Below are 52,528 nucleotides of genomic sequence, written 5' to 3'. Positions count from 1 at the left end.
GCCTTCGATTGCACTTCTGTAAGTACCTTCATTTAACAGCAACCCCTTTAGTTTTATCTTGAATTTTCTTCGCCATCTTTCTTTCGATGATGATCGTCCATTCATCAAATGTCTTCATCTTAGAAACAATCGCTTCGTCTTTGCTACGCTTCGCCAGAATGACAACAGATGTGCCTTTATCAAGCATGTGCTTGAACTCACTGTATTGGTTGGAGTAAGCTTTGGCGTTAACAACTCCATGTGGAGTAAGGACTTTCAGCTTGGCATATTGTCCACCTCTACCAGATTTCTTAACGTCTTTGCTCACAATTGTTCCAACAACCAGAACCTTGTCAGTTCCATCTTCATAAGTGTAGAAGTCTTTGATTGACTTGATGTATTTGTCAAATGGGCTGATTGTAAGATAAGCACCCATCGTATCGAACTCATAACACTCAGGATCGCCTACATACTTATCGAAGAAGGTGTCAATGTGCTTCTGTCTTCTCGCTTTATCTTTTTCGATGTGTTCTGCCAGCTTGAGTGCATTAAAGATTTCACATCTGATAGCTTTGTCAGCAAAGTGTTCTTCACTGATCTTATATCCTTTGGTGTCGAAGTCTTTCTTGGAAGGTACGCCCTTCTTCGGAATCCACTTCAATGAAATGTACAAGGTTTCAGCATATTGAGTCAGCATTTCGTTCTTGTTATCACCAAACGCACCAGACTTGATAAGGTTAATGATTGCGTCAGATGGCATCATTTCAACTAAAGGCAACTCGCGGTTGAAGTCATAGAACTCTTTGAATGATTCAAAGTTTCTTTTGTTAATTTTTCTGAAATTTACTCGTAACTCTTCTATCAAGTCAACAGTAGGATCGCCTATTGCACGAATAGCTGTAAGTCCAAAAACAATCTCACCTTTTTTTGCTGTGAACTTTCTTTGGCTCTCATTGATATCTGGAACATTCACTTTAATGCCCATTCGCTTACATTCACTAAGATAGTGAGACAATTCTTCTATCTTACCAATTTTACTGTTAAGCAAGGCTGTCATGAACTCTACTGGATGGTAGTGTTTCAGCTTTGCCATTTGCCAAGCGATGATCGCATAAGCCAACGCATGAGATTTGTTAAAGGAGTAGGATGCAAAATCAATCATGATTTCCCATAGAGTTTCAAGTTGCTCAGTTGTCCATCCTCTTGCTTTAAGACCAGCAAACAGTTCTTTACGAACCTTTTTCATCTTCTCGATTTTCTTCTTGGCTGTTGCTTGACGAATTTCGTCAGGGTTTCTCATCTTGGCGATTCTTCCAATTTCGATCAACTGCTCTTGGAAGACCAAAATACCATAGGTTGGGTTGAGAACATCTTCAAGGTCAGGATGAAGATACTTGAACTTTTCAGCACCCTTCTTGCGCTTCGCATAATGTTCAATATGCTTCATAGATGCTGGTCTGAACAACGCATTACACACACCCAAGTCAGAGATTCCATCAGGAAGTACTTGTCGAAGTGTTTCCTTCATACCAATGGACTCAAATTGGAACACTCCATCTGTTCTTCCCTCTCTGAATAGCTTGAGGATGTTTTCATCAGCAAAGTCTAGTTTATCAGGATTAATGTAATCGTAGTCTTTGCCGATCATCTCTAATGTGTCATAGATAACGTCAATCGACTTCAACCCAAGAAGGTCAACCTTTACCAAGCCAAGATCATCAGTGTCATCCATATCGCCCTGAAAGACAATTGTTCCATCATTAGATGCAATAGCTGTGTAGTAGTCAACATCCTGAATCGAAATGATCTTGCCGCATGGATGGACACCAAAGCTTTTGGGCAGTCCTGCAATTTTCTCAGCATATTCAAACAGTTTGGGATACTCTTCAAACCAATGAGGAAATAATCCTGCTTCTCTCATGTAAGTGATCGTCAAATCACCCATCTGTTGAGTCATTGTATTTGTTACAGTGTAAGGAATGTTAAGTACTCGACCAACGTCTTTAACAGCAGATTTATCCCAAATATATCCGAATTGTCCGATAGCAGCGAACTTCTCTTCTCCATATCGCTTGGTGATGAAATCAACAACCTTATCACGATCTGTCGCTCCAAAGTCAGAATCAACGTCAGGGATTTTTAACTCTTTACGAGTAATCGTCCCATCTGCTAAAAGATCAAGTGCGCCCACGTCTATGAAACGTTCGAAGTACAGACCATATGGAATAGGGTCAATCTCAGTGATCCCTAACAAGTAAGCAATCAAGCTGCCGCCAGAAGAACCACGCGCAATACCTCTACGCTTAACAGAGTTTACGTAGCTTTCTACAAGGAGAAAGTATCCTTCAAATCCCATCTTGGTAATGGAATTGAACTCATAGTTTAAGCGCCCTTTGTACTCTTGAACATTCTTTCTTTTCTTGATTTCTCTTCGCTTCCAGCCTTTATTGATAAGTTCTTTCAGGTAACTCATCTCATCGGGGAAGCCTTCTGGAATATCAACGTGAGGAATGATAGGCTCAGACAGTGGTAGACTAACATTACATTTGTCAGCGATCAGCAATGAAGTTCTTACTGCCAACTCCGCTTCGTCATTAGTCATAGACCCAAGCAGCTTAACAGTTACCTCATCAGCGCCCATGATGTGAGTGTCTTGATAAGTCTCTCCTGTCTCACGATTAGTTCCGATCTGAATGAAGATACCATGCAATTCAAAGTCTTCTTCGTCTACGAAGTGTGAGTCCGTTGTAGCCACATACTCAATGCCCAATTCCAGAGCAATGTCAACGATTGCCCGATTGAGTTGTTGCTGCCTACTGTCCCTGTGAGCCTGAACTTCAAGATAATAATCATTACCGAATATCTTTCTATACATGCATATAATCTCTTTAGCATTTTGGATATTCGCATCAGTGATTTCAATATCACCATCACCAATTTTACCTCCTGCTAGTGCTTGCTGAACTTCACTAGCCATACAGCCCGACATAACAATAAGCCCTTCACTGTATTGTTTAAGAAGGCTATGGTCGATACGTGGTTTGAAATAGAACCCTTCAAGATAACCAAGTGAAGCAAGTTTATTAATATTTCGTCTCCCCTGCTCATTCTTTGCAAGAACAGTTATATGGAAGTACTTCTTTGTCTTATCCTGAGCGAACCTGTCGTCAGTGACATAGAACTCAGCACCATAGATGTGCTTTATATTGGCTTCTTTCGCCAGTTTGTGAACTTTCACAGCAGAGAACACATTGCCATGTTCTGTTACTGCTACAGAAGTCTGTTTTAGGCTTGCCACCTTTTTAATTACATCTTCTGGCTTACTCATGCCATCAAGCAAAGAGTAAGCTGTGTGAAGATGAAGGTTGACAAATCCATCATAATCCTTTGGTGTCGCGTGGACTAATAATGCATTGCCGCAAGTCTGACACAATATTAAGCACCTTCTTCTTGATGTGGATAGTCAGCGAACCTCGTATACTCTACGATAAGTTCATCTCTCGTAAGTCGCAGTTTATGCAATGCAAACTCCAGCAAATCTTCGTCTGGATAATTTTCATTTCTACAATAACTACAGCTCGTGGTTTGTTCATAATTAGCACCCTTTGGAAGATAGCCATCCTCTTCCCATCTATATCCCTGTGATTCAGCACATTCATCGCAACACCAGTGTTTTCCGCATTCGCAGCCTGTGAAGTCTCCACAATCAGGAAATGTATCTCTACAGTTATTACAAGTGTAAAAGTCTACCCCCATATCAATCGCCCCCTAAACCAATTTTTTTTCGTCATATTCATCGAAGGTTATCTTCGCTCGACACACCTGCATCTTTCCATCCTTGAAGTATTTGACCCAAATGTCGCTGTTATCTTCGCCTTCGCCACACAACTTAAAAATATGGTTGGAGTATAACTTTGAGATATATTTCATGTCCTGTTCATGGTCATACCACTTAACAGAATCGTAAGTACTTCCGTCTGGCTCCAAACCATAGAACATCTCTTTATCAGAATCAATAATGCTCTCCAGTAAATCGTAATGACCACCTACAATACTCAACTCATAGCTAGTGCAATAGCCCATTCAATCATCTCCTAATATATGAGGTTCTTGATTGAGGACTTGTCAGTTCTCCTGTCTTTCTTGACGCGGATATTGACTTTCCGACAATCAAGTTTTTTCTGATTCCCATGATATGTAGGTGATTCAATCCCCATCGTCATATACATAAGGAAGTCAATCATATTCACAGTCAGATATTGACCATTCCTATTGACAGTGGTTACTACAAAGCCATCAGCATACTGTCTCCATCGAACTTCCTGTAATAAAGGAATGTCTTCGATATCAACGAGTACCTTGTATGACTTTTCCTCATACCTTTTGTTGTAGACAGACATTTCGGCAGTCCACTTGTCAATAGGAGTGAATTTATTCTTCTTGAATTGCAATGCTTCTTCCAACTTCTCGTCAAGAAACATCGTTCTATGTTTTGGACACATGTACACACCTTTAGAGGAAACGTAGAAAGCCCGATTCCTTACGTTACAGATTGTGCAACCCTTCATGTTCATTCCTCACTTTTATCTTTCTTTGATTTTGTCGCCCCAAAGTTTGTTCTCAGTCTTGATGTAATAATCCTCAGTCGATATGCCACAGCATTCACACCTTGGATACGATGACAGCGGAACTTTAGGATGATTCGTTATGAACTTCTGCCAAGAAGCATCGTATGGACACCACAACTTGCCTTTTGGTGGCTTCTCGTCAGGTCGAGGTGTGATTGTGTAAGGAAGACTAGCCAATCGCTTGGCTGTATCTTCTGGTTTCACGCGAATCAACTCGATCTGATCATCTGTTAGCTGTGTGCCTTTTGTTGATTTTCTTTTAGACAATAGAACCACCTCGTCTAACCCTTTCGTGAATGGCATTCACTATTTGTTTTGCTATTGCATCAGGATCGCTATTAACATCATTATTGATTGTGATATTGACTGTTGTAGTCAATGTTGTTGGCGACTGCATTTGCTCCATCATCTTGTCATACTCTTCGCGAGGTACTAAATAATCACGATGCAATTCTGCAAGTCGCTCACATCGACCATAACACTGTGAATAATTCTGTTCCTTAACCATATTATCACTCCTTGTACTTTCTTTAGCACCTTAGTTATTCTTCTGAATAGCAAGAGACTGATTCAGGAGGATTCTCTTCCGCTTTAACCTGAACCCAACGATATGAAGTGTAAGCTTCCTTTGTAACCTCTGTAACATCGTCGTCATAAAAATCAATCTCATAGCTAGACCAATAGCTTCCATGACGATATGCGTAGAATGCATAATATTTTCCTTCATGCTTAAAGATCACTTCGCAAGATTGGAACTTGCCTTGGTCTTCCCAATCAGATTGCTCTACACTTTCATAGTCAAAGCCTTCAATGTCTTTTTCAAGCAAGATTGATTTTCTTTGTTCTTCTGTGAGTTTCAGCTTCATTTTTCATTCTCCTTAGTCAACTTCAATCACAAATTCATATTCATTCATCGAAGCAATTCTTTTTAATAGATATTTTTTGTCTTCCTTGCTCTGTATTTCTTTCCTGTTCGACAAAATAATTCTCTTGGCATACTCAATAACTCTATCCTTAAAGTTATCCATAAATTCATTACCCCTCTTGACAAACTGCTCTTCTGTATCAGTAAACTCGGAAACGATCACAAATCTTTTCGATTTATAAGAAGAGTTACTATTTAACAATCTATATTTTAAATGTAACTCTATCGTTTTTGTAAAACTCGTTTCGTTGCTATATTGAACCTTGGCAATAAATTCATACTTATTATTATCGACATTAGCTCCTGCATTCTGACTAGCATCCTTACCCTTTTTCTTGAACACTTTCCATCGTCCTTTCAACTTGAATGTTTATTGCATTAGACACAATTGCTTCAACCATGTCTCTGACAAGATCAGCATCTTCTCTTACATACATTCCTCGCTCACCAACAATCAGTGTTCTTCCATCTTCCTTAACCCTGATCGTATGGATTGTGTCCGCTTTGACATACATCATCTCGCCTGAATAATCATGAGTTAATTTTACGAACATTTCATTTTTTCACCTCTACATATCAATACTTTCTTCCGCTCCTTAGAAATCCTCTAAATTGTCATACTCTTCCTTGGTCATGATAATGAGAGATACGTTGTTCGGATGTTTTCGTTGTGCCTTACGTGCTTCTGCTTCTGTTGCATGATCTGTGTAATAGTCTCTGTACCCACCCCACATATCCTGATACAAAACATAAACAATATCGTTTGGCTTCATCTTATTACCTCCAAATGTTTTTGTTCTATTCTTCATAGCAATTCAGACAAGTATGAAAGTTGTAAAACCTTCCAGCACTCATGCCTGTAATGTAATATGATCCATTCCCTGCTTCAATAACTGACTTGCAATATTCACATTGATGTTCAAGCTTATTTCTCTTTTGTCTTCGAACCCGAAGTATTCGATCATCCAGAGAGGTGTAAAGATGAACTGCACCAAGACTTTCATCATTTTTCATGAATCTGGTCATTAACTACTTACCATTGAATTTCTCTTTTAGACGTTGGTATTCAGTCCATTCATCATCTAGCAAATGACCATATTCGTGATTCCATTCAGGAGGAACAACACCCTCTCTACCATACTCAAAAAACTTTATCTGATTGAATAAAAGTTCTGCGCGGTGTTTGTATCTGCTAGAACCTCTCATTTCATAATCAGCCATTGTCTCATTACTTTTTATTTCTTTTCGGACAGCTTCGATAATCTTAGCAATGCGTTCTTGTATATGCATCCAATTCCTCCATCATGGAATATAAATTTGACTAAGCTTCTCTCTATAATTATGCAGATGCAGTCTTTCTCTTTCTGTAATTCCATCCTTGTTTACGTTGCAGATTCCGCGCTCAAAGTTATATGCCGCATATTCTTTCTTGAGTTCTTCAAGCACTTCGTTGAATAGATCACAAACATCTTTGTGGGCGCTCACTTATTTCACCCCTCCCCATGTTGTTCTAACTTTTTGCGAAGTTCTTGATTTTCCTCCCACAACAAACGCACTAAATGTCTTTTATGATAGTCGTTGAAAATTTGTCTGTTTTCAAGCGCCTTAACAAATTCGCTCCGCTGTTCTTCTGTCATCTGCTTCCCTCCTAATTTCTAAATGGAACCCTTATTTTATTGAGACTGAAAGTATAGTCATTGCAAAATTCTTCAATGAAAATCTACTTTTATTAGTTTCATCAACCTCTGCTTGTTTTTCGTTGAGAAATAGCACCGCTTCCTCGTTTGTCTCAAATAACTTAACAATTTTGTAGCCACGCTTACTAACACCCTCTTCATCACTCTTGACAACACCAGTTAATTTAATGGTATTTGCCATTAATATCCCACCTCATTTCTCCTATCTAAATTGAAGATTTGTTTCATTTAGTCTCAAATTTAAAGTAACAAGAAAACCATTCTCCTTTAGAAAAAGTTATGGTACAACGAGATTGACAAAATGACAGCGACCACATCATCTATTAATCTAGGTGATGTTTTTCCATAGATTAGCTTTTCTGTGATCTGCCAAACAACTGTAATTGCTACATACATAAGGAATCCAATAAGAAACTCAATAAGCATCTCTAAGAACATATTAACTTCACTCCTGACCTAAATTTAATTAAAGACCCCAATCGTCCTCATCAAAATCTTCAAGCTGCAACCATAGCGGCTCTGCCATTTCCGCTGAAATAGGTCTGTGGTTGTAGCCTTTAATCGACTTGTAATTCACAACAACAACATCATTGTAATTAGTTAGCATTTTGATGACTTCGTTTGGGTGAATTGGCGATATCTTCTCTTGATTTATGGATGAATATCCGCTATATCGGTTCTTCACAATATAGAACTTTCCATCTGCCCACTGTTCGATCAGAACGCCAGCATGTCCCTTCAAGTCTCTTGCCATATTGCTGATTCCCATGTTGTTCTTCCTTTCATTTTGTATACATTTATTATAGTACTTTCTTCGGCTCCTTGTCAATGTTTTAATAAGAAAAGGAGAGACACTTTATCTCTCCTTAGACGGTTAGCCTTTCTATTGATTTCGCATAACAACTCCGACAAAGAACCTTATATGTTTGCTCTGCACCAATCATTACCGTCTGCCCCTCTGATTGCAACACACCGTCTATGAATCGAGCATTCATTAGCCCTTCATTAGAACATTCAGTGCATTCAGATCGAATACGCTCTACAACGTCAGCTAGTTCTACAAGCCTTTTACTACCTTCAAATAGTTCGCGTTTGAAGTCTGTCATTAACCCATATGCCTGTACAGTTACGCCAAGCTTGTCAACAATCGCAGATAGTTCCTCGATCTGTTTGGCAGTCAGGAATTGAACCTCATCAATGAAAACCATTCTCGGCATGAATGTCTCTGTCATATTGAACATCACACCATCCATATCAGGAGCAATAAGACTCGCTGGAATCTTTGTTTCGATTGCTCTGGATGTTATGTAGCCATAATCTCTAGCATCCAAGGTGGACTTGAAGGTTAAAACACTTTTACCATTAGCTTTATGACCATACCAGTCCATGATAAGGTTTGCAGATTTGCTGGCATTCATGGAGCCATACCTAAATATCAATTTCGCCATATGTTCGCACCTCATTTTTCTTTATCTCAACATCTATGGCTTTCAAGGTGCGAAGATGCAGAACAGTCTTGTTGCTGTGAAGATCAACAAACGTTATTTCTGCGACATGTTTCCCTTCAATATCAAGCTCGTTAAGTCTCATAACTGTCACCTTACCCTTCTAAAACAATTACATCCAATCCATCAACACAGTAAACATACCCGTTGCTGTCTTCTGCCAAGTCCTTCTCGAAGACCTCTAAGGCAATATCGCCTTCTTTACAGTACATAGGAGTCCATATATAGAAGGAGTCGCCACCTTTTAATTGTTTAAAACCTTTTAAACTTGTATAAACGAATGCTCTACCAGTCTTCGCGTCAACAGCATCAAGAACATCGTATATTGAACATCTTCTCATAGGCTCACCATTTCTCTAGCTCTGTCTAAGCCTTGTCTTGCAAGCTTATCGCATTGTTCGTTATAAAATATTTTTGAATGTCCCTTAACTTTATTGAAGTGTATTCGCAAGAAATTATCCTCTATAATTTGCAATAATTCTTTCCATAATTCAGGACTATCTACAGGCTTCTTTCCTTTTGTATTCCAGTCATGGGTTCTCCAATGATCATACCAACGATCATTCATACAATTCACAAGATATGCTGAATCAGAAAAAACTTGAATAGGTATGTTATAAGCGCTTGGCTTTATACGCTTTAGTCCATAAATAATCGCTTTAATTTCCTCTTTTTGGTTAGTAGTATTTGTAAATCCATCCCAACCTGTAAGCATCTTATTTCTGTCACCATATTCTGTCTTAATATCTACACCCTCAAATTCACCGAACAAGAGAGTATATCCATACCCACCAAGACCTTTTTCTTTTCCATTATTCACGCTTGAGCCATCGCCCCAAAGATGAATCTCTTTCGCCATTTGTTATTCCTCCAAATACCATTTACCATCAACCGCTTCTGCAATGAAAATAATGTCTCCCAGGCTTTCATAGGTTATAAGCTGACTATCATATTCACAACTTACCTTTCTGCCTACACGAAGATAGGTGAGCGCTCGATCAAAGCTAATCTGTTTACGCTCCAATCTCCAAGTTGCTCTCAATACTGTTGGTGAAAGCGGTAAGGGAAGACCAATGTGTTTGGAAGACATTGCATCCTTCACTACGACAATTCCATCATTAGTTCTTTTTATGACAATATCTGTTACAGGCTCCAACATCTCAGCCTGTTGACCAATATCCAACTTGTCTAGCAATTCAGCAGTAGCAAATGTTTTCATTTTTATTTATCTCCTTTTGGAAAGTACTTTCTTTGGTTCTCTGACACTTCATGATCATCAAGCTTTTTCAAAAGCTTATTTACTTCTTTGACAATATACTTATTTGCCTTTACTTCATCTTCATCGAACGAACTCACGAGAACACGCATCATTTTATCCATGTTTTCTTCTGTAAATCCAGTCGCTTCGATAACAGATTCACCATTCTTGCTAACGGAAATCATTATCATCAAAGAGTATAGATTGAGTATTTCTTTTTTCGCCATTTGTTTACTCATTCTTTTATCTCCTAACTGTAGTATCTATCCATTCGTCTTTGTACGTCACTTCTTCCGCTCCCTCTTCTTGCAAAGGGATTTGTTTCTTTCTCTCGCTTAGTGTTCTGACTGAGCTTAATGCCATTTACAACTAGCTTTTCTGGTTTGCCAAATTCAGCATGTATAGCCGCCTTTGATTTGCCATGAGTATCAACGCAATGTATGTTAGTGATAAACTCGGCAACATGAGAGCAATCGGGATGTGAGCATTGATACATCTTAAACTTCAATCCCTTCGATAAACTCTTCCATCAGTGAAACATACATATTCAAGAAAGGCATCTTAGACTCTCCTGCATTGTATCCAACAGACAGATCAACAAATACCTTTTCATGTTCAACGTCAGGAATGTCGCTACGCTTCATCAACTGTTCCATTTCATTAACCAACAGCGTATTGTCTATGGTCTTAACTATTTTATAGTCATCCTCTGTAGGACTCGGAAGTCCAGCTACTCCCCAAACGACTGCCATGATTCGATCTTCAACCTCTTTGTACTGTGGAATATTCTGTTTCACAGGTCGTGCCAAGTCGTTCACAACTGCTTCGCTTCCATCATGTAGAAGACAATATAATTGGATCAGTGTGGAGTATCCAAGCTTACGCGCTACCCTTGCACATTGGATTGAATGTTCTCCTACACAGTAAAAGCGATCACCATGTCCAGTGAATCGACACAAGTTTGATAGAGCATGAGCGATATCAATCATCGTAATGTCTTCTGCTCTTGGATCGAGTACATAAAATCTTCGACCAGAGTTTACTTGAATATAATCGCCTACACGCTCTTGCTGATATGTTGTCATTAATTCTTTTCATCCTTTATAAAGAAGATTTTTTTTAGTACATCCTCGCCATCTAAGTCGTAGTCATCTATCATCTCTAAAATCCATATGATGACGAAGATTACAAGCGTAAAGAGGACTACAACAAGCTGAATATAGGGTATAATTGATAAGATCAAAAATAACACCCATTTATCTTCAACCAAGTTTCTTGTTAATCCATAAGCATATTTCTCATCGAGATTAAAAATGAGAAATAGCAGGAAGAACACTATTACTGTGGATACTATCCAAAACAAGAAAAACAAAAACATTTACACATCTCCTTTAATCTGCGAATGTATCTCTGAGATAATCGTCTTCTGTAATTGAGTAAACCCCACCCCATTCCGAGGAAGTAAGTTTGACAGCCTTACCATTGCCGAACTTAACCAACACAGGATAACCATCCTCTGGCTCAATCGCAACTTCACAGGCAACCTTGTTGTTCCGTAGGAAATCATGTTCATCAGACCATTTGGGCATTGCTATATAAGCCTGTTCAACAATTTCCCCAAAGATAAATTTCGCTTCTCTGGTAATGTCAATATGTTTCACTTCAATTTCTTTAGTCATTACTTCTACTGTATTCATTTATATCACCTTTCCTTAGTACTTTCTTCGGCTCCTTAATGTAAGGAAACAATAGACTTACACAAATGACGTTTCTTAATTTTTAAATCAAACAGTTTACGACCTTCCATCTTTAATTGATGGTTCTGTTCGGATATGAGTTGCTTGATGCTTCTCTTGCGTCCTCCACCTTTGATCAGTTTCAACATTGTAGTACATTGTTCATTCGCTTCTCTTACCTTCTGTTCAATTGAAAGAATCAGACGAATTTGATCTTCTTCTTTCTGTTCGATCTCACGGAGAAGGTTAAAGTGCATTTCAAGCAATGTGTCACGATCTGCACCCTCTTTGGCGATCTTCATGAATGGTTTGTAAGAAACTTTTTGAAACTTGTTGACTGTTACTACTGTCTTCAAGTCAGGAGACAGGAAGAATGCTGTTTGTCGATAAGCATACAAGACATTGATACGACCATCGTAGGACAACACTGTGCCAATTCGAACAGCGTGTTTCAACATATCTTTCGCCAGCTTTGTTGCTGTAGCAAGATTAGAAATATCAAAGTGTTCTTCCATTCGCGCAAAAGCGTGGGCTGACAACTTTACTGCTTTTACATACAAATTGGTTTTCACTCGTTCGTGCTTAATCATTTCTATCATCTCGCGAATATGTATATTAAATTGTTTCTCATATTCGCCTATCGGTTTTGCATAACGCCGCTCTCTCGTTTTGCCCAACTTAGTTGCCCCCTTCCATTCATTTAACTTATGTATTCATTATAGTACTTTCTTCGGTTCCTTGTCAACGGTTGTTAGGATAATTTTAAATAAAAAACAGGGGATTACTCCCCTGTTAGACGGTCTTCCTATATATAACTGTACTGAATGCATATTCATTCCGATCATCGGCAGAAACCCATCCTTCTTCACCTAATGGATGACCTATAGGCTCCCATTTTGTCCAGTCTACCTCTGGAAAGTGTGCATCAACGTCATCGAAAGATGCCAGTATATGACTCACGATAAGCTTGTTGCAGTATGGCAGAAACGACTCGTATACCTGTTCTCCACCTATAATGAACATATCTTTATCGTTGTTCAGATTGCTATGAAAGCTTAACACTTCGCTCACTGAATGCATGACTCTACATCCAAGGCATTTAGGAATAGGAAAGTTTTTATCTTTGGTCAGGATTATATTGATCCTGTTCGGCAAAGGTCTGCCAATACTCCGATATGTGTTCCTTCCCATGACAACAATGTGTCCCTCGGTCACTGATCGAAAGTATTCCATGTCGTCTTTTAGAGTGCAAAGTAGTTTGTTGTCCTTGCCAATTGCATTATTTTCGTCCATTGCTGTTATTGCGATTACTTCCTTCATATCTATTCTCCTTATAGTTTAAACTCTTTGAGAATCATAATTAAGTAATAAATAATATATGGGAGCCAAATGACCGTCAGTACAACGTTCCACAACCATAATGGCATTGGAATCCACTCTTTGAGCTTGTATCCACCATTATCAGCAGGAACAAATCGCATTGGTGGTAAGATGTTACCATAACCTTTAATAATGAATAGAAACCAAAAACCAATTATCAGATACGCAATGCATCCTATCCACGTCATATAATCACACTCCTAACTCAAATTTCAATTGTGGTTCGACTGGCTCATAGTCAATCAGTTCGAAGTGCTTCGCGCTAATATCATAGAAGTTAGTCCCATCAGGAACGTTAAGCTGCAAAATTGGGTTTTTCTTTGAAGCATCTCTCCAAAGAATCTCTCCTGCCTGTTCGATATGACGATCATATATATGAAGGTTCTGAACAAAATGAGCAAATGTCCCTACTTCATAGCCACAGTGTTTAGCAATCATCATCTGAAACGCTACATATTGCATTTTGTTAATGTGACCAGCTACCAGATAGTCTGAGCTACGTTGAATAAGTGTCATGTCCAAATACATGTAACCATTTTTTCTTCGAACAGAGAAAATTGTTTGGAACGCACAAGGTAGCAATCCTTCTGATTCGTTAAAGTCGTCTTCTTGCCAAAGAGATATAATATGTCTTCGACCAAACGGGTCATTAAGAAGACCTTTCAGAAGGTTGTTCATCAAATCATATTTCCTGACTGTTGCTCCATATCTTTGACCAATTGTGCCATCACCAATATTCCATGGTCGCCACCATTTAATCCCATACTCCCCTTCTAATCTGGACAGGTCGGAAGACTGATCTTGATAAATCCATTGAACCTCTTTGATCCCATTTTTGATCGGAATAGGTCTAAGTGTTGTGATAGGAAATTCGTTATCAGTTAGATCGTACTTTTCAAATACCTGTGTAATGTAGATTGTATGAGCAGGAGTTCCATCTTCATACTTTGGTCTTGGGTTTACATCCTCACTACCATATTCAAGAATCAAGTCCAGATTGGTTAGGAAATATCTATCAGATTTATTCATTTTCGTTTCACTACTTTCGGATGTGGTGTGTGATCTTTGGTTTCTTCAAGGATCGCAGGAGGAATGCTGTATGGATACACGCCCTGCACAAGCGACACGAAAACAAAAAAGTAGAATGCAAACACTGATAATCTTCTTTTAGTCACTTTTTTCATGTAAAACCTCCTAGTAGAAAAGCCCACCTTTCTATAGTGGGCTTTATCGAAATTAATGTATTACTTCTTTTCAGTTACGACAGCATTAGCACCTTGGATAGTGACCCATCCCCACTTCATACGTGCTTCCATCTCCATTTTTTTCAGAAGTTCAGGAGTGATGGATTGCTGCATTAGACGATTGGCTTCTGCTGTACCTTTTGCTTCTGCAATAGCTGCTTGTGCTTTACCCTCTGCTTCAATCTTTTGTTTTTCGGCAACTTCTTTAGCTTTTTGCTTCTCAACTTTTAGCGCTTCAAGTTGCTGTTGAGCGTCTACAACTGCTTGAATTGCTTTAGCTGTACTTTGGTCAGGAGTTGGCGTACCAAGAACAAAGTCAGTAACAGTGAAACCTTGCTTTTTCATGTCCTCAGTAAATTCTTTAGAAATCTCAATTTTGATCTGTTCGCGGTTTTGGAAGATTTCGAGAATTGTATATTTAGATGTTACAGATAGCGCAGCTTCCTTGATTCGAGAAAGGATAAAGGATTGTTCGATATCCTCTGGTTTTGCACCCTTAAATTTGTTGAAAATATCAACAACTTCGGTAGGGTCATTCATATAGTTGAATGTCATACCCATTGTGAGGGGTTTACCATCTTTTGTAGCGAGTTGAACATCTTTATATTCAACTGTTTCTAGAGCTACAGGATATTGAGTAACCTTCTTCATTGGAGATATCAAGTGCATACCTTGTGGCAATGTTTGGTTTTCTACACCACCATTTCGGTTGTAAATAACACCTACATGTCCTTGATCAATGGTAGTTAAAGACATAAGCGTGAAAATTCCACCGATAATCACTGCCGCTCCAACCCCTGCGATACCTACGATACGTTTACTCATTTATACATTCTCCTTTTCGTCTTCGAAGATTTTTTCAATGAATTTAGTTGTTTTATCCTGAACCTTCTTGTGCGCTCCACCAGCGATCAGCAAAATGAAAAAAGCTACTGCTACAAGCCAGAACATAATGTAGAACATTAAGCTTCACTCCTACTTGCATTTTTCTTGTCAAACTTGACCTTCTTCTGTTCGACCTCGAACTCTGCACTCTTTCGGCGTTGAACCTTGCCCACTGCGAATGTCGAATTGCTATCAATACCTTCGCCATCACATGCTTCACAAATGTCTTGATTTAGAGCTCCTGAACCCTTGCAAACTCCACAAATCTTCATGTTGTCTCATCCTCCTGTGGTTGATCATCAAGCTGTACTTGAGGATATAAACCTGTTACATCTGTTAGTTTCTTGAACAAAGTCAAGTGGTCGTACTCAGCCTTAGAAAAGTCGATTCCTTGTTCTTTTAGCTCTGTCTCCATTGTTTCAATGTCCAGCAATGCAAGTGCGATAGTTAGAGTGTTGATCTCCGCTTGTGTAAACCTTGCATCAATTCGACTTCTTGATTTGACTGTGATTCTTGCCATATTAAATCTCTCCCTTTACTTGGTAAACTGCGACAGTCCTGTTAGTTACGCTACAAGATCGTTTACCAGTGACTTCGACTAACATTAGTTCGACAAGTTCATTCAATCGTGGATGAACATTGTTTCTGTCAGGCATTACGAAGAATCCCTTATCCCACATACTTAGAGCTAATTCACTAGCTGTCACACCATCTGGATGTAGCATCAGCTCATTTAATACTTGGGTTTGCCTTTCCCCCAATGTCTTCTTGGTGATGCGATACGAGTTTCGTTTTGTTCCCCTCGTAATTGTCATTCGTTGTTTCACCTCATAAGCATAATTTAAGGGGAGCGAACTCCCCGTTAGTACTTTCTTTAGCTCCTTAACGCTATTTACCAGAAGACCCTACTTTGCCTTTACCGCGAACAGAAGGGATTGCTTGAAGTGATTCAAGGGGAATCTCTTTCACATACGCGTCGATAACTGGAAGGAGAAGAAGTTGAGCAATTGCTTTCGCATAAGGATACACGATGTTTTTTTCTGCATCGAACAGCTCAGGGTTCTTTGCGATTACCAGAGTTTTGTCGTTCTCATTCGTCATTCCAATGAAGATTTCACCGCGATATCCAGAGTCAACAACCCCTGCTCGCAATCCCATTCCTTTGCTACCAGTAGAACCACGCTCTTTAGCGACAAGAGTATATTCTTTTGTCACACTAGACGCAATGCCAGTTGGAACAAGCTTTGTTTCATGAGGTGCAAATGTAAGGAACTCATTCTCAAAGTTTGCATAGATATCGTATCCAGCATTCTCTTCGATCTTCGATGGAATAATCGCATCCTCAGCTACCTTTGCAAAAAGAATAGTCGGTTTCTTTTGCTTCACATAGCCCTTCTCTTTCACCTTAAACTGAGCCTTCTTGTTCTTATCAATTTCCCAAAGGTTTACTTTGATAACATCGCTGGTGTACTCTTCCCCTCTTGGGTCAATCAAATGAACGATAGCTTCATAAATATTTAACTTTGGATCAATTTTCAGTTCCTTAATTACTCCAAGCTTGCTTTCAGGTTTCACCCAAACTGTTTCTTCAACCTTATAGTATCGCTTTGCTGTGTTTTGTGTTGACATTTACATTCCTCCAGTTAATAGTACTTTCTTCGGCTCCTTGAATGATTCTTTATCACGACCGCCTTATATTTAATATCTTATCATTGTTTTTACATCTAGTCAATACTTTCTTCGGTTCCTATAGATATCTTTTTTCTCGGTTCAGACAACTTCAATAACCTCTCACCATACTGACTTAAATCAGCAAATACAGGACACTCTCTACAGGCTTGAATTAACCCTGTAGCGTCTTTCAGGTTGTTGAAATGAGCGCGTGTTGGGCAACCTTCACAAGCTTTCTCTATGGTGTCTATTTCCGACAACAACCGCAGTCTTTCCTTGCGAATCTCTGCCTTCATCAATGTAGACTAGGCTCCGTCTTGTCATCTCTGATGCGTAAAAATACAGGGAATCTCAGCGAGATACCGCCATCCTGATTTGTCGATTCCTCGAAATATTGAATTTCAGCTATCTTATTTACAAGACTCAATTCCTTGATATTTTTAGTGTTCCACAGCATGTTTCGTTCGGGATCGGTGAATCCAGAACCAACTCTAACTTCGTACCCTTTGTAATCTACGATGATAGCGCCTAGAGTACCTTTATACTTACCACTACCCTCTTCAAGTCCAAGGACTTTCAGGTCAACTGTGTGCATCTCTTTAACCTTTAATAACACATCAGATCGTTTGGTTACATAGTGTCCTTTGGCTGTATTAATCATCAGACCTTCATGACCCAATGAGACAACTTCTGCTAGGATATCACTGATAACAGTCTTATCTTCACCCACGTAAAGGATCGGCAGATAATGTACATGTTCATGGCTTGTACTGAATATCCCACTATCCAATTCTGATCTACGTTGCTCATATGTCAGCTTAGACTTTCCTTCCATAAACTCATCAATTGGAAGTCCATCAAATACATGGAACTCTAAGTCCTTCTTGACTCCATCCTTCCGAACAACTTTCTGCGTTGCTCGGAACAGAGTATCACTTGGCAGTCCAAGAGGATTTTTCAGAAGCAATTCTCCATCGTAAACGAAGTTGTCAGGGAAGTTGCGTGTAATCTCATCCTCAATATCAACCAGATCGTCAATAGGTTGACCTTGACGAGTGAAGAACTGAACTACACCATTCTTCTTAATCGCAACACATCGGATTCCATCAAGTTTTAACGTAATGTAGAAGCGACCTTTTAGCTTATGACCATGATCTTTGTACGCTTTAGCAAGCAATACATCGAACTCAGGGATTGTTCCCTTGCCATATACCTTGTTGATCGTACTGGCAGTGATGCCACACTTGTAATCCTTCGTGAACATATCTTGGAGGAAATCATGAACTTCACCTGTGCGACTATTAATGAAGTTAGCAATCGCCTTAACATCTTCATCTCGACCTGTATTATTCTTAACGATGAAGTTAATAGCTTCAAAAACATTAAAAAATTGAATGTGATGAGCGTTATAATCAGAGAACTTCTGTAACTTCTTTGCTTTAATTCCTGTCAGGACGAATGGATTGTAGAGAAACTCCAAAATTTTACGAAAATCTTGATTATCAACATTTGCTTTTAGAATAGCTTCCTTGCCTGTTCTGCTTGATGTTTCTTTAATCTCCCTAAATATTTCCATCACAGTCTGCATATAACTCCCCCAATACTTTCTTTGTCACTTATAATAATTTAAAAAGCGTCTTATTTCTTTTCCATCCACTTTTACTGTTTCAAAGAAAATGTCTCTTGGTCTGAGCCAGAAACGACCAACCATATCTAAATAAAGAACCAAGTTTGTATCCTCTTCATCTAGCACATGGAATCTACCATCAATCAGCGATACAGCAATCTTTCTCCCTGTTTCTGTGTGGATAGCGCTTAAATAGTTGTGTGTCCACTCTCTTTCCAAACCTGTTCCTTCGTAGAGCGAAGTCAACCCTAAAGTGTAATAAATACCACCCTTATAGTGTCTATAGAACATAAGAAATCACTCCTATCGAATCAACTCCACCAGATCATTAAACACTCCAAGTACATCAGTTAATCCATATGCATGTCCACGCTCCCACGAAATGCTGTACAGAAGGTCAAACTTAGGATGATCTTGCAGTCCGTAAACTTCCTTCAAGTCGTTATAGAATTTGCTCGTTCCATCTCGATACAAGTATTTTCCTATCTCAATATAAGCATAAATCTTTGCATATTCACTCATTGCTTCCAGCTCCATTCTTCAAACTCTTCTTTCAAATAAGGGAGACTTTCGTCATGAATCACTAAAGCATGTTTCTTGCCAGCGCTCAATCCGATACTTTTCTTGCTATCATCAAATACATAAGTAGTTTCTGGAACTTTTTTGCTTGTACATTTGTGAATGTATTTAGGTAGATAATCTCGTTGCTTTAACTTGTGATTCACATACCATTTGATAAATAAAACTTCTGATAAATCCGTAACTTCTAAAAAGTATTCTTGATCAACAATTCGTTCCTTACCATCCCTGATAACATCTTCAAGCCATCCAGACATAGCTAAAGCCATTTCTTTCTTCTTTTTAGTAATAGCTTCTTCTATGTTCTCCTTCATTTCCTGCAAATCTTCAATAGTTAGATTGTCACCTTTAATCTTCAATACTACTCCCATGTTTAACACTCCTTAATATGTTTTGAATACAAAATACTCTCGCTCACACTTCGAACACTTCATCTTTCCACGTTTTGCTTCAACTAAATCCTCATCAGGACAACCGCCAAACATATGCAATATGAAGTTAATCAGCTTCATTTCCTACCTCCACTACAAATGGACACTCATCAGGAACAGGAGAATTATCGTACCAATCAAGATACCCATAAACATCCTTGTCCAACTTAGTACATTTGATTGCTCGAACATCATCCCAAGAATCCAAAGTCCATACCTTCCTTACTTCTGCATATGGACACTTATCACAGTTGGTCACTTTCACTGGCACTTGTATACTCATTTGACAACCTCCTAGATATGCAACTTATACATATCTCCCTCTTCATTGAATGGGAGAATATCGAAAGAGAAATCATGATCTGAAACGTTAGGAGAACTTTCTACGATCATAGTGTAGTTTAATGAGATTTCAGCTTTTGGAACTTCATACATAAACTCAACATCTCTACCAGTTTCTTGACTTCTAATAACACCTTTGCCAATCAGTTTACAGGGTTTTGTTGTGTTATGATTAAATACAATTGTAGTATCGTATTTTTCACGAGAACTTTCCGATTCATAATCACTAACAAATTTGTCTTCAGCTTTACCCATAAATTTAAGAAGGTCTAAGTCAAGCAAAGCATCTTTTACAAATACAGTGTGCTTGCCTAGATAGCTTTCTTTGAGAGAATCCAAATGTGCAACTTTATTTCCCAGCTCATCATAAATAGTTAAATCAATTATTTCTCGCTGACCATACTTCATGATAACAACCTCTCTTCTTTCATCTTGTCGAGATATTCCTTTCTCAACTTTGATTTCTTCACTTGTTTTCTCGCTTCTGAATTAGTTACATTTCGGCTTTGAGTGCATTTTGGACAATATATTTCAACCATTGCACTTGACATTCCTTCATCAAGGTTGACCCACTCATGATCACAAATAGGTTTAGGTTGAGCTTTCTTTTTCTTCCAGAACATCATGCCAATGTCTCAGTGACAACCTCATTCACCAGCTTGTTGTCAGCCTTTCCTTTTACTAATGGCATCAGGTTTTTCATAACCAAACCTTTATTTGGCACTTGTCCATTTGAAGTTATTTCAGAAATTACAAGTTGAACTTGAATGTCAATCTCTTCTTTGCTCATTTGTTGTGGCAAGAACCTGTCCACCAAAAAGATAGAGTCAACCAGTTCCGCTTCCCTACTGAACTTCCCTGCATTTGCAAAGGCATCAGCTTCCTCACGAACTTGCTTCTTGAACGTTTGAAGCACTTGAACAGCTTCTTCTTCTGTCAGATCACGCAATGCATCCTTTTCTTTTTTCTGAATGCGATCAATAAGCAGTCTGATCGTAGCTAGTGTGCCTTTATTCTTGTTACGCATTGCTTCTTTCATTTCATCTGTCAGGCGTTGCTTGATTGTCATTGTGTTTATCCCCTTTTATTTAGTAATAATTAACAGTTTCCTACCTCTCTTTTCTCGAAATAGTAAACTGTGTTTCTTGTCACTACAATCAATTCGTCTCCATTGTCTTCAATGCTGAATACAGATGAGGTGTAGATATTCATTGAATTGATATCGTCATTCGGTTTTGTTGGGATTAAGACCATTGATCGCCCCAAATATGGATTGAAGTGTGCGGCATACTCGCATTTCACGACTAAATCATAGTCCATGTTTTGTTCAGGCAAAGCAGTCTTCGGTGTAACTCGATCAAGCTCGGTGACCTTAGTCACTATATATCTTGTATCCATGCTCAACAGTCATCTCCTTAATATCTAATTACTCGAAGTGCATTTGGCGGTATCGGCATTGCATTATGTGGGAAGACCCCGATTGTTTTTCCAATTTCACTGTGATAAACATCAACCTTCATTCCATACTCTTTCGCTTGTTGTTCTTGTAATTGTAGAAGATATTCATTGGTTACTTGTGTTTGTGCCATTGTTTAATTCCCCTCTAATACTGTAAATTCAAATTCATCGAAACCATATTCCTGAATGAGATGAGATATCACAATGAATCCATCGCCAATTTCGGGGATCATAATCATGCCAAAGTAAGCATCTAAGAAGTGTCCATAGAATGTAGCTCCATTTCGATTTGTCATTGCGAATTTAAGAGAATCAAATCCATGATCTTTTGCGTATTCTTGAATCTCGTAGATGTTCATTTATTTATCTCCTTCAATGATTTTATTGCTGCTTTTCGAATATCTTCTGTAAACTCTCTTCCATTTTGGAAGAATCTCCATCCACCAATTTGTCTATCACCAATCCATGCTTCAAGTCTGTACGCGTACATGTATGGCTCATCAAATGATGATAAAGCAATAGCATGTTCTGCAATTAGATTTTCATCTGTTCCAGACGCTATCTCTCTTTCATAGTCACCTAAGCTGTACTTGAACAATTTGTAATGTGGCATTTTTATCCTCCAAAATCTAAATGGAATCGCAGTTTTATTTAGTCTTAAAGTAGGCTATGAACGACATTTTCACTGTGTTTTCCTACCCATCTCGTCACTTTTGCGATATATACACGAAATTCATCAGAATCTAGCTCTGCAAGGAGTTTAACCTGTTGTTCGCATACTTCTACCGCTTCTTCCTCATCTTTGCATTCAATTACAGATGGATAATAGTTACCTTTTACTACAACAATCCATTTCAATTTTTACCAACCCTCTTCACTCTAAATAAAATTTTTGTTTCTTTGGAGAGTAGAATTAGCTCTCCAAAGATATTAACTAAGTACTTTCTTCGGTTCCTTAATTATACTTCAACATAGAATCCGTATTCGTCTTGACCCTGTACAAAGTGATTATAGTCATCAGCCAGAATGTTGTACGTCAGCAGTCCTACAGTCCCTTCATCCAGAACCACAATCCCGATCACCAATTCTGTTTCCAGACTTTCGCGAAGCAGATCAGCCAGAAGTTTGTTAGCTACAGCGTATGCATCATAATCAATCATTCGCAGGAAAGCCAATTCCACAACAGCTTGCACCAATTCTACATCCTGAACTACTACTACCTCTTCATTTGCGTATACTTTAGTCATTTAACATTCTCCATTCATAAATTTATTTTTTTTTTTTTTTAATTTAGACTATTATGTCGTCTTAAAATCTTCCACTTTGATTTATAAGTCTGACCATCGAAGTGTGGATGATTGGGTCTTGTACATCTAAAGACTCTTCTTCTGAAATCCACTTACAGTAAGCATTTGCTTCATTCTTCGTGCCATCCCCAATTGCTTCACCTTGCTCTTCATCAGTCAGATCGACTGCAAACAGATTCATCGTTGTTGTGTTGAGCTTCGATGTTCTAGCAGTTCCTAAATGAATTAATTGCGAAGGATGAATTGAGTAACCAGCTTCTTCAAGAAGTTCACGAACCGCTGTTTCTTCAATGGCTTCCCCTTCTTTGTCACAACCACCCTTAATAGTACCCATCACAGGAACATCAGCCACTTCACATCGAACCAACAATTCGATTTCGTCGCAATCAAGACGATATGGAAGAATCGAAATTGCTTGACCATTGATTAGCCATGGCTCACGAATGTAGATATATGTACCATCTTCATCCGATGTTCGTTTCATCAACTCCACCCATGGAGTCTTGTACAATGATTCGTGTGTTGTTGTCATGTGTTACCCTCCGATTTCCTTGACTTTTCCTTCTAATTCAGTAATTTCATTGTAAATAAATGGGATATGATTCACTACTTCTGAGTATTCACGCTGTAGATCAGCAATTTGAACACTCAATTTTTGTGCCTTCCCTTCCATCTCTTCACCTTTCTTTTTGTTTCGTGCAATCAGTGCTTTTGTTTTCGCAATCTCGATGCCTTTTTCTAAATTATATTTATCTTTATACGTTGGATTAGATATACCAACACTTCCATCTTCCAGTGTGACAGTTGTTCTCTTCCCTTCAAGCATGACAGTGATTTTCTCTGAATGCTCAATATGTTTAATCTCACTTAAATAAAAATACCACCCATGTCCATATTTGACCTTTCCATTGAGATCGTGTCCATGAATATCATGTTCGTTGAAGCAAACACCAATTTCCTGATTGTTACAACGTAAATCCTTGACTACACCTTTCATACCTATTTTGATGTAGTCATTATACGTATTCCTAATTACCTCTACTTCGTCGCCAATCTTTAACTGTCTCTTCGTCATCGTCTTTTCCCACCTCAAAAAGTTTTTGTCTCAAAGTTTCAAAGTAACTATGAAGCTTCTGATTAGCAAACTTCGACCACAGAGTAAAGTTGTTCCATGCGAGATAGCTTCTCATTGTTGTCCCACTGATTAGAATGTCTGCTCGATCAAGCTTAATCTGTGCAATTCCTTCAATGTCTTTTGGGTCAAACCAGTCTTCACGTTCTTCGTCATTGCCATAGAACATCGCGTCAAGTGGTTCTTTTATATCGCATATTTCAGCCCAATCATTCACCTCGTTTAACAAGTACCTACCCCAATCATGTGAATGATCGTTTTCATTGGTTAGGTCTGCAATGTGTGCAATGTAAACGTTTGGATTATCACCATAAATCTCTTTAAGCATAAGGATTCTAGTAAATGCATCAAATGGATTCCTGAACGTTTTAGACTCTTGCGATGAACCCACTAGGATTAGTAAGTTCTCGCACTGAGCTAAAGCTGTATTAATTAGATGTTCGTGTCCTGCATGTAGCATCTGGAATCGACCAATAACAAATCCAAACTTATACTTTCTTAGGTTCATTGACATAGTTACACCCGATTTCTGTATCGTCTTTGGAACTCGCCAATCTCTGTACGAACTTCATCGCTGAGATAGATATTTGCTTGCTCTGTGTTTGCCGAAAGAGCTGTCGCCTGAACAGACAACCAATGTTCATCGGAATATTGCTTCATGATCGGCGTATCAGCTACAGCATCATGGAAGTAGATCGTCTCGTAGAGTTTTCCTTCTTTGACACTATTCTCTTTGCCTACAACTAAATCACCATATTCATTGCGATAAAGTTCAACAACCCCAGGAATACTACGTTTGATTGGATTCTCAGAGAATTTCATGCGATCTTTACCATTAGAGTAAGCTGTTTTCATTGCCCATCCAAGCGTATCTCGATTTGCATAGTTGTAGAATCCTCCACCAACTCCATATGATACGAAGTTCAATGGAACGCCATGTTGCTCAAAATAAGCATCTGCCTTTTTCACATTTTCAAAGTCCATGCTTTCACCAATGATAGCAGTAACATTCGTGATCGGAATGAAGTGACGAGAAATGTTCTTGTATGCAATCACAACCTGTTCCCATGTGTCGCCACTGTCTGGACGAATTACCATATGAACTCCAAGCGATGCGGCGTATTTAGCCAATGGAATTAAGTATTCATCAAGGAAACGATATGCATCATATGTGTCAATTACGATTGCTACGATCTTCTCCCCTACATCTGCTGTTGCCTTGATCACATGTCTATAACCCTCATACTCATTGTCAAATTGCTGTGTTACCTTGTGTGCAGTAGCTGCGATACTTACGAGATTCGCACTTGGAGTGTGAAATGCTGTGTGGAAGTCGTCTGTACCATACAAGAATAAATTCCACGAAATCCCTGCCCAATATGCGTCTTCAAGGCTGCGATGACCTCGAAATCCAAAGCTGTGCAAACGAAGCATAAAACTGTCATCATAACCATATTGACGCTTCTTTTGTTCCAGATAACGCCGCATACGAAGTGCTTGTGTAGCAGCGGTTGATGGGAAATAAGCGTGCATCAATTCGCCCTCGAACCATGTAACCATTTCACCAAAACCCTTAACTGTGTTACGAATTTGAGCGAAAGGTGTTCCTACAGGGCAGTACGTACCTTCTGGTAGAGCTTGTATCTCCAAGGGAATATAACCACCACATTCCTTGACTACTCGCTCCCAAAGTTTTCTAGGGAATGTAATTCCCATACGATTTGCATGAAATTCAGCTTCGTCAATCATTGACATGTTGATTCGTGTCTCCAAGATGTTGTTAATAATTTCAAGAAGTCCGAACAGAATCATTGACTTGGAACGATTGTACATATGGGATATTTCCCAATCTGTATTAACCTTCAAGTTTTGGTGCGACAAGTTGTATGCGTCAGTCAACATAATTGGGTTACTGCGTAATTGTTTGAGCATCTTCATTTCCTCCCAAAGTACTTTCTTTAGTTCCTTGAAAATTTTCCTTAATCATATTGTATATAATTAAATCAATGTGCTGTTTTAATTCTTCATTGGGCTTTTGACTATAGTATGCTTGGTCAAACTTTTCGAATTGACTCATCTTTTGACGAATCAACATTTGGAACGTTACTTTTGGGTATTCTCCATTTTTGATTTCAAGCATTCTTTCTCTAAGGTTTTCATCGTAAGTCATTGCCCATTCGAAATCCTCGAAGTCTGTATATGCAAATCGAGTAATAAAATCGAGAACCCTGTAAGCATGTAATGCTTCTTTGGTATTATAGCCATACTTCTCAATCAAGTGTGCTGTTCCTTCTGTTGGGTTATCCAGACGCTTCATCTTTTCGAAGTGCATTCCTCTACATGCATTGTATAAGTAAGGTAGATTCATTCTCACTATATCTTTCCGCAGATTGTATATTTCTTTAATGTTTTTATCATAGATGTGATTTTCTTTCGAGTAGAGGACTTCAAGGAAGTTGATGTTTGCTTTCCAGAACAGAGCAACCATTTTCCTAATGTCATGCACATCGAAATCGAACTCTAATCCAACATCTGCCTTCGAGTACATTTTACCTCTGTAAAGATCATCGAACGTTGGCATGGTGAATATCTTGTAGTCTTTGTCTGACTCTGGCGTTGCAAGATTGTAGTTATGTGAGCCAACCAGTGCCTTCACAAGTATACTTCTCTCAATTATCATATTTACTCTCCTTGCCGATGACTACGAGAGTATCTAATTGGCGGTATCAAAGGCTCTCGTCTAATTACAACCCTATTAATGAAATCAAACTCTGACATTACAACTAAGCCTTCAAGTTCGTGACGCAACTTATGTGAAGCGTAACTCTTGTCGATGTTATGCGCTTCATCATCTTCCATTCCACAAGCTACTGCGATCATTTGTTCACCTCTTTGTTTTGTTCTTCCTTACATTTATTATTATAGTACTTTCTTCGGCTCCTTGTCAACAACTTATTATTATCTCCCTAAAAAGAAAGAAAACGAGATTACCGTCTACTCTAAACAAAAAATAGGAAAGGACAATTGTCCTTTCCTATTCGCTAGATGCCATAAAGCCATCGTTTGTTTCCTTAATGACTCCAAGATCAATCCCATGCTTATATCTTGCTTCTACCATTTTCATAAGTTCTCCATCTAACAAACCATACTTTTCTATCAGTAGGTTCTTACCAATTGGCATAGTTTGCGTCATATTAACATATGACTCTTTCCCTGTAATGTGTTTTGGCAAATGAACAAACCACTCATGATTTCCACTCACCAAATCAGGATACCAACGCGCTTCTCTATGTTTATCTTTAATAGAGAAAATCCTTGCCACTATTATTTCAGGCATATAGTCGTTTTTGCACACGCTGTCCCTCGATAGAACGACTACTTTTCTTCTTTTTAAAGTGCTAACAACATTATGAGTGCTTGATGTTGAATCATCACCGATGATGCTCGTAAGGTGTCCTTTTGTAATTCCTGTATGTAATGGTGATTCTTCCTCTTCCTCACTTTTCGGGTAAGGCACAAAAAATTGAAGCGGACGGTTCGATACAAATGGAACCCACGCTTCAAATATCATTTGCTTCTCTATGTCTTTCCATCGCTCTTTATCAGAATAGGTGAACGGATTAAAAAAATTCATATCCTTCATGGCGTTGTTCCTTTCAGATCAGTCATCTTCCTCATCATCATACATAGCTTCAATGCTTGAAAGTTGGTACTCTTCGCTTTGAAGATGAAATGGTTTTATCATTTCTACATACTCTTGTATTGTTTTTTTTGTTGCATGTAAACCATTTCTTTCCTTGAACAATAATACATTACCTCTTTTGATAGTCAAAGTACTCATTATACGCCCTCCCCGCTTTTTCAAAAATTCACCCCATAATGTTTATTATGAGATAATTTATGATTGGCTGATGAGTAATATTCTCTTGCAGAGCCTAGTTTCACATGTTATACGTCATATGATACGTGAAACAACAAAGCGCGGTATAAGTCCTGTATACTTGTGCTTGGCTCTTTGCACAAGTATACAGGACTTATACTCCGAAATCAAGTGCTTTGGCTACATTTTTTCCAGCATCAGGAATATAAAGCCCCATAAATTACCTTCATTCTTTACATTATGGGTGTAGTTAAGAATTTTATACTGCCTTTATGAGTGTTTAACCCGTTCTCTTTCTTCCGCACGTTTGGCTGAGTTCCATTTATCCATACTACCAACAAGATATCCTGTAATCCTACGAATGCGTTCAATCTTTTTACTTTCGCACTTAGGACATTCTTCATTAATGATACCTTGATGTTTGCAGTCCAAACAGCGATCTACGGGATGATTTATACTTCCGTATCCAATTCCATTCTCCTTCATTGCACGAACAATTGCATCTAACGCTTTTACATTGTTGGAAGCATTGCCATCAAGCTCAATGTAGGTGATATGTCCAGCATTAGTTAGATTATGAAATGGAGCTTCTTTTTTAATTTTATTAAATGCACCGATCTTATAGTACACAGGGATGTGAAAACCATTTGTGAAATACTCTCTGTCTGTAACACCTTGTATGACTCCATGCTTTTCTCTTGTGGTTTTAAGTGCTTTACCAGCAAACGATTCAGCGGGGGTAGCAAGTGTTGTTACATTCATATTGTATTTTCGTGTAGCAACATCTGTTTTATCTCGAATAAATTTAATGATACTATACCCAAGTTCCCAAGCTTCTTCGCTCTCCCCATGATGCTCTCCAATAAGTGCAACAAGTGCTTCTGCCAAGCCTACGAATCCAACAGATAATGTTCCTTGCTTGAGAATGTCACCTAGCTTATCGTTTGAATCTAGTTCCTCTCCATTAGACCAGATTCCTTGACTATATAGGAACTTAAAGTTAGCAACACTCTTACTAGCCTGATATAAATAGCGGTCAAATAACTGTTTAATACTAATATCAACATATTTATTTAGCTTAAAAAAGAAGTCATCAATATCTCTTGACTCAATAGCTAATAGAGGAAGATTGATAGATGTAAATGAAAGGTTCCCTCTTCCGACAGGGGTTTCGTCTCCATTAACATTGCTAATAGTTCTTGTTCTACAGCCCATCGTAGCAATCTCGCTTTCTGGTGTTCCATTGTAATATTGAAGGTTAAAAGGCGCATCAATAAAAACATAGTTTGGGAATAAACGTTTGGATGTAGTTTCAAGTGATAGCTGATACAAATCGTAATTAGGATCGTCAGGATTGAAATTAACTCCATCTTTAACCTTGAATACAGTGATCGGGAAGATCGGTGTTTCTCCATCGCCCAACCCTGCCTGTGTTGCAAGCAAGAGATTTTTTGTAATCATGCGTCCTTCTTTTGAGGTATCTGTTCCAAGGTTAATTGATATAAATGGAGTTTGAGAACCGCCCCTACTATGCATAGAATTACTATTATGAACAAATGCTTCACAGGCTTGATATACTTGCTTATCAGTCAGATTCCAAGCCTTTTCTTCTATATCATTAACCAATCCGATAGACTTCAACATCTCTAAACACTTTTGATATGTTTTCTCTACATATGGAGCCAAGTCATAGTCAAACATCGGAATGGATTGACCACCATGTTGTTGGTTTTGATTTGCTTGTAGAATAATTGAAGTCAATGCCATCGCACTCATAATGTTATTCGGCTCCCTCATATGTCCATGACCAGTATCAAAGCCATTTCTCAGCAGCTTGCCAAGAGGGATTTGACAACATGTTGTAGTTCCTGTTGCATAGAAATCAAGATCGTGTATGTGAATGTAACCTTCAAGATAAGCATTTCTCGCTTCTTCGGATAGAAGCTTTTCAACTGCAAATGTTTTTGCAGATGTTGATGCAAACAGTGACATCATCCCCATTGGACTCATACCATCTGTATTTGCATTTTCTTGAATTAAATCTTTGTTGTTACTACTCACGATTTCATCAAATTTCTCCATCAAACTTTTCTCTGTGACCATTTTCACATTCCCCTTCCAGAATATTGTGGCTATGTCTCCATAGCCACAAAGTTTTAACCACGCAATTCGAATAATCTCTTAATCCCTTCGTGATTCATACCAGAAACACGATCTACTTCATTGCCTTCATCGTCCAACAGGATGAGAGTTGGAGTGCTACGAACTCCAAAACTTGTAGCTAACTCAAACGCTTTATCATCAACTACGATATCCATCGTTTCATCTACCTTCAATCCTAAGTGACTCAGAAACCCATCCACCATACGACACGGTTGGCAAGTTGGCTGTACAAACTTAACAATCTTCATAAATTATCATCCTCCGATTTTTCAAGCATTTTAAACACATGAGCGAATGTAGTATCAGTGATAGGTGCAACTTTACCTTTTTGATATCCATTCCCCTTATTACTAAAGAAGTCAAACGTTTTGGTTTGTGTACTAAGACCATTAAGTACAATTGGATTCACATCATTCTCTTCATAGAAGGCTTCTCTACCAAGGTTCATCAAGGCATTATTAGCATTGAAGCGAAGAAATGATTTAACATCAGCATCAAGGTTAATGTCAGCGTAAATCTCTTCTGTATATAAATCTTCATTCGCCATCAGTTCTCTTAGAAGTGCATAGACTTCAAATTCTATTTCATTTTGCTCTTCAATAGAGAGATTGTTATAAACCTCTTGTGCGAGTAGCCCAACATACAAGCCATGCACCGCTTCGTCTCGAATAATTAGGTTAATAATCTCTCCACTGGCTACCATCTTGCCTTGACCAGCTAGATACAGTGGATAGAAAAATCCGCTATAAAATAAGAAGGATTCAAGGAAAACACTCGCAACCATAGCCATATACAATTTTTTAGGAGAGTCAATGTTTCTGTAGTATCCATCAATAATGTTCAACTTCTTCTGTAGGTACTTATTCTCAGATACCCACTCAAAAACTTCATTAATTTGTTCGCTCGAATCTAGTGTAGTAAATATTGTGCTGTACGACTTAGCGTGAATACCTTCCATCATAGACATAAATGAAAGAACAGTCTTACGTTGCAAACCATCAACGTGATCCAAAATTTGCGGCATACCAACACCATTCTGTTCGGTGTCCAGCAAAGTCAGACCACCTAAAACTTTGCGATACGTTTCCCTTTCTGCGTCTGAAAGTTTGCCCCACGCCTTGATATCCTTACTTGGAACGAACTCAGTATCAATCCAAAATTGCTTCAAGTTCTGCTCGTAAAACGTTAGGGTAAAGTCATCCTCTGGTGTATTCCAGTTTACAGCTTGGAATGTAGTCATATTTTTAAACCTCTCCTTATTTTAAGTATTGAGGGGCAAAGCCCCTCACTCATTACACTGAACAGCTAACGCAATCATCTACGCTCAAAAGCTTTGTTCTCGTATAGTACAAACCTTTCAGTCCTTTTTTATTTGCGTATACATAGTACATTGCAAGGTCTTCTGTTGTCTTATTGCTATCAACGAACAGCGTTGTTGAAATGCCTTGACATACATGCTCTTGAATCGTTGCCACCAGATCAATGTACTTAAACATGTCGATCTCATAGGCTGGTGTATAGAAGAACATATTGTCATTTGTCATGTAAGGCATAGGGTAATGAGTTACGCTATCACCATAAGTTCTTGTCTCAATTTGCTCAGTGATTGGAGAAATCGAAGCAGTAGCAGACTGAATATATGAAATGCTTCCTGTAGGAGCGATTGCCAAAAGATATGCATTTGCCATGCCATACTTCTGAACATCTTCCATCAAATATTCCCAGTCTAATTGATTGGGAATATAAATTCCCTCAAACAATTTTTTCACCTTATCAGTTCGTGGAGAGTAATTATTGTTCAAGTATTTAGGGAACAAGTTTCCTTCTTTTCCTTTTGCGTACTCAGACTTATCAAAGTCTGTGAATACAGTACCCATATCTCTGGCGATCTCCATCGACCGTTGAATAGCATAGAATCTCACACTCATCATAAATGTGTTGGCGAAGTCTTTCGCTTCTTTACTGTCATAGAAGATGCTGTTTTTTGCATAGTATCCGTGAAGGTTCATGACTCCCAAACCAAGAGAACGAACGTTCTTGTTACCATTTGCTACTGTAGGAACTGATTCAATATTTGTATCATCCACAACAACATTCAGAGCATTGACAGCCAGATGAACAGCTTCTTTGATTTTCTTGTTTTCCATTACATTTACGATGTTCAGAGAGCCAAGATTACAAGACACATCGTAGCCCCATTCACTTGTTCCATCGTACATATTCTTGGAAATGTTACTTTGTTTGGATAATTGGTAGATTTCGTTGCAAAGGTTAGACATTTCGATTCGACCAATATCTTTAAGTACATGCACATCATTAGCATTGTCGATGAACATCCAGTATGGATATCCAGACTGTTGTTGAATCTGTGCTACTTTATTTAGCATTTGTCGAGGGTCTAACTTATCTTTTCGGATATTATGATTGCTAACGAGTTTGTCATACCATTCATCCATATCCATATCATTCAATTCAATGCCATACTCTTTATAGACATTGTGAGGATAGAAAACAAAGTATGGTTTCCCCTCAATAGCTAAGTCAAAGAATTTATTAGGTGCAATGATACCAATAGAGAGAGTTTTGAGTCTGATCTTTTCATCAGCATTTACTTTCTTTGTATCAAGGAAACGATTAATATCTGCATGGAAGATGCTTAGATACGCAACGCCAGAACCATCACGCTTACCATTCTGATTGAAATAACTAAACTGCTCTTCTAGCTGTTTGGCTACCCCAACTACCCCACCAGACACGCCTTCCGTACCATTGATAGGTTCACCAATGGCACGAAGTCTAGTAAGGTTTATACCTACGCCGCCACCACGACGACTTAATTGAGATGCAGCATTATTCACATAGTTAATGCCTTCTGTAGAATCAGGCGTACTCAAAAGGAAGCAGGAAACCTTCTCTCCACCTCTACTGATTCCAGCATTCAAGAATGTAGGCGTTGCTGGTTGATAGTTTTGCTCCATCATATTAACAACCTGACGCAATGCTTCTTGATACATATCATCTTGATTGTCAGAGTTTGCGTAGAGTTTACCGAAGTAAAGCGCAGATACTGCGACACGATCTTCGTATCTTTCGAGGAATTTAGTCTGATCGTCTGTCTTGAGCGCATAGTTGTTATAAAACTTGAATGCACTCATAAAAGATGGGAATCGGAACTTGAAGCTATACGCTTTATTAAATACTGATTTAATTTGCTTGAATGTATACATGTCAAACAGATTTGCGTCATAATAATCGTTTTCGATCATGTAATTGATTTTCTCACGAAGATCGTGGAAGAATACCATGTTTTGATTTACATGATTGACCATGTAATCCTTAACAGCTTCTTTATCCTTTTCGAACTGATACAAGCCATCCTTGGCTATTTTTACCTCATTATTGTACTCAATCCATTTTGCCAAGACTCAACACCCTCTCAATAAATATATCTACATCTGATTCAAATCCTTGACTCTGGAACTTGTGTAAAAGGGGAACATTGTACACATCTGCAATTGTTTCTCCACTCTTCCCAAACAAGTCGTTCCCCCACACCTTATTGCCACTGGAAGCGACAGCCACCAGATGTTCAAGATTGTTTCTAAGAAACAACTGAACTGCATCTGGTATCTGCCCGAATCCATGAGTAGGCGTGATTAGCACAAAATCCTCTTCAACTTTTGGATGCTCAAGAATGTCTTTACAAACAAATCCTCTTTTAGTAAGCTTGTTTGAAAATCTTCTTATATTCCCTGTTTTAGAATAGAAAAGGATAAGCAAATCATCATCACCCTTTCTACTTGTAATAAACAGAAGTTACAAAGTTTTTATTGAATCCAGCCTTTTCAAAAACTCCTGATTCATGAAATTCTCTATTGTAAAAAACCATAATGACTGCACCAGCATATTGATTCAAATGTCTAATATCTTTATGTTTGTCATCATTAATAATCGTCTCGATAATAGAGCCTGATCGTGATACCGTTAAGCCTGTAATGACATGACCTTCATCAGACGCTTCTACATACATCTTAATCAAAATGTCTTCATTCATTTGACTATCACACGCCCCTATTCAATGATATTGTAATCCTCCAAAAACACTTGCTTGGTTGTAATCCAACGCTTATAACCGCCATGATAGAAACGATTAATGTTGAGGCTTCCGATTGCATCAATTTCAGTAGCGAAATTAGCATAGAAATGATCTTCAACATCCTTCGCATACGTATCTTGTGTTCTGAACTTCATCAGAGCAAATCCATCTTCGCAAGGAATCTTAATTGTATCCTTGTTAGCTCCTTGTATAGCACGAACATACTTGCCAAGCTTCTTGGTTTCTTCTTCCTCCGCAACCAATCCTTTTATAAGGAATTTTGGTTCAGGGAATCCTTGACCAACGATCCGAGAAAACTTCTCAACTTGTTTAATATCCATCTCGTCAATGTCACTGGAATGCAATTCCAAGTCGTATTGAACTACTTTTTGAAGGTCTGTACTATCTAAAGTGTCATCAAAGAAAGAAATTATCTTAGGGAGATTTTCGGCAATAAAACCAATACCAAAGGCTCCTTCGTGACCTTTTGTCAGATTAAAAAGACCAGTACTTTCACATAATTCTTTAAGAGGAAGTACGCCTACTGCGCGCGCGCTACCCTTATACTCGATAATATTTCCCTCGTCATCCTTAAATTCAGCTAGAACGAATACTGGTTTATTGAATCGTTCCACAAAGTCTGTTGCTATCAATCCTCTAAAGCCAGAATCAATTTCATTATCCACGTAGACGATAATGTTGTGAGAATCGTCAATACTTTCGACAGCACCTTCAACATAAAACTTCTGATTGACTTTACGCTTTTCATTCATCTCAATCATCTCTTTGACCAATTCTTTCACTCTTGCTTCATCCTCACAGGTGACAAGCTCAAGAGCCAACTCAATTTTATCAAAACGAGAGCAAGCGCCTATAATTGGTGCAATCTTAAAGCTTATATTGGTAGAGGTGATGCCATCTTGATAGTCAATCTTGCTTTGCTTCAAAATTTCCCTGATGCCAAGATTGAGTATGTTATTCATCCCATTGTAGATAAGATATCGGTTTTCCATGTTTCTGATATCCATCATGTCTGCTACGATTCCAATTGCCGCAAGATCAAGAAAATCGTCAGCAAGATCAATGTCTAAGTATTCATCAAGAACCTGACACACCTTATAACACATTGCACTACCAGAAAGATGTTTGTTTGGATAATCCCCCTGCTGACAGTTCACAATCGTTGCATATGGATTCTCTTCGTCTATCTGGTGATGGTCGATAATGAGTACATCTATGCCCTTATCGCTCAATACCTTACAACCTTCTACAGAGTTAGATGACGAGTCAACAATAATCACCAGACAATCCTCTTGGATTTGATCTACTACAGTCTCTACACCATGACCATGACTCCGTTGTGCGTGAATGTACTTGATATTGTCAGTCAATTCTTTCAGGTAGTTAAACATGGTTCCTGTAGAACAAACTCCATCTGTATCAATGTCAGCTACAATCACAATCAATTCTTGTGTGTGAATTGCCTTTATGATTCTCTGGACAATCAAATCAATGTTCATCAGCTTGTATGGGCTGTTCACTGAAATAGAAGGAGGGTTCATCCACTCTTCAAGATTCTTAATCCCTCTGACCTTTGCTAACTTCTCAATCAGCAACATATCATTCTTAACCTTTACGTTGTTGCGCTTTATCCATTTCGCCAAATACAACAACTCCCTATTATTATAGTACTTTCTTCGGCTCATTAAAAGAAGTGAACCATGGGCTATACTATAACACCCATGAGACTTACTTCTTTTTCATTGCGCCAAGTTATCTTCACTTGTCCTGTTTCCAGCATGTCTTCCAGCACTTGTTCTGTAAAAGTATAGTTTCCATTCTTGCCACTTATTTGATACGTCTCGCCAAACTTCGGCATAATACACATTACCTGACCATCTTTAAAACAATTTTGCGTGAATGCAACGACCGTTTCGTAATGATCTGCAATCGGTACTGTGTCTAGCTCTTGTTTTTTGCGTCTTGCCATCCTCTTCTCACTATCCTTAACTTAATATTTTTCTTGCCGAGTCTGACAGCTTCCTTATTACTACCAACAAGTAGGTCGAGCTTATTCCCCTTAATCGCACCACCTGTATCAATAGCAATAGCCTTATACGTTCTATCGCCATCTTTGATCTCTACAATCGAACCGAGAGGAATCCTTCTTGGATCAACAGACAAAACCTTGTATCCATGATATTCAGTAGTTTTACGAACATCAATTTCGGTTCTAGTGAATCCACTACACCCTCTGCAAGTAGCTGTATAGTGAGTTAAAACATATGAATCCCAACTACCACTTCCTGCTTGTGTCGTTACCTCTCGTCTAGCCTTCTTTTTAGCTTCCGTTTTAGCCGCTACAGTTTTTTCTTCCGCTTTTCTCTCTGCTTTTTCCTTAGTCTTAGCTTCTGCTTTGGTCTTAGCGGCTTTCAAAGCCTTTTGCTTTTCCTTCTCTTGTCGTTCGATCTCAGCTTGCTTTTCCACGATTTTCTTAACTTGCAAGTCCAAGATTGGATTATACACAACTGTATTCGATTCGACAACATCTACCTTATTTTCTTCATGGTTTTGACCACATCCAGTAGCAAGAACCGCTAACAGAATAGCGAGTGTTGTAAACCCTAAATTACGCTTCGACACTCGTTCATTAATTTTATCCACGCTATCTTCCCCTTATCGACAGGCGCGTCCTTCTCGTCGAGAAGTCCGAGGGTGTCTTTAATCCAGAAGCATTTTCGTGTACGTATCTGCTTCGCTTGCTTTCTTACATGCTCATCGTCCATATCATTGTCGAAAGCAAAAGTTATATTAACACCTAGCATAATGAGCATGTGTGCCTGTACAGGACTCAATTCAGAGCCGCAAATCGCAACGCAATTCTTGAAACCATATTGATATGCTTTCATGCAGGACTTTTCGGATTCAAAGACAATTACTTCACCTGATTTTTTGATATATGGTAATGCTCTATGATAATTGAATAGTTCGATACTCTTATCGAAGCTATACAGATATAGATACTTGATTTCGTCAAGAACCCACTCATCATCTCCGATGTATCTGCCTTTGATCGAGACTAATTCACCATTTGAGTTGTAGATAGGAAACACAACTCTCATGGTTGTTTCATCAAACATTACTTCGAAAACCTTCTGTGTACGAACACTGATTCCATCCTCAATAAAGGCTCCTTGCGGAATCTGACGATACCAACTGAATACAGTATCTTTGTCCAACACTTGGTTCTCCTTATCCCTCATAACTTTAAGCCTATTCCGTTTTTTTCTGTCTTTCTGAGTAGGTCTTAAAAACGCGAGATAATCCCTTTTCTCAACAATCTCTTCGAAGTCATCGCCTTGTTCATAAGTGATGTACTCATGCCATCCAAACAGATTGCAAACAAAAGCTTTACATTGAAATAATATATCTTGAAGTTCTTCTTGTGTTTCCACTCCATACAAGATGTATCCAACAAGAAGGAATATATCTCCATTCACACCTGTTGTGTAAATGTGAGAGGGCAAGGAAGGCGTGTTTTTCACTTGAACTGCCCTCTTATTCCCTTTCATGAATCGTAAAGGCAACATAGCTTCATATCTTGCATTCCCGATAGGTCTAACATACTCACACTCTAATGCTTCAAGTATTTGCTCTACCAGACCTTCCTCATAAATTCTCTCCTTGATTATTGGCAAGTCATTTACGTTCATTTTTTTATCACCATACTTTTTGGCATTCTACATAAAATCGTCACGCTTAACATTCTTACACCAGCCAACCTCTTTCCATCTGTTTGAGTTAAAGTCAACCTCTAACACTAGAACATCAAGACCAGTCAGGTTAGTCATACCGCGACGATTCTTGCTGGTGAATAGTAAGTAATAAACTTTCCCTTGCTTTAATGTGATCTTCTGCTTCATCAGCGTAGTGCCATCATCAGTTGTGAACGATACATCATCATCTACCTCATCGTTGTTGAACATATCATCGCTCTTACGAATCCAGTTGATAACTTCAAGCTCATTTGCTCCACCTTGATATTCCTGTGGATGCACAGGACGTAAATGCCACACAAGATCAGCAACATTCTTAATCTTCTTACCATCTGCAAGACACTGTTCGTTCAGCCAGTATTTTCCGACATAGTTATCAGCTTGTTGAACTGTCGCCATCATTGCCAAGTTAAGACCGCCACCATCTTTGCGAGCCAGCTTGTACAGTCTGTCAAAGTCCTCAACGAATTGTTGCCAACGCTCTTTACGCCCACCCTCAGATGGTTTCGCTGTATCAACAATCCAACGATTGTAGCCACGACGAGCGAATTTCTTGACAACCTTCTCAACATTATCCATCGTGTACTCTTCAAGAGGAATCAGCTTAATCAGACTGTCGTTTCCACCGATCATCTCTTTGACCCAATCGACAGCCATTTGAAGTTTCATCTTTTCTGCTGCTGTAAAATTACCTTTATTGATAGATTTACGATTAAATCGAATTTTATCTTCTTCAAAGTAATCTTTAAACTTGGCATACATTTCCGCGCCCATGACAGTAATGAGTAACATCTTCTGATACTGGTCTAAGTCCATCTCGTTGGCAATAATCGCAAGCTTTTCACTTTCCTTGATGCAGGACATGATCAGCTTTTCCATTACAAAACTCGATTTACCATTACCTGAAAATGCTCCGATGATACTGAGCGTCCCATAAGCCCAACCATTGATAATGTCTGTAAGCTTTCTACCCTTGTAGAATGGCATACCCAAGTCAGGATTGATATCCAGCCTATTAATGAAATCGTCGAGATTAGCCAACAGGTTGTAAGCGACAATGCTTGTCTCGTTGTGTTCAATGTCAACACTATTTAATTTATCGTTCCAGTACATTGAGATTGCATTACGACTTAATGTTTTATAATCGTAATTTTCTTTTTTCTCGACAACCTTATCACCGAATAGTTGATAATACTCACGAAGTAATGCGTACTTTTTTACTTCGTCATAATAACCCTCGAAGTTGTCTGTTGCATTCTTCGTTTCTTCCATCAGCTCTTCAATGATGGAATACCCACCATACTTTTCAAACTTTTCGTTAAGCTTTAGCTCAGTTACAACGCCTTGAACAGTAATGTCGTCAAATACCATGTAGCCATCCTTATGGAGTTTTCGTGCAATCCCCATATAAAAAGCCCAAATCACATTACCAAATGTTTTTTTATTAAGCTTCTCTTCGTTATAAACATCGAACAAGTCAGGTTTATTCCAAAGGATACCCACTAACATTGCTTCCTTGTTGTAACTCTCTGTAGACAATTGCTTAATGCTCAAACAATCAACCCCTTAGTCATTTCCAAGAAGATAGCTGTAGTCTCTATTCTCTTGTTGTTTCTTCTTGAATGACACTTCCCGATTGTCCTTCATGTCTTCGATGTGGACTTGTTCCATTGCTTCGTTGATTTTGGATTGTTGCTCTCGCGTTTTCATTTTGCGGAAAGCATCATTCACTTTGCCTTGCATAATCATCAAACCATAGCGCATTTCCTGTTCTAGTGACTTGAAGTTCTTACTCATTCGCGCCCATTCAATATCTTGCACGCTTAAAAGAAAGGCTTCTCTGATAACGTTGTATGGTACGCCCTGCTTATAACGCTTTTTCCAGAACTTCTGATATCTGTTGGTTCCCTCTCGCAAATCTGCGATCATCTCCCACCAACTTTTAGAGGGAGAGAAGTTGATGCTGTAGATTTTCTTGACTGTTTCGTACATTTCATCCTTCTGTTTTTGCTCATCCAAAAGAAACTCTCGTTTAGCCAATTCCTTCGGATAACATTCTTTGTGCCAGTACTTGTTCGCTGTCTTTCCCTTGTTGGACACCCTAACCTCTTCTTTGGCTAAGGTGTCTCTTTCTTTGTAAGGGACTGTCTGTTCACAGAACTGACATTTCACATATCGTTCAGCCATAAACAGTCCTCCTTAGTACTTTCTTCGGCTCCTTGGAAATAAATAATATCCATCACTTCATCAACTGTCATATCGAAATGTCTATTCTCGACAGTATGTTGACAGATATCTTCTACTCCTGCAAAATCAACTCTGTCGGTGTGGATGCGTCTGATTACTTCATCTACATCATCACCACGATTTAACTGGCGAATCATTCTCTCTCGTTCATCAGCCTTGATATGGATTCCAATTACATTTTCTTGACCAACGACACGAACAAGTTCTTCGTATCCATGGATCGTAACAACGACAATGTAATTCTTATTCAAGTAGTCGATACCTTTCAGAGACAACCCATAATGCCAGTCGCGGTATTGCGCTCTCTCTGCAAAGAATCCAGACTCGTTCAGTTCAGTAAAAGTGGGGTAATTAATAAAGTGATAATCGACTCCATCTTTCTCTTTCTCGCGCATTGGGCGAGTAGTATATGAGATAATCCTTGGATAGCCCAATGATTCGATTTGCCTTTCCACCGTTGACTTCCCACTTGCAGACTGACCGATCAAACAGAATATTGCCATGAACATCTCTCCTAAATGAATGATTGCTATGACCTCGATCTTCTCTCAACCACGCTCATGTTAGGATGCTGTTCTTCACAGCTTATGTTTTCTATATCCATTATATCTTAATATTATACTTTAATCAATACTTTCTTCGGCTCCTTAGCTATAACAGTTCTTTGGACTGCTCCTGTAAGTATGCCTTGCGAATAGTAATGATATCAGTTCTCTTCAACCATTGACGGTCTTGACCCTTCATCCACTTGAACACTCTATTGTGCAATGGTGTGTACAGACTTCCACCTTTTACTGTATGCTCGTGACGTTTAGCAAACAAATCCTTAATGTTTCTAAATTGCTTCCAGAAACTATAGAAAGGAAGCTTGATCTTTGTCATGAATCCAGCAGAGTCCTCAATAACAAATCCTTCATTGTAATCAATACTAAAGTCATTTGTCACATCACGATACCAGATATAAAAGTCAGTCCAATTGTCAAATGTGTGCATGAGATTTTTATGCTCTAAACCATAGAATCTTGCGAATTGAACTACATCATCATATGGAAGTTTTTCATATTTCACAGTACGTTTCACCAGATCAAGTAGCACCAATTTGTCTTCTGCATATTCAATGATGTGTGGGTCTTCTTTCACTTTGATTACCTCAAAGACCAGAGCGATATTTTCGTCCTTTAACTCTTGTTTGATCGCTTCCAGAACACTTCCAAACTGACCGATAAACAATTCTTTGAACCATCCTGCAAATTCTCCACCAGTTGACGACTTCGAACTAAACACTAGCTCATCGCTTTCAGAATCATATCCCACAATTCCAAGGTATCCGTTCGGTTTGTCGTAGACTTGCACAGGGAATACCATATTGTCGGCAAGCGCATTGATCTTCGTGAAAGAGCGTTCGTTTACATTGAAGAACTTGTTGTATGATCGAGAAACGATCTCTTTGGTGTTCTTGTTAATAAACAAACCTCTTGCCTTCACGTTGATATCATCCCAAACTTTATCCTTAAATGCCTTCCGAGTAAAGTTGTATGAGTAGATATTTCCACCCAAGTCCTTCTCTTCAATCATTTCATGATTAGACATGTATGCGATAAGCTGATCAATGCTCGTATCTGTCTCGTCAATATGTTTAGGAACAACACCCTTGCGAATCTTGAAGTTGTTATTCTTTACTTCTGTCGCATGAAATCCCTCTGCATCTAATGCAACCACACGTAGATGACCACCGAACTCAACCTGTCCTTCAAGGTTAAAACTGTACTTTCCTGCTTGTACAGGCAGTCGGAAAATGTTGCGATGACCATGAATTTGATACAACTCTACTTTCTTTGACACTTCTAAAGCGTAAGGAATTTTTAGCCCATCTCCACCTGTTGCGTAAATGCACTCACCATAAATGTATGGAAGATTGTTGTCCCAAGCATTGTCGATATCTACCTCGTAGTCACCTACACCTTTGATGAGTTGTTCTGTGGCAAGATACATAAGATTATCGGGCATTTTGGAAAGCCCACCATGCGTAACAACAACTTCCTTACCATGAGCCTTATAACAAACAACTTGGCGAAGTCTGCGATAGAATTGGCGTACTTCTTTCTTGTATTCCTTCAATTTATCTTCATCCAATTTTTCTTCTAGTTCATCAATAAATTCAACATCAACTGGTATCAAATACTTGAATGGCTTTTCAAGTTGTGGTTGAGTAAAGTCGATGAACTCTTTGCTACGAACATCTTCGTCATTCGCCCAGTTCCATAAATGAATTTCATGATTTCCTTCGAGAATTACAACATTTTTAAGAGCGTAGATACTTAGAAAGAAATTTAATACTTCTGCGTTCTGTGTGCCTCTGTCAGTGATATCACCTACAAAGATATACAGTTCATTTTCCTTTAGAATCGGATACCCTGTATCTTGGCAGAAAGCGTGTCCAGTCTTCGCAAAGTACTCCATAAGTGCTTCATAACTTCCATGAATGTCTCCAAAATGATGAATGTAATCATAGTTTTCGTAAATCGTTTGTTCAAACTGAACTGTATCATGAAACTCTTCGGGCTTGATTACATTAACCCATTTTGGAACATGCTCTGTTTGCATACGTTCATGAACATTCATGATAACATGTTCAGGAACATGTTTGTGTTCGTCTCTCATTCTGTTCTGGAGCAAAAGTGTTTCCAGAGGAATGTCAGAGAAATCAACCACATGAACACGATAACGATACTTCTGTGCTAAATCCTTATACTGTGAAATCATTTCCTGTTTAGCGTGTGTAGCGTCGATAATCGTGAACTCTCCACGTTTCATACGTTCTTCGAGAAGTTCAAACAACAACTTCCACACTTTCCCATCATTTCTTGAGTTGATTGAAAACTTGCCTGATTCAGTCATTACAGGCGTTTGGAAAAGCAAGCGAATTGCATCTGCACTCAGTACAAACTGTTCCAGCTTGTTTTTTTTGATGAAAAATGATTTCCCTGCTCCCATTGCGCCACGCAAAAGAACCAAATTACGAATAATAATCATCTCCTAATGTTTTGTATGTTTAAAACTCTTTTAAATAATTAAAAGGTTAACATCTATATTCTCATTATAGATGTTAACCCTCTCACTGTCAATACTTTCTTCGGCTCATTGGCTAGTTCTCAGTCGTCCTCACTGGATTAGATACGATGTACTCATTCAACTTGCGCACAATAATTCTGGAATGCGCCCTGTCAAAGACTACAGCTACCAAAATCTTTATGTTAAACTCGTCATCAACGAGAAATATATTAGCACTGTTATTACCGTCTTCCATTTCGTACTTTATCATTTGACACGCCCCTAGTTAAAATTACATCTGTCAATTAAAATTTGCGTAGCTGTTTGTCAATCTCCTTGCGGTATGCTTTCAGCAATGCAACATTAACACCAGCTCCAACTTCAAACGTGTCTCCGATATCTTTGTTCACCTTCGCAACAACCTTCTTAGTGTCACTCCAAGAAATAAACTCACTGGTTTTTTCATCAAAGTTAGCCACACGATAGAACATAATTGTAGCAGGATCATTCACAATTACTCGTTCAACATAAATCTCCAGTTTAGCGATTTGCCCAAGCTCCAGAACCTTAGTAGGAAGCGCAGGAGGTGCAGGAATTGCTTCGACTAGCATTTCATCGTTAAAGTACCAATCTACCACTTCATCGTCTCCACTTAGAATATAATCATCGCAATTAACCGTTAATACTTCAAATTCTTTCCCTCTGTATTTTTCCATACTCTCTGCGAAGTATAGGTCATTATAATTTCTTCCACTCTCTAAATCTTCACGAACCATTACTTTTTGACCTTCTACGAATTTACTCATTAAACAACATCTCCTAAAATTTATTTTTTTTATAGATTTAAGATTAATAAGAACCAACGTTCTCTATAATTTCGTTTTCTCTTTCGGTAAATCCGATTTCACGAAGTTTACGAAGCATCTTGCACACCTCAGCATTGGTGATTGTCATCCCTCGCTCACAGAATCTATGAACCCTTATGATCGTTCCAGATATATCCCTAGCCCTTTGTTCGTTATATACAAGGGACTCGCTATCCAAGAAATCCCAATCGCTTAGAGTTTCGATATTATCGTTTTGGTGATAGAACATATTGTGCTTAAAATCAAACTCATTCACAACCTCTGCTGGAGTACCGAAAAACTTCGTGATGATCTGATATTTCTTACCTATTGAGATTGCGTTCTTCGTAATGACAATTCGCTCTCCACCATAATGGACAACGTATATGTTTTTCTCTTTTGGATCATCTTCGTCGTTGATCACTAAGCTCATAAAAAATTCCCTCAGACTTAAAGCGAAAGATTCATTGTGTACAAAGAAATCGTAGTCTTTAGGCTCCTTGTAGTTGTACAAGCTATAGATACATCCACCAGAAATGTATGCTTCTTTATTAAACTCTTCTCTCAAGTGAGATGGAAGAATGTTAATGAGTTTTTCTTTTTCCTCGTTCAGCTTTCGATTTACAGTGCTTAGTTTCCATTGTATCATTTTATCACTACTTTCTTCGGCATTTCGATCAGATACTTTTCCATATGCTATCTCCTTAATTGACTTTAGATTTCAGTATAAGTTTATGTGTGTTAGAACTATAGACTTTTGCTTTTCTTTCGATTACATAATCTCTTATCTCTTCGAGTGAACAACGTCCGCAAGCCCCTGAAACCCCATTGAATGAGCGCAATTCATACTCGCCAGATTTATTTGCTACTTCCATTAATATATAAGGTTCAGTTCCAAATACAACAACATCTCCAGCATATAGTGATAATTCTACCTGCGCTTCCATCACATCTACCTTCATTTTCATCCTCCTAATTCTAAATGGAACACGTATTTTATTTAGTCTTGCTTAGGTGAAAAAATGATGAATCTTCATAAAAAATAACGGATTCACTATCTTCATCTCTCAAATGTTCAACGTCAAGTGTACTAAGCTCTGAAATAACACCAGATTTCGCTAATGCGTTAAGTACATGCCAAGCAGAAAGACTGTGATTCTCTACAATTTTCCTTCCATCAACATATAAAGCTTCCCAATCATCACAGCTAATTAGTTCAACTTTCATTGTAACCACTCTCACTCTAAATAGAAGATTCATTTTGTTTAGACTTGTTCTACAACTCTTACTTTATTTTTCTGTACAACTTTTTCGTTTAAGTCCCACGCCACTGAGCCGCTATTGCTTCCAAAGTATAGAACGAAGAGTCCATCCATATCTTTTCCCACGTAAGCAAACCTAGAAGAACATCCTGTTAATGTTATCTTGTCTGAGGTCATAATAGACTTTCCATTCAGGTCTTCAACTCCTGTGTATATTCCCTTGGGTATCCATTTATCTGATATCAAACAACCTCTACCCACATCCAATTTAGTGTCTCCATTCTTAATGTTTAATTAGAAACAATCGTAATCAGTAATATCTTCAACTCGCTTACAGATATTGCACTTGACCTCTACCATACTTCCAATTGATGTTGGAGTAAACACGAAACTCAAACGACCTCCAATTGCTCCTGCATACTTGTTCATACATTCGTGTTCGTTATCGAATCGCTTTAAATTTTCGATCTCTACATTGTTCAACTCAAATTTCATTGCCTTGTCCTCCATTTTGATTGTCTACTCCAATCAACATCTAGCTGGTTGGAGTAGACAATCAACATCATTGACTTTATGCCAAATCTTTAAATTCCTTGCCATATTGTACTGTTGTGTACTTCTTAGCGAACACAAGTTTTTCGACTTTGATTCCATTTTCATCAGTAATGGTTTCATTTTCTTCATCAAACATTACTGTCATAGGTACTTGATCGGCATGCGCTGTAAATGACTCTTTGCTTTGGATTTCAATTTCAAGTGGAGAAAATTCAATGTATCCATATTCCGATGTAGGAGTGCTGTATCTAATCGAAGTCTGAGAGCTTAGCAAATTAAGATTGACTTCTGCATTAGCAATAACTCCATTGCTGTGATGAATAGCCACATTGTATTTAGCAGCTTCATTTTCTGACGAAGAGATGTTCAAATCTTCCATCGTTTCTAAGAATCCATATCCAAGATTCAGCTCGAATGCAATTGCTCTTAGTGAATCATAGTTCAGATCGAAACGATTAGCGAAGCGCTGAACAAGGCTGATCTGGTTGTGATACTCGGGACTCAGCTTATCTATCAGGTACATTTCAATTTCCTCAGCAGATGGGTAATTGAATTGTAAATGATAGTGGAAACGCCCAGGACGATTGATCATATATTGATTGACTCGTCTGATCTCGTTGACGGTGACCACGTACAGGCGTTTAGTTTGAGAAAGTCCATCGAATAAACTAAGCAGCTTATCTTGTGGTTCTTTCTTATCAGAATTGTCAAACACTTTCTCAAACTCATCGAACATAACAACACACTCTTGCTTAATCGACTCAATGAAATCAACAATTCCGGGGTATGCTTCGGTCACAATGATCGTTGGCATGTTGTGTGTCTCAGCAAAATTAGCTGAAAGGAGTCGGGCAAACATAGATTTGCCCATACCTTTTCTGCCGCTCAGAATCACACCTACACTACGCTCAATGTTGTTGTAAAGTCTAATAACTTTTTCGATTTTGTCAGGATGCTTTCCATAAGGTTTCTCATTCACATTGAAGGAATCAGCATCTTCCAAGAAGAACCCCATCATTGGGTGGAAACCAACCTTGTAATTGCCTACTGGAATTTCATCAAAAGTTTTCAGATCGTCAGGAAAGATTCTCGTAATTTCGCCAGTCTTAACAATTTTCATTTTTATATCCCCTTTAGGAAAGTTTTTTTAGTTAGTTTATAATAGTTCGCGTTTTGCCTAGTCCCAACGATCAATCTTGATGAGTCGTGTGGAGTTATCAGTAGTCACTTTTACAACCAGATTCCATTCGCTATCTTTTGAGTAACCTACACCACATGCTGTAGCTTCATCGACACCCTCGATTGGTGTGTTCGCTGTATATGCTTCAAGCGTCTTGCGGATTTCTCGAAGCTCAGGTTTCAAGGTTTCAGTGAAGAATCCTCTACCCTTGCCTTCCGAACTATCCTGTACTCCATCCAAAAGGAAGAAGATGTGATGACCAACGTGTTCTGCTTTGTTTTCTCCCCATTGGTTAGGAGAGTTTGTGATTCCATTGACTTTGACAAAGCTATTTCTGGATGCACTCCAAGTGTCTTCGGAAGTATATGTTGAAGGTACAGTCATGATAGGGTCTTGACCTTTAATGTAAATAAATCCGAATGCAACATGTTTTTGACTATCGTAGAGCGTCCCATGTGTTGTATAAACCTTACCATTAACTTCAAGCTCTACCTTGAATGGTGTGCTTCCTTTGCCGCGCTCAGTAAAATTATGAACGTAGAACTGATATTTTCCGTTTTTAGCTTCGCCTTGGTTCCATCTGATATTCTCAACTGGAGAATTATCTCTATGACCGCCAGCGTTCATATCAATATCCAACCAACCATTATCCCCACGCTTGTTTGCGTAGTGGATGTGATGACCGTTAGGTGTTACACAATGCAGATCAAGGTCAGTGTAGCCTTCCCAAATCAATGAACAACGAATTTCATTGTTCTCATATTGACCGCCAGCACTTTCTACACGGCGCTTGATTTCACCATCAATGCCGCCGTGGTAATACCAAGAGAATGTGTTATCCCATTGCAGAATGTTAGGTGCTGTATCGTCGGAAGCCGTAACCAATGCCATAAAGCGATTAGGGTTATCAACCATAACTTCAAGGTTTTGTGCTGTAGGCAGCACTGTACGTTGGAATTTCTCCCATGTCATCACTGTGTTAGTCAGTTCAACCATGTCGCTAGTAGCTACTCCGTTTTGTTGTTTTGGTGCTATATTAGCGAATACACCGCCAGTCTTTTTACCATGTTTCACAACAGCTTCTTTACTTTTCCAAGTAAGCGGTACTTCGCTTATCTGTGCGTATCGGCGTACCAGAGAGCTTGCAATGCCAAGTTTCTCAACGATCTTCTCAGCTTGTTCGATATTACCTTGAGATGGTGCGGATTGCGATCTCATGTAGTTGGCTGGATTCATCTTCTCCGCAAATCGACGTGCAATTGAATCGGTTGGGTAACCAGCCACGATATCATCTAGCAGCGTTCCGATCATGCTACTCTTAATATGAGTGAAGCCAGATGGAGCAGTTGCTATAGCCAACCATGTAATATTCTCACGAACTCTACTGTCTTTGGCATTTTGACGCTTTTCATGAAGTTCTTGAACAAATTTAGCTACACCAAGAACTCGATCAGATCGGTACAGAGATTCAGACTCCAACAATGCTACAGCTTTTTCTACAGCAGACACAGGATATTCAACCAGACCAGCGATCAGAATACGGAAGTCTTCTTTCTTCTCTGCCATTGCCTGACCAGCAGTTTTCAGCCGATCACGATGTACTCGACTTGCTGGAAGCTGTACGTTCATGTGACTCCAACCATTAGAGCTTGGCGTTCCAAGTGTACGTTCACTAGAAAGGAAGATGCCTGTTATTCTGGATTTCAGTACGATTCGTTTCATTGCTTTGACCGACTTTTTGAAGAACTCAGGCGTTTCTTCATCGTTCCACAACGCACTTGTAAATACTCCATCATCAGTAGGCATAGATACAAGTCCACCAAAACGCTCAATGAAGTGTCGGCAACAATTGCATGTGTAATGTTGTCTTGCTTCCACTGGAAGACCATTCAGAAATGCTTCAAACAATCCTTCTGCATTTGTCGTGAAAAGCGGTTTGTCAGCAAACATTGCAAAGCGCTCTTGGATCGTATCGCTGAAATGTGGGTACTGATCTTTCTCGCTGTTGATTACTGTGTAGTTACTCATAATTTGTTCGCTCCCTTAAATTGTTTTGATATTATGTTAGCATTACATTATATAAATCATTGCAGTCACACCAGTCAGAACCCCTGCAATAAATGCTCCAACAATCAACTTTGCTTCCTCTTCAAAGAACATTATCGAATGAACTCAGCAAGCTTTTCTTGGAATTTTTTATTCATATCTATCTCATCTTGTGCGCGAACCATGTTGTCAGAAATCTTCTTAATCTCAAGTTGATGACGCTCCATCTCTTGTTCAGCCTTCTTACTTTCAGATGTTGCGATAAGAAGAAGCTCATTATTAATCCCCTCAAGCTCATCATGCGCCTTCTTCATATGGTCAAACAGACCAATTGCTTTATCACTGAAATGCTTCACTTTTTCTTCGCTAGACAGATTAGCAAACTTAGGCTTGCGGAATTTATCAACGACTTTCTTCAACATTTCTCATATCCCCTTTATGGTTGTTTTGATTCTGCCTTTCAGGGAAGCTACCACCCTTCCCTCATATAAAAGAAACTAGAATTGGAGCGTCCTCCCTGAAAGACAGAATATGTATTTTGTACTTCGGGAGAGCATAAGCTCTCCACCAGTACTTTCTTCGGCTCCTTAGCCAAGAATTTTATTGCCGATATCAAGTGCCCGTTGCAACTGTTCAATCTCTGTATACTTCTTGTAGTTGATTGAACCATTAGCATCCTTGAATTGTTTCTTCAAGTCAGCTTGTTGCGTTTCGTCCATCTTGCCAATTAATCCAGCGATCTCTTCAATGTATTGTTCTGGTGTCTTAGTAGCCGCTGTATCCGTCTCGTCATTTACATATTCATCAACACGTTCTTCAAGCTGTTTTTCTTGTTCGACTTTCGCCTTCTTCACAGCTTTCTCGTCATTGTTGTACGAAGAGAGTACGGCGTTCTCAAAGGTTTCCAAGAACAAATCTACATCATATTCAATCTTGTTCGGTACATTCTCGAAACGGCTTCCTGCTTCAATGTCACCGTCTGAACGGAAATAAATGTTGCGTGTTTCTTTGACATTACCGCCCACTATCTCTTTGTCGATGCTGATGTACAAAATGAAGTCGGACATGTTGACGAACAGGTTTTTCGCGCGCTCAGGAAGCGTCACAGTAGTCTTATCATAAGATTGACCACTCTTCGTCTCTACCTTCTTCTCCTTATCATGGGTGATCAGGAAGATTCCGTATCCAGCGTTGACCAGACGTTTAATCTGTTTGTCAACCTCTTCTTCGACCATTGCGTGACCTTGACCCCAAGGAATGTCGTTGATCTGTTTAATCTTCGCATCCTTACGTGCAATACGCTCACGTTTGATGATGTACTCCGTAGCGTATTTATACATGTAATCTAGTGTGTCGAACGCCAACATGCGGTATGTTACCAATTTGCGACTCTCAACCAACTGATTTACGAGGTCTTGGAACTGTGTCCAAGCATCACGCTTATCTTCTGGATCATCGTTTGGCACAGGAACAGCGTGGATACCTCTCAGAGCCTTGTAGCCCTTCTCGAAGGCAATCAGTAGTGCTTTGTCCAATCCACCGATGTAATCGGTCTGAGCAAGCTTGTAGAACAGGCTAGATTTACCTGCTTTACCTACACCATACACCAAGAAGATGTATTCGTAAATAAGTGCTTTCGGTTCGTTAGGTTGAATATTGAGTACATTAATCATTCAGTCATTACCCCTTTGGTTTTATTGGTATGTACCAAAGGGGAAGGATTTTTTCAACGCTTCCCCTCGGTACTTTCATCGGCACTTTAACAACAGTGTCAAATTAAAAGTTACTCGAAAGGAAGGTCATCCATTTCGTCATCGTCATTAAAATCGTCGCCGCTTGTTGCGCTACCGCTATTAATGTCGCCATTGAATGCATCTTCATCTGCACTAATCAGGTCTTCTTCTTTGTACTTCTTCGGCTCATAGGTCGAAGAATCAACAGAAGTGATTTGCAGTTCTTGGATGTAGTCCTTCATATAATTATTATCAAAGTCCTTCTTAATCTCTTCGTCGCCGCCCCAATCGTCGAACTCATCGGTCGCAGTATCTTCCAGAGATTCATCTGCTTCTTTGAGTACAACAGAGTTGATGACCAATCCATAGACTTTGATAGCGTCACCGAAACCAAAACGTTTGCTCATGTTTCCAGCAAGCTTCGGATATTTTTCGGTATCAACTGTGAATGATGTATCTACAATATCTCCACCATACTTAATTACCTTAGCATTTACGTGTAGACGCTTGTTCTCATCGTCCAGCATCACATCATTGATTACGATATCATGCTCGAACTTCGATTCCTCTTTAAACTCAGGAGAGTTGAAGTCCAGTTTTTCGTCGATCTTCGTGATGGATTTGATGATGAACTTCTTGGAACTCACTACCTTACCTTGCTTGTTCTCATACTCTTGGAAGTCGATCTCGCCATTAATCCGAACGATATCTCCATCTTTCAGATTGGCTTTAATGTAATCGACAGCATCAAACTCAGGCAGAACTTGTCGCAATTTCTTGCTAGAATCTGATGGATCAACTTCAAGGTAACATCCAGTACCCAAGACCTTGTAATCTCCGAAATCATTTTTGCGGTTCTTCCAAGGAATCTTTTTCGATTGACGCGCCTTCATTGAGTATGCAACAACTTCATCTCGCTCCATACCAAACAATTCTACACGCACTTGGTTTACTGTCGAAGTTTCCAAGAAGAATTGAAGCGACTTAAATTGCTTGTCAGACTTCGTGAAGCCTTCCTTCTTAGCGTTATCGTTTCCGATACCTTTAACGCGACCTACCAGTTTAATTTTGCCTTTCGTTTGCTCCAAGTTTTGCTTACCCATTCTTGAACATCTCCCCTGAATTGTGATTACATGTTGGCGATCTTCTCGCTCCCATGTTCTCATGTTCAGAAGGTGCTACCTGTTTTGTTCAGGTTTATGTTCGTTTGTTGCCCTTCGTTAATTCATGTTGTAATTCATGTTGTCGTGGCATCTTAGCTTACTGCTTGTCTGCTATTTAATAATAACACCACCTTTATTTATTGTCAATACTTTCTTCGGCTCCTTAGAAAATTTTAAATGCCGTTGTAGGTAAAGTCCCTCTCGACATTCCATAGTATAAAGGATGTAGTTATAATAGTCAATTCTTTTATCCATTATATCATAGTCGGTTGAGTAGTGCCGACCGCTACTCATGTACTATTTCCCATTTAGGACTCCTCCTCCGTTTAGTAATAATTTGAAGTATAAATTTAAGTCGATATACCCATTGTCAAGTGGGCAATATACCCAACAACGCAACAATCTCGTCAGGCTTGTACATCTTGCGATACCTTACCACCCTATCATACAACGCAGGAAGCTTGTCCATATTATCACTAAAAAGGGTTGATACTTTTTTCAGCACCAGTGGATTTTCAGTATTCATCAATTTGCAGATTAAAAATTCTTTTTCTTCTTGCGTTTCAGCTTCTTCATATTGGGTTATAAAAATAATACCAGAGTCGAAAGAGTTCTTGTTTTGCATGTGAGATATAAACTCATGAACTAACAACACCTTCGTCATCAATTCCTCTTCGCGTAAAATAATGAAGTTGTGGAACTCCTGCAATGTGGCATAGTCTACAATACAAGTCATAAGCCTTTTAA

General features: G+C 38.8%; 81 protein-coding genes (2 of these 81 cut by a window edge). All 81 read right to left on the bottom strand.

The genetic code is table 11. The features are described 5' to 3' along the window. Positions 1 to 32 carry the 5' end (the start) of a hypothetical protein gene (locus BN1546_RS26740; protein WP_090739427.1) on the bottom strand. 208 nt of this gene lie to the left of the window's left edge, so the window shows 32 of its 240 coding nt (coding positions 1-32); the start codon lies at positions 30 to 32; the stop codon falls past the left edge of the window. Continuing rightward, complete coding sequence (gene dnaE, locus BN1546_RS26735; RefSeq protein ID WP_090739426.1) at positions 29 to 3,412, bottom strand: DNA polymerase III subunit alpha; 3,384 nt, start codon at positions 3,410 to 3,412, stop codon at positions 29 to 31. Before dnaE ends, BN1546_RS26740 begins: the two co-directional genes overlap by 4 nt. Before the next feature lie 2 nt (positions 3,413 to 3,414). Further along, positions 3,415 to 3,735 (bottom strand): hypothetical protein, encoded by a 321-nt coding sequence (locus BN1546_RS26730; RefSeq protein ID WP_090739425.1) that lies wholly within the window; start codon positions 3,733 to 3,735, stop codon positions 3,415 to 3,417. Positions 3,736 to 3,747: 12 nt separating this feature from the next. Next, positions 3,748 to 4,062, bottom strand: coding sequence for a hypothetical protein (locus BN1546_RS26725; protein ID WP_090739424.1), 315 nt, complete (start codon positions 4,060 to 4,062; stop codon positions 3,748 to 3,750). A gap of 11 nt (positions 4,063 to 4,073) precedes the next feature. Next, positions 4,074 to 4,481 (bottom strand): hypothetical protein, encoded by a 408-nt coding sequence (locus BN1546_RS26720; protein ID WP_255305651.1) that lies wholly within the window; start codon positions 4,479 to 4,481, stop codon positions 4,074 to 4,076. Between the two features lie 81 nt (positions 4,482 to 4,562). Then, positions 4,563 to 4,883, bottom strand: a complete 321-nt coding sequence (locus BN1546_RS26715) for a hypothetical protein (protein ID WP_255305650.1) — start codon at positions 4,881 to 4,883, stop codon at positions 4,563 to 4,565. After that, complete coding sequence (locus tag BN1546_RS26710; protein WP_090739421.1) at positions 4,867 to 5,115, bottom strand: hypothetical protein; 249 nt, start codon at positions 5,113 to 5,115, stop codon at positions 4,867 to 4,869. The genes BN1546_RS26715 and BN1546_RS26710 overlap by 17 nt, the downstream gene beginning before the upstream one ends. A gap of 34 nt (positions 5,116 to 5,149) precedes the next feature. Further along, the gene (locus BN1546_RS26705) at positions 5,150 to 5,473 is read right to left on the bottom strand and encodes a hypothetical protein (protein WP_090739420.1); all 324 of its coding nucleotides are present in this window, start codon (positions 5,471 to 5,473) and stop codon (positions 5,150 to 5,152) included. Positions 5,474 to 5,485: 12 nt separating this feature from the next. Further along, on the bottom strand, positions 5,486 to 5,875 hold the full coding sequence (locus BN1546_RS26700) for a hypothetical protein (protein WP_090739419.1): 390 nt from the start codon (positions 5,873 to 5,875) through the stop codon (positions 5,486 to 5,488). Further along, entirely contained in the window at positions 5,856 to 6,086 is a 231-nt protein-coding gene (locus BN1546_RS26695) for a hypothetical protein (protein WP_090739418.1), read from the bottom strand. The genes BN1546_RS26700 and BN1546_RS26695 overlap by 20 nt, the downstream gene beginning before the upstream one ends. Positions 6,087 to 6,128: 42 nt before the next feature. Beyond that, the gene (locus BN1546_RS27570) at positions 6,129 to 6,305 is read right to left on the bottom strand and encodes a hypothetical protein (protein ID WP_176702395.1); all 177 of its coding nucleotides are present in this window, start codon (positions 6,303 to 6,305) and stop codon (positions 6,129 to 6,131) included. A gap of 256 nt (positions 6,306 to 6,561) precedes the next feature. Continuing rightward, the gene (locus tag BN1546_RS26690) at positions 6,562 to 6,822 is read right to left on the bottom strand and encodes a hypothetical protein (RefSeq protein ID WP_090739417.1); all 261 of its coding nucleotides are present in this window, start codon (positions 6,820 to 6,822) and stop codon (positions 6,562 to 6,564) included. Positions 6,823 to 6,834: 12 nt separating this feature from the next. Continuing rightward, positions 6,835 to 7,017, bottom strand: coding sequence for a hypothetical protein (locus BN1546_RS26685; protein WP_090739416.1), 183 nt, complete (start codon positions 7,015 to 7,017; stop codon positions 6,835 to 6,837). Positions 7,018 to 7,022: 5 nt separating this feature from the next. Further along, positions 7,023 to 7,169, bottom strand: a complete 147-nt coding sequence (locus BN1546_RS27565) for a hypothetical protein (protein ID WP_176702394.1) — start codon at positions 7,167 to 7,169, stop codon at positions 7,023 to 7,025. 31 nt (positions 7,170 to 7,200) lie between these two features. Beyond that, the gene (locus BN1546_RS26680; protein ID WP_090739415.1) at positions 7,201 to 7,410 is read right to left on the bottom strand and encodes a hypothetical protein; all 210 of its coding nucleotides are present in this window, start codon (positions 7,408 to 7,410) and stop codon (positions 7,201 to 7,203) included. A 285-nt stretch (positions 7,411 to 7,695) separates the two neighbouring features. Continuing rightward, positions 7,696 to 7,998, bottom strand: a complete 303-nt coding sequence (locus tag BN1546_RS26675) for a hypothetical protein (RefSeq protein ID WP_090739414.1) — start codon at positions 7,996 to 7,998, stop codon at positions 7,696 to 7,698. 97 nt (positions 7,999 to 8,095) lie between these two features. Further along, a complete protein-coding gene (locus tag BN1546_RS26670; RefSeq protein ID WP_090739413.1) occupies positions 8,096 to 8,677 on the bottom strand; it encodes a thymidine kinase in 582 nt (193 codons plus the stop codon). Next, entirely contained in the window at positions 8,658 to 8,819 is a 162-nt protein-coding gene (locus BN1546_RS27560; RefSeq protein WP_176702393.1) for a hypothetical protein, read from the bottom strand. The genes BN1546_RS26670 and BN1546_RS27560 overlap by 20 nt, the downstream gene beginning before the upstream one ends. Before the next feature lie 10 nt (positions 8,820 to 8,829). After that, positions 8,830 to 9,075 carry a hypothetical protein gene (locus tag BN1546_RS26665; protein ID WP_090739412.1) on the bottom strand — a complete coding sequence of 82 codons (246 nt, stop codon included), beginning with the start codon at positions 9,073 to 9,075 and terminating at the stop codon, positions 8,830 to 8,832. Beyond that, a complete protein-coding gene (locus BN1546_RS26660) occupies positions 9,072 to 9,593 on the bottom strand; it encodes a ribonuclease H family protein (protein WP_090739411.1) in 522 nt (173 codons plus the stop codon). Before BN1546_RS26660 ends, BN1546_RS26665 begins: the two co-directional genes overlap by 4 nt. Before the next feature lie 3 nt (positions 9,594 to 9,596). Then, a complete protein-coding gene (locus tag BN1546_RS26655; RefSeq protein ID WP_090739410.1) occupies positions 9,597 to 9,953 on the bottom strand; it encodes a hypothetical protein in 357 nt (118 codons plus the stop codon). A gap of 2 nt (positions 9,954 to 9,955) precedes the next feature. After that, on the bottom strand, positions 9,956 to 10,231 hold the full coding sequence (locus tag BN1546_RS26650; RefSeq protein ID WP_090739409.1) for a hypothetical protein: 276 nt from the start codon (positions 10,229 to 10,231) through the stop codon (positions 9,956 to 9,958). Between the two features lie 258 nt (positions 10,232 to 10,489). Continuing rightward, the gene (locus BN1546_RS26640) at positions 10,490 to 11,077 is read right to left on the bottom strand and encodes a hypothetical protein (protein ID WP_090739407.1); all 588 of its coding nucleotides are present in this window, start codon (positions 11,075 to 11,077) and stop codon (positions 10,490 to 10,492) included. A gap of 306 nt (positions 11,078 to 11,383) precedes the next feature. Next, the gene (locus BN1546_RS26630; RefSeq protein ID WP_090739405.1) at positions 11,384 to 11,689 is read right to left on the bottom strand and encodes a hypothetical protein; all 306 of its coding nucleotides are present in this window, start codon (positions 11,687 to 11,689) and stop codon (positions 11,384 to 11,386) included. Positions 11,690 to 11,724: 35 nt separating this feature from the next. Further along, on the bottom strand, positions 11,725 to 12,405 hold the full coding sequence (locus BN1546_RS26625; protein ID WP_090739404.1) for a hypothetical protein: 681 nt from the start codon (positions 12,403 to 12,405) through the stop codon (positions 11,725 to 11,727). Between the two features lie 115 nt (positions 12,406 to 12,520). Beyond that, positions 12,521 to 13,048, bottom strand: a complete 528-nt coding sequence (locus tag BN1546_RS26620; RefSeq protein WP_090739403.1) for a dihydrofolate reductase — start codon at positions 13,046 to 13,048, stop codon at positions 12,521 to 12,523. Positions 13,049 to 13,059: 11 nt separating this feature from the next. Then, positions 13,060 to 13,296 (bottom strand): hypothetical protein, encoded by a 237-nt coding sequence (locus BN1546_RS26615; RefSeq protein ID WP_090739402.1) that lies wholly within the window; start codon positions 13,294 to 13,296, stop codon positions 13,060 to 13,062. Between the two features lie 4 nt (positions 13,297 to 13,300). After that, positions 13,301 to 14,137, bottom strand: a complete 837-nt coding sequence (locus tag BN1546_RS26610) for a thymidylate synthase (protein ID WP_090739401.1) — start codon at positions 14,135 to 14,137, stop codon at positions 13,301 to 13,303. Beyond that, a complete protein-coding gene (locus BN1546_RS27555) occupies positions 14,134 to 14,292 on the bottom strand; it encodes a hypothetical protein (protein WP_176702392.1) in 159 nt (52 codons plus the stop codon). Before BN1546_RS27555 ends, BN1546_RS26610 begins: the two co-directional genes overlap by 4 nt. A 60-nt stretch (positions 14,293 to 14,352) precedes the next feature. Beyond that, positions 14,353 to 15,177 carry a prohibitin family protein gene (locus tag BN1546_RS26605; RefSeq protein ID WP_090739400.1) on the bottom strand — a complete coding sequence of 275 codons (825 nt, stop codon included), beginning with the start codon at positions 15,175 to 15,177 and terminating at the stop codon, positions 14,353 to 14,355. Next, on the bottom strand, positions 15,178 to 15,315 hold the full coding sequence (locus tag BN1546_RS27550; RefSeq protein WP_176702391.1) for a hypothetical protein: 138 nt from the start codon (positions 15,313 to 15,315) through the stop codon (positions 15,178 to 15,180). It lies immediately after the preceding gene. Further along, positions 15,315 to 15,509: a hypothetical protein gene (locus BN1546_RS26600; protein WP_090739399.1), complete on the bottom strand. Its 195-nt coding sequence runs from the start codon at positions 15,507 to 15,509 to the stop codon at positions 15,315 to 15,317. Before BN1546_RS26600 ends, BN1546_RS27550 begins: the two co-directional genes overlap by 1 nt. Then, entirely contained in the window at positions 15,506 to 15,757 is a 252-nt protein-coding gene (locus BN1546_RS26595; protein WP_090739398.1) for a hypothetical protein, read from the bottom strand. Before BN1546_RS26595 ends, BN1546_RS26600 begins: the two co-directional genes overlap by 4 nt. Positions 15,758 to 16,125: 368 nt before the next feature. Beyond that, entirely contained in the window at positions 16,126 to 16,866 is a 741-nt protein-coding gene (locus BN1546_RS27545; protein ID WP_176702390.1) for a dUTP diphosphatase, read from the bottom strand. Between the two features lie 95 nt (positions 16,867 to 16,961). Continuing rightward, complete coding sequence (locus BN1546_RS26580; protein WP_090739396.1) at positions 16,962 to 17,204, bottom strand: zinc-finger domain-containing protein; 243 nt, start codon at positions 17,202 to 17,204, stop codon at positions 16,962 to 16,964. Next, positions 17,204 to 18,496: an ATP-dependent DNA ligase gene (locus BN1546_RS26575; protein WP_090739395.1), complete on the bottom strand. Its 1,293-nt coding sequence runs from the start codon at positions 18,494 to 18,496 to the stop codon at positions 17,204 to 17,206. Before BN1546_RS26575 ends, BN1546_RS26580 begins: the two co-directional genes overlap by 1 nt. Positions 18,497 to 18,520: 24 nt before the next feature. Further along, positions 18,521 to 18,826 carry a DUF1653 domain-containing protein gene (locus BN1546_RS26570; protein WP_090739394.1) on the bottom strand — a complete coding sequence of 102 codons (306 nt, stop codon included), beginning with the start codon at positions 18,824 to 18,826 and terminating at the stop codon, positions 18,521 to 18,523. A gap of 12 nt (positions 18,827 to 18,838) precedes the next feature. Continuing rightward, positions 18,839 to 19,057, bottom strand: a complete 219-nt coding sequence (locus tag BN1546_RS26565; protein ID WP_090739527.1) for a hypothetical protein — start codon at positions 19,055 to 19,057, stop codon at positions 18,839 to 18,841. Further along, positions 19,054 to 19,485, bottom strand: a complete 432-nt coding sequence (locus BN1546_RS26560; RefSeq protein WP_090739393.1) for a hypothetical protein — start codon at positions 19,483 to 19,485, stop codon at positions 19,054 to 19,056. Before BN1546_RS26560 ends, BN1546_RS26565 begins: the two co-directional genes overlap by 4 nt. 127 nt (positions 19,486 to 19,612) lie before the next feature. After that, the gene (locus tag BN1546_RS26555; RefSeq protein WP_090739392.1) at positions 19,613 to 19,828 is read right to left on the bottom strand and encodes a hypothetical protein; all 216 of its coding nucleotides are present in this window, start codon (positions 19,826 to 19,828) and stop codon (positions 19,613 to 19,615) included. 11 nt (positions 19,829 to 19,839) lie between these two features. Further along, positions 19,840 to 20,295: a hypothetical protein gene (locus BN1546_RS26550; protein ID WP_090739391.1), complete on the bottom strand. Its 456-nt coding sequence runs from the start codon at positions 20,293 to 20,295 to the stop codon at positions 19,840 to 19,842. Between the two features lie 214 nt (positions 20,296 to 20,509). Further along, entirely contained in the window at positions 20,510 to 20,956 is a 447-nt protein-coding gene (locus BN1546_RS26540; protein ID WP_090739389.1) for a GatB/YqeY domain-containing protein, read from the bottom strand. Positions 20,957 to 20,985: 29 nt separating this feature from the next. Further along, positions 20,986 to 21,285 (bottom strand): hypothetical protein, encoded by a 300-nt coding sequence (locus BN1546_RS26535; protein ID WP_090739388.1) that lies wholly within the window; start codon positions 21,283 to 21,285, stop codon positions 20,986 to 20,988. A 17-nt stretch (positions 21,286 to 21,302) separates the two neighbouring features. Next, a complete protein-coding gene (locus BN1546_RS27540) occupies positions 21,303 to 21,476 on the bottom strand; it encodes a hypothetical protein (protein ID WP_176702389.1) in 174 nt (57 codons plus the stop codon). Between the two features lie 3 nt (positions 21,477 to 21,479). Then, positions 21,480 to 21,704, bottom strand: a complete 225-nt coding sequence (locus tag BN1546_RS26530) for a hypothetical protein (protein ID WP_090739387.1) — start codon at positions 21,702 to 21,704, stop codon at positions 21,480 to 21,482. Next, entirely contained in the window at positions 21,701 to 21,958 is a 258-nt protein-coding gene (locus tag BN1546_RS26525) for a hypothetical protein (protein WP_090739386.1), read from the bottom strand. The genes BN1546_RS26530 and BN1546_RS26525 overlap by 4 nt, the downstream gene beginning before the upstream one ends. Before the next feature lie 44 nt (positions 21,959 to 22,002). Beyond that, positions 22,003 to 22,203, bottom strand: coding sequence for a hypothetical protein (locus BN1546_RS26520; protein WP_090739385.1), 201 nt, complete (start codon positions 22,201 to 22,203; stop codon positions 22,003 to 22,005). 101 nt (positions 22,204 to 22,304) lie between these two features. Next, on the bottom strand, positions 22,305 to 22,592 hold the full coding sequence (locus tag BN1546_RS26515) for a hypothetical protein (protein WP_090739384.1): 288 nt from the start codon (positions 22,590 to 22,592) through the stop codon (positions 22,305 to 22,307). Between the two features lie 61 nt (positions 22,593 to 22,653). Next, complete coding sequence (locus BN1546_RS26510; RefSeq protein ID WP_090739383.1) at positions 22,654 to 23,184, bottom strand: NUDIX hydrolase; 531 nt, start codon at positions 23,182 to 23,184, stop codon at positions 22,654 to 22,656. 3 nt (positions 23,185 to 23,187) lie between these two features. Next, positions 23,188 to 23,727: a hypothetical protein gene (locus BN1546_RS26505; protein ID WP_090739382.1), complete on the bottom strand. Its 540-nt coding sequence runs from the start codon at positions 23,725 to 23,727 to the stop codon at positions 23,188 to 23,190. Further along, on the bottom strand, positions 23,681 to 24,292 hold the full coding sequence (locus tag BN1546_RS26500; RefSeq protein WP_090739381.1) for an adenylyltransferase/cytidyltransferase family protein: 612 nt from the start codon (positions 24,290 to 24,292) through the stop codon (positions 23,681 to 23,683). The genes BN1546_RS26505 and BN1546_RS26500 overlap by 47 nt, the downstream gene beginning before the upstream one ends. 8 nt (positions 24,293 to 24,300) lie before the next feature. Beyond that, on the bottom strand, positions 24,301 to 25,716 hold the full coding sequence (locus BN1546_RS26495; protein ID WP_090739380.1) for a nicotinamide phosphoribosyltransferase domain-containing protein: 1,416 nt from the start codon (positions 25,714 to 25,716) through the stop codon (positions 24,301 to 24,303). Then, positions 25,694 to 26,464, bottom strand: coding sequence for a DNA polymerase beta superfamily protein (locus BN1546_RS26490; protein WP_090739379.1), 771 nt, complete (start codon positions 26,462 to 26,464; stop codon positions 25,694 to 25,696). The genes BN1546_RS26495 and BN1546_RS26490 overlap by 23 nt, the downstream gene beginning before the upstream one ends. 354 nt (positions 26,465 to 26,818) lie before the next feature. Then, complete coding sequence (locus BN1546_RS26480; RefSeq protein ID WP_090739377.1) at positions 26,819 to 27,427, bottom strand: type II toxin-antitoxin system PemK/MazF family toxin; 609 nt, start codon at positions 27,425 to 27,427, stop codon at positions 26,819 to 26,821. An 18-nt stretch (positions 27,428 to 27,445) separates the two neighbouring features. Further along, complete coding sequence (locus BN1546_RS26475; protein WP_090739376.1) at positions 27,446 to 27,625, bottom strand: hypothetical protein; 180 nt, start codon at positions 27,623 to 27,625, stop codon at positions 27,446 to 27,448. A 309-nt stretch (positions 27,626 to 27,934) separates the two neighbouring features. After that, the gene (locus BN1546_RS26470; RefSeq protein WP_090739375.1) at positions 27,935 to 29,767 is read right to left on the bottom strand and encodes an anaerobic ribonucleoside triphosphate reductase; all 1,833 of its coding nucleotides are present in this window, start codon (positions 29,765 to 29,767) and stop codon (positions 27,935 to 27,937) included. Between the two features lie 53 nt (positions 29,768 to 29,820). Further along, on the bottom strand, positions 29,821 to 30,075 hold the full coding sequence (locus BN1546_RS26465) for a thioredoxin family protein (protein WP_090739374.1): 255 nt from the start codon (positions 30,073 to 30,075) through the stop codon (positions 29,821 to 29,823). Beyond that, complete coding sequence (nrdF, locus tag BN1546_RS26460; RefSeq protein ID WP_090739373.1) at positions 30,072 to 31,067, bottom strand: class 1b ribonucleoside-diphosphate reductase subunit beta; 996 nt, start codon at positions 31,065 to 31,067, stop codon at positions 30,072 to 30,074. The genes BN1546_RS26465 and nrdF overlap by 4 nt, the downstream gene beginning before the upstream one ends. Before the next feature lie 52 nt (positions 31,068 to 31,119). Then, a complete protein-coding gene (gene nrdE / locus BN1546_RS26455; protein WP_090739372.1) occupies positions 31,120 to 33,249 on the bottom strand; it encodes a class 1b ribonucleoside-diphosphate reductase subunit alpha in 2,130 nt (709 codons plus the stop codon). Next, the gene (nrdI, locus tag BN1546_RS26450) at positions 33,233 to 33,607 is read right to left on the bottom strand and encodes a class Ib ribonucleoside-diphosphate reductase assembly flavoprotein NrdI (protein ID WP_176702388.1); all 375 of its coding nucleotides are present in this window, start codon (positions 33,605 to 33,607) and stop codon (positions 33,233 to 33,235) included. Before nrdI ends, nrdE begins: the two co-directional genes overlap by 17 nt. A gap of 16 nt (positions 33,608 to 33,623) precedes the next feature. Continuing rightward, positions 33,624 to 33,881, bottom strand: a complete 258-nt coding sequence (locus BN1546_RS26445; RefSeq protein ID WP_090739370.1) for a hypothetical protein — start codon at positions 33,879 to 33,881, stop codon at positions 33,624 to 33,626. 17 nt (positions 33,882 to 33,898) lie between these two features. Then, on the bottom strand, positions 33,899 to 35,587 hold the full coding sequence (locus tag BN1546_RS26440) for a DHH family phosphoesterase (protein WP_176702387.1): 1,689 nt from the start codon (positions 35,585 to 35,587) through the stop codon (positions 33,899 to 33,901). A gap of 62 nt (positions 35,588 to 35,649) precedes the next feature. Beyond that, entirely contained in the window at positions 35,650 to 35,913 is a 264-nt protein-coding gene (locus BN1546_RS26435) for a hypothetical protein (RefSeq protein ID WP_090739368.1), read from the bottom strand. Beyond that, entirely contained in the window at positions 35,886 to 36,587 is a 702-nt protein-coding gene (locus BN1546_RS26430) for a 3D domain-containing protein (protein WP_255305648.1), read from the bottom strand. The genes BN1546_RS26435 and BN1546_RS26430 overlap by 28 nt, the downstream gene beginning before the upstream one ends. Beyond that, positions 36,548 to 37,636, bottom strand: coding sequence for a toprim domain-containing protein (locus BN1546_RS26425; RefSeq protein ID WP_090739367.1), 1,089 nt, complete (start codon positions 37,634 to 37,636; stop codon positions 36,548 to 36,550). The genes BN1546_RS26430 and BN1546_RS26425 overlap by 40 nt, the downstream gene beginning before the upstream one ends. Positions 37,637 to 37,663: 27 nt before the next feature. After that, positions 37,664 to 39,253: a replicative DNA helicase gene (locus BN1546_RS26420; protein ID WP_090739366.1), complete on the bottom strand. Its 1,590-nt coding sequence runs from the start codon at positions 39,251 to 39,253 to the stop codon at positions 37,664 to 37,666. Between the two features lie 12 nt (positions 39,254 to 39,265). Continuing rightward, positions 39,266 to 39,886: a hypothetical protein gene (locus BN1546_RS26415; RefSeq protein WP_090739365.1), complete on the bottom strand. Its 621-nt coding sequence runs from the start codon at positions 39,884 to 39,886 to the stop codon at positions 39,266 to 39,268. Further along, on the bottom strand, positions 39,868 to 40,449 hold the full coding sequence (locus BN1546_RS26410) for a guanylate kinase (protein WP_090739364.1): 582 nt from the start codon (positions 40,447 to 40,449) through the stop codon (positions 39,868 to 39,870). The genes BN1546_RS26415 and BN1546_RS26410 overlap by 19 nt, the downstream gene beginning before the upstream one ends. A 148-nt stretch (positions 40,450 to 40,597) precedes the next feature. Continuing rightward, positions 40,598 to 42,979, bottom strand: a complete 2,382-nt coding sequence (locus BN1546_RS26405) for an RNA ligase (RefSeq protein WP_176702386.1) — start codon at positions 42,977 to 42,979, stop codon at positions 40,598 to 40,600. A 112-nt stretch (positions 42,980 to 43,091) separates the two neighbouring features. Then, complete coding sequence (locus BN1546_RS27535; protein ID WP_176702385.1) at positions 43,092 to 43,268, bottom strand: hypothetical protein; 177 nt, start codon at positions 43,266 to 43,268, stop codon at positions 43,092 to 43,094. A 34-nt stretch (positions 43,269 to 43,302) separates the two neighbouring features. After that, on the bottom strand, positions 43,303 to 43,803 hold the full coding sequence (locus BN1546_RS26400) for a hypothetical protein (protein ID WP_090739363.1): 501 nt from the start codon (positions 43,801 to 43,803) through the stop codon (positions 43,303 to 43,305). A gap of 43 nt (positions 43,804 to 43,846) precedes the next feature. Next, entirely contained in the window at positions 43,847 to 44,491 is a 645-nt protein-coding gene (locus BN1546_RS26395; protein WP_090739362.1) for a Gabija anti-defense Gad2 family protein, read from the bottom strand. A 55-nt stretch (positions 44,492 to 44,546) separates the two neighbouring features. Next, positions 44,547 to 44,804, bottom strand: a complete 258-nt coding sequence (locus tag BN1546_RS26390; RefSeq protein WP_090739361.1) for a hypothetical protein — start codon at positions 44,802 to 44,804, stop codon at positions 44,547 to 44,549. A gap of 34 nt (positions 44,805 to 44,838) precedes the next feature. Then, positions 44,839 to 45,069, bottom strand: a complete 231-nt coding sequence (locus BN1546_RS26385) for a hypothetical protein (protein ID WP_090739360.1) — start codon at positions 45,067 to 45,069, stop codon at positions 44,839 to 44,841. 38 nt (positions 45,070 to 45,107) lie between these two features. Continuing rightward, the gene (locus BN1546_RS26380; RefSeq protein ID WP_090739359.1) at positions 45,108 to 45,371 is read right to left on the bottom strand and encodes a hypothetical protein; all 264 of its coding nucleotides are present in this window, start codon (positions 45,369 to 45,371) and stop codon (positions 45,108 to 45,110) included. Between the two features lie 304 nt (positions 45,372 to 45,675). Then, positions 45,676 to 46,779 carry an AAA family ATPase gene (locus tag BN1546_RS26370; protein ID WP_090739357.1) on the bottom strand — a complete coding sequence of 368 codons (1,104 nt, stop codon included), beginning with the start codon at positions 46,777 to 46,779 and terminating at the stop codon, positions 45,676 to 45,678. 57 nt (positions 46,780 to 46,836) lie between these two features. Next, the gene (locus BN1546_RS26365; RefSeq protein WP_090739356.1) at positions 46,837 to 48,867 is read right to left on the bottom strand and encodes a hypothetical protein; all 2,031 of its coding nucleotides are present in this window, start codon (positions 48,865 to 48,867) and stop codon (positions 46,837 to 46,839) included. A gap of 131 nt (positions 48,868 to 48,998) precedes the next feature. Further along, the gene (locus tag BN1546_RS26360) at positions 48,999 to 49,307 is read right to left on the bottom strand and encodes a hypothetical protein (RefSeq protein WP_090739355.1); all 309 of its coding nucleotides are present in this window, start codon (positions 49,305 to 49,307) and stop codon (positions 48,999 to 49,001) included. Positions 49,308 to 49,472: 165 nt separating this feature from the next. Beyond that, entirely contained in the window at positions 49,473 to 50,558 is a 1,086-nt protein-coding gene (locus tag BN1546_RS26355; protein WP_090739354.1) for an ATP-binding protein, read from the bottom strand. Positions 50,559 to 50,668: 110 nt separating this feature from the next. Then, a complete protein-coding gene (locus BN1546_RS26350; protein WP_090739353.1) occupies positions 50,669 to 51,721 on the bottom strand; it encodes a hypothetical protein in 1,053 nt (350 codons plus the stop codon). 430 nt (positions 51,722 to 52,151) lie between these two features. Further along, a protein-coding gene (locus tag BN1546_RS26340; RefSeq protein ID WP_090739351.1) for a hypothetical protein crosses the window boundary here: on the bottom strand, positions 52,152 to 52,528 show its 3' portion. Its footprint extends 64 nt past the window's final position; the window shows 377 of its 441 coding nt (coding positions 65-441); the start codon falls outside the window, past its right edge; the stop codon is at positions 52,152 to 52,154.

Origin of the sequence: Paenibacillus sp. Mc5Re-14 (genome assembly GCF_001049835.1) — a bacterium.
Lineage (GTDB): Bacteria > Bacillota > Bacilli > Paenibacillales > Paenibacillaceae > Paenibacillus > Paenibacillus polymyxa_C.
The sequence above is the reverse complement of the archived record's forward strand: the minus strand, read 5'-3'. Positions and strand labels throughout refer to the sequence as shown.

Excerpts from the sequence above, each read along its gene's own strand:
- BN1546_RS26730 (WP_090739425.1), bottom strand. The coding sequence starts at position 3,735 with ATGGGGGTAGACTTTTACACTTGTAATAACTGTAGAGATACATTTCCT.
- BN1546_RS26725 (WP_090739424.1), bottom strand. The coding sequence starts at position 4,062 with ATGGGCTATTGCACTAGCTATGAGTTGAGTATTGTAGGTGGTCATTAC.
- BN1546_RS26720 (WP_255305651.1), bottom strand. The coding sequence starts at position 4,481 with ATGTGTCCAAAACATAGAACGATGTTTCTTGACGAGAAGTTGGAAGAA.
- BN1546_RS26710 (WP_090739421.1), bottom strand. The coding sequence starts at position 5,115 with ATGGTTAAGGAACAGAATTATTCACAGTGTTATGGTCGATGTGAGCGA.
- BN1546_RS26705 (WP_090739420.1), bottom strand. The coding sequence starts at position 5,473 with ATGAAGCTGAAACTCACAGAAGAACAAAGAAAATCAATCTTGCTTGAA.
- BN1546_RS26695 (WP_090739418.1), bottom strand. The coding sequence starts at position 6,086 with ATGTTCGTAAAATTAACTCATGATTATTCAGGCGAGATGATGTATGTC.
- BN1546_RS27570 (WP_176702395.1), bottom strand. The coding sequence starts at position 6,305 with ATGAAGCCAAACGATATTGTTTATGTTTTGTATCAGGATATGTGGGGT.
- BN1546_RS26690 (WP_090739417.1), bottom strand. The coding sequence starts at position 6,822 with ATGCATATACAAGAACGCATTGCTAAGATTATCGAAGCTGTCCGAAAA.
- BN1546_RS27565 (WP_176702394.1), bottom strand. The coding sequence starts at position 7,169 with ATGACAGAAGAACAGCGGAGCGAATTTGTTAAGGCGCTTGAAAACAGA.
- BN1546_RS26680 (WP_090739415.1), bottom strand. The coding sequence starts at position 7,410 with ATGGCAAATACCATTAAATTAACTGGTGTTGTCAAGAGTGATGAAGAG.
- BN1546_RS26675 (WP_090739414.1), bottom strand. The coding sequence starts at position 7,998 with ATGGGAATCAGCAATATGGCAAGAGACTTGAAGGGACATGCTGGCGTT.
- BN1546_RS26670 (WP_090739413.1), bottom strand. The coding sequence starts at position 8,677 with ATGGCGAAATTGATATTTAGGTATGGCTCCATGAATGCCAGCAAATCT.
- BN1546_RS27560 (WP_176702393.1), bottom strand. The coding sequence starts at position 8,819 with ATGAGACTTAACGAGCTTGATATTGAAGGGAAACATGTCGCAGAAATA.
- BN1546_RS26665 (WP_090739412.1), bottom strand. The coding sequence starts at position 9,075 with ATGAGAAGATGTTCAATATACGATGTTCTTGATGCTGTTGACGCGAAG.
- BN1546_RS26660 (WP_090739411.1), bottom strand. The coding sequence starts at position 9,593 with ATGGCGAAAGAGATTCATCTTTGGGGCGATGGCTCAAGCGTGAATAAT.
- BN1546_RS26655 (WP_090739410.1), bottom strand. The coding sequence starts at position 9,953 with ATGAAAACATTTGCTACTGCTGAATTGCTAGACAAGTTGGATATTGGT.
- BN1546_RS26650 (WP_090739409.1), bottom strand. The coding sequence starts at position 10,231 with ATGAGTAAACAAATGGCGAAAAAAGAAATACTCAATCTATACTCTTTG.
- BN1546_RS26640 (WP_090739407.1), bottom strand. The coding sequence starts at position 11,077 with ATGACAACATATCAGCAAGAGCGTGTAGGCGATTATATTCAAGTAAAC.
- BN1546_RS26630 (WP_090739405.1), bottom strand. The coding sequence starts at position 11,689 with ATGAATACAGTAGAAGTAATGACTAAAGAAATTGAAGTGAAACATATT.
- BN1546_RS26620 (WP_090739403.1), bottom strand. The coding sequence starts at position 13,048 with ATGAAGGAAGTAATCGCAATAACAGCAATGGACGAAAATAATGCAATT.
- BN1546_RS26615 (WP_090739402.1), bottom strand. The coding sequence starts at position 13,296 with ATGACGTGGATAGGATGCATTGCGTATCTGATAATTGGTTTTTGGTTT.
- BN1546_RS26610 (WP_090739401.1), bottom strand. The coding sequence starts at position 14,137 with ATGAATAAATCTGATAGATATTTCCTAACCAATCTGGACTTGATTCTT.
- BN1546_RS27555 (WP_176702392.1), bottom strand. The coding sequence starts at position 14,292 with ATGAAAAAAGTGACTAAAAGAAGATTATCAGTGTTTGCATTCTACTTT.
- BN1546_RS26605 (WP_090739400.1), bottom strand. The coding sequence starts at position 15,177 with ATGAGTAAACGTATCGTAGGTATCGCAGGGGTTGGAGCGGCAGTGATT.
- BN1546_RS27550 (WP_176702391.1), bottom strand. The coding sequence starts at position 15,315 with ATGTTCTACATTATGTTCTGGCTTGTAGCAGTAGCTTTTTTCATTTTG.
- BN1546_RS26600 (WP_090739399.1), bottom strand. The coding sequence starts at position 15,509 with ATGAAGATTTGTGGAGTTTGCAAGGGTTCAGGAGCTCTAAATCAAGAC.
- BN1546_RS26595 (WP_090739398.1), bottom strand. The coding sequence starts at position 15,757 with ATGGCAAGAATCACAGTCAAATCAAGAAGTCGAATTGATGCAAGGTTT.
- BN1546_RS27545 (WP_176702390.1), bottom strand. The coding sequence starts at position 16,866 with ATGTCAACACAAAACACAGCAAAGCGATACTATAAGGTTGAAGAAACA.
- BN1546_RS26580 (WP_090739396.1), bottom strand. The coding sequence starts at position 17,204 with ATGAAGGCAGAGATTCGCAAGGAAAGACTGCGGTTGTTGTCGGAAATA.
- BN1546_RS26575 (WP_090739395.1), bottom strand. The coding sequence starts at position 18,496 with ATGCAGACTGTGATGGAAATATTTAGGGAGATTAAAGAAACATCAAGC.
- BN1546_RS26570 (WP_090739394.1), bottom strand. The coding sequence starts at position 18,826 with ATGTTCTATAGACACTATAAGGGTGGTATTTATTACACTTTAGGGTTG.
- BN1546_RS26565 (WP_090739527.1), bottom strand. The coding sequence starts at position 19,057 with ATGAGTGAATATGCAAAGATTTATGCTTATATTGAGATAGGAAAATAC.
- BN1546_RS26560 (WP_090739393.1), bottom strand. The coding sequence starts at position 19,485 with ATGGGAGTAGTATTGAAGATTAAAGGTGACAATCTAACTATTGAAGAT.
- BN1546_RS26555 (WP_090739392.1), bottom strand. The coding sequence starts at position 19,828 with ATGAGTATACAAGTGCCAGTGAAAGTGACCAACTGTGATAAGTGTCCA.
- BN1546_RS26550 (WP_090739391.1), bottom strand. The coding sequence starts at position 20,295 with ATGAAGTATGGTCAGCGAGAAATAATTGATTTAACTATTTATGATGAG.
- BN1546_RS26540 (WP_090739389.1), bottom strand. The coding sequence starts at position 20,956 with ATGACAATCAAGCAACGCCTGACAGATGAAATGAAAGAAGCAATGCGT.
- BN1546_RS26535 (WP_090739388.1), bottom strand. The coding sequence starts at position 21,285 with ATGGATACAAGATATATAGTGACTAAGGTCACCGAGCTTGATCGAGTT.
- BN1546_RS27540 (WP_176702389.1), bottom strand. The coding sequence starts at position 21,476 with ATGGCACAAACACAAGTAACCAATGAATATCTTCTACAATTACAAGAA.
- BN1546_RS26530 (WP_090739387.1), bottom strand. The coding sequence starts at position 21,704 with ATGAACATCTACGAGATTCAAGAATACGCAAAAGATCATGGATTTGAT.
- BN1546_RS26525 (WP_090739386.1), bottom strand. The coding sequence starts at position 21,958 with ATGCCACATTACAAATTGTTCAAGTACAGCTTAGGTGACTATGAAAGA.
- BN1546_RS26515 (WP_090739384.1), bottom strand. The coding sequence starts at position 22,592 with ATGACTAAAGTATACGCAAATGAAGAGGTAGTAGTAGTTCAGGATGTA.
- BN1546_RS26510 (WP_090739383.1), bottom strand. The coding sequence starts at position 23,184 with ATGACAACAACACACGAATCATTGTACAAGACTCCATGGGTGGAGTTG.
- BN1546_RS26505 (WP_090739382.1), bottom strand. The coding sequence starts at position 23,727 with ATGACGAAGAGACAGTTAAAGATTGGCGACGAAGTAGAGGTAATTAGG.
- BN1546_RS26500 (WP_090739381.1), bottom strand. The coding sequence starts at position 24,292 with ATGAACCTAAGAAAGTATAAGTTTGGATTTGTTATTGGTCGATTCCAG.
- BN1546_RS26495 (WP_090739380.1), bottom strand. The coding sequence starts at position 25,716 with ATGCTCAAACAATTACGCAGTAACCCAATTATGTTGACTGACGCATAC.
- BN1546_RS26490 (WP_090739379.1), bottom strand. The coding sequence starts at position 26,464 with ATGATAATTGAGAGAAGTATACTTGTGAAGGCACTGGTTGGCTCACAT.
- BN1546_RS26480 (WP_090739377.1), bottom strand. The coding sequence starts at position 27,427 with ATGAAGGATATGAATTTTTTTAATCCGTTCACCTATTCTGATAAAGAG.
- BN1546_RS26475 (WP_090739376.1), bottom strand. The coding sequence starts at position 27,625 with ATGAGTACTTTGACTATCAAAAGAGGTAATGTATTATTGTTCAAGGAA.
- BN1546_RS26470 (WP_090739375.1), bottom strand. The coding sequence starts at position 29,767 with ATGGTCACAGAGAAAAGTTTGATGGAGAAATTTGATGAAATCGTGAGT.
- BN1546_RS26465 (WP_090739374.1), bottom strand. The coding sequence starts at position 30,075 with ATGAAGATTGTTAAGTTTGTACAGCCAACTTGCCAACCGTGTCGTATG.
- nrdF (WP_090739373.1), bottom strand. The coding sequence starts at position 31,067 with ATGACTACATTCCAAGCTGTAAACTGGAATACACCAGAGGATGACTTT.
- BN1546_RS26445 (WP_090739370.1), bottom strand. The coding sequence starts at position 33,881 with ATGAATGAAGACATTTTGATTAAGATGTATGTAGAAGCGTCTGATGAA.
- BN1546_RS26435 (WP_090739368.1), bottom strand. The coding sequence starts at position 35,913 with ATGGCAAGACGCAAAAAACAAGAGCTAGACACAGTACCGATTGCAGAT.
- BN1546_RS26425 (WP_090739367.1), bottom strand. The coding sequence starts at position 37,636 with ATGAACGTAAATGACTTGCCAATAATCAAGGAGAGAATTTATGAGGAA.
- BN1546_RS26415 (WP_090739365.1), bottom strand. The coding sequence starts at position 39,886 with ATGGCTGAACGATATGTGAAATGTCAGTTCTGTGAACAGACAGTCCCT.
- BN1546_RS26410 (WP_090739364.1), bottom strand. The coding sequence starts at position 40,449 with ATGGCAATATTCTGTTTGATCGGTCAGTCTGCAAGTGGGAAGTCAACG.
- BN1546_RS26405 (WP_176702386.1), bottom strand. The coding sequence starts at position 42,979 with ATGATTATTATTCGTAATTTGGTTCTTTTGCGTGGCGCAATGGGAGCA.
- BN1546_RS27535 (WP_176702385.1), bottom strand. The coding sequence starts at position 43,268 with ATGATAAAGTACGAAATGGAAGACGGTAATAACAGTGCTAATATATTT.
- BN1546_RS26400 (WP_090739363.1), bottom strand. The coding sequence starts at position 43,803 with ATGAGTAAATTCGTAGAAGGTCAAAAAGTAATGGTTCGTGAAGATTTA.
- BN1546_RS26395 (WP_090739362.1), bottom strand. The coding sequence starts at position 44,491 with ATGATACAATGGAAACTAAGCACTGTAAATCGAAAGCTGAACGAGGAA.
- BN1546_RS26390 (WP_090739361.1), bottom strand. The coding sequence starts at position 44,804 with ATGAAGGTAGATGTGATGGAAGCGCAGGTAGAATTATCACTATATGCT.
- BN1546_RS26385 (WP_090739360.1), bottom strand. The coding sequence starts at position 45,069 with ATGAAAGTTGAACTAATTAGCTGTGATGATTGGGAAGCTTTATATGTT.
- BN1546_RS26370 (WP_090739357.1), bottom strand. The coding sequence starts at position 46,779 with ATGAAAATTGTTAAGACTGGCGAAATTACGAGAATCTTTCCTGACGAT.
- BN1546_RS26365 (WP_090739356.1), bottom strand. The coding sequence starts at position 48,867 with ATGAGTAACTACACAGTAATCAACAGCGAGAAAGATCAGTACCCACAT.
- BN1546_RS26360 (WP_090739355.1), bottom strand. The coding sequence starts at position 49,307 with ATGTTGAAGAAAGTCGTTGATAAATTCCGCAAGCCTAAGTTTGCTAAT.
- BN1546_RS26355 (WP_090739354.1), bottom strand. The coding sequence starts at position 50,558 with ATGATTAATGTACTCAATATTCAACCTAACGAACCGAAAGCACTTATT.
- BN1546_RS26350 (WP_090739353.1), bottom strand. The coding sequence starts at position 51,721 with ATGGGTAAGCAAAACTTGGAGCAAACGAAAGGCAAAATTAAACTGGTA.